The 55,801-nt window shown below is 67.3% G+C and carries 57 protein-coding genes (2 of these 57 cut by a window edge); 21 read left to right on the top strand and 36 right to left on the bottom strand.

Annotation, left to right across the window (positions count from 1 at the left end):
- Positions 1-758, bottom strand: the 5' portion of a protein-coding gene (locus FGL98_RS03680; protein WP_146315306.1) for a LysR family transcriptional regulator. 172 nt of this gene lie to the left of the window's left edge; only the first 758 of its 930 coding nucleotides appear in the window; it begins with the start codon at positions 756-758; the stop codon falls past the left edge of the window.
- Between the two features lie 143 nt (positions 759-901).
- Between FGL98_RS03680 and FGL98_RS03675 the strand changes: the two genes are divergently transcribed.
- The 3 genes from FGL98_RS03675 to FGL98_RS03665 all read left to right on the top strand — a co-directional run bounded on the left by FGL98_RS03675 (position 902) and on the right by FGL98_RS03665 (position 2,810).
- Positions 902-1,930 (top strand): SLAC1 family transporter, encoded by a 1,029-nt coding sequence (locus FGL98_RS03675; RefSeq protein ID WP_146315304.1) that lies wholly within the window; start codon positions 902-904, stop codon positions 1,928-1,930.
- Between the two features lie 23 nt (positions 1,931-1,953).
- Entirely contained in the window at positions 1,954-2,370 is a 417-nt protein-coding gene (locus FGL98_RS03670; protein ID WP_186525959.1) for a DUF302 domain-containing protein, read from the top strand.
- Positions 2,371-2,561: 191 nt separating this feature from the next.
- A complete protein-coding gene (locus FGL98_RS03665) occupies positions 2,562-2,810 on the top strand; it encodes a lamin tail domain-containing protein (protein ID WP_146315300.1) in 249 nt (82 codons plus the stop codon).
- A gap of 67 nt (positions 2,811-2,877) precedes the next feature.
- Here FGL98_RS03665 and FGL98_RS03660 read toward each other — a convergent pair whose 3' ends face one another.
- The gene (locus FGL98_RS03660; protein ID WP_186525958.1) at positions 2,878-3,678 is read right to left on the bottom strand and encodes a class I SAM-dependent methyltransferase; all 801 of its coding nucleotides are present in this window, start codon (positions 3,676-3,678) and stop codon (positions 2,878-2,880) included.
- Between the two features lie 132 nt (positions 3,679-3,810).
- Positions 3,811-5,121, bottom strand: a complete 1,311-nt coding sequence (locus FGL98_RS03655; protein WP_146315296.1) for a reverse transcriptase family protein — start codon at positions 5,119-5,121, stop codon at positions 3,811-3,813.
- A gap of 342 nt (positions 5,122-5,463) precedes the next feature.
- Here FGL98_RS03655 and FGL98_RS03650 point away from each other — a divergent pair, with 342 nt between their 5' ends.
- The 6 genes from FGL98_RS03650 to FGL98_RS03625 all read left to right on the top strand — a co-directional run bounded on the left by FGL98_RS03650 (position 5,464) and on the right by FGL98_RS03625 (position 9,843).
- The gene (locus FGL98_RS03650; protein WP_146315294.1) at positions 5,464-5,988 is read left to right on the top strand and encodes a GNAT family N-acetyltransferase; all 525 of its coding nucleotides are present in this window, start codon (positions 5,464-5,466) and stop codon (positions 5,986-5,988) included.
- 77 nt (positions 5,989-6,065) lie between these two features.
- A complete protein-coding gene (locus FGL98_RS03645; RefSeq protein ID WP_146315292.1) occupies positions 6,066-6,791 on the top strand; it encodes a class I SAM-dependent methyltransferase in 726 nt (241 codons plus the stop codon).
- A gap of 105 nt (positions 6,792-6,896) precedes the next feature.
- Positions 6,897-7,220: a 4a-hydroxytetrahydrobiopterin dehydratase gene (locus FGL98_RS03640; protein ID WP_246136353.1), complete on the top strand. Its 324-nt coding sequence runs from the start codon at positions 6,897-6,899 to the stop codon at positions 7,218-7,220.
- Positions 7,221-7,685 carry a GNAT family N-acetyltransferase gene (locus FGL98_RS03635; RefSeq protein WP_146315291.1) on the top strand — a complete coding sequence of 155 codons (465 nt, stop codon included), beginning with the start codon at positions 7,221-7,223 and terminating at the stop codon, positions 7,683-7,685.
- 336 nt (positions 7,686-8,021) lie between these two features.
- On the top strand, positions 8,022-8,843 hold the full coding sequence (locus FGL98_RS03630; RefSeq protein WP_146315290.1) for an AAC(3) family N-acetyltransferase: 822 nt from the start codon (positions 8,022-8,024) through the stop codon (positions 8,841-8,843).
- 505 nt (positions 8,844-9,348) lie between these two features.
- On the top strand, positions 9,349-9,843 hold the full coding sequence (locus tag FGL98_RS03625) for a GNAT family N-acetyltransferase (protein WP_146315289.1): 495 nt from the start codon (positions 9,349-9,351) through the stop codon (positions 9,841-9,843).
- Between the two features lie 42 nt (positions 9,844-9,885).
- Here FGL98_RS03625 and FGL98_RS03620 read toward each other — a convergent pair whose 3' ends face one another.
- Positions 9,886-10,185, bottom strand: coding sequence for a hypothetical protein (locus FGL98_RS03620; protein WP_146315288.1), 300 nt, complete (start codon positions 10,183-10,185; stop codon positions 9,886-9,888).
- 383 nt (positions 10,186-10,568) lie between these two features.
- Here FGL98_RS03620 and FGL98_RS03615 point away from each other — a divergent pair, with 383 nt between their 5' ends.
- Both FGL98_RS03615 and FGL98_RS03610 read left to right on the top strand, forming a co-directional pair.
- Positions 10,569-10,844, top strand: a complete 276-nt coding sequence (locus FGL98_RS03615; protein ID WP_146315287.1) for a sigma-70 family RNA polymerase sigma factor — start codon at positions 10,569-10,571, stop codon at positions 10,842-10,844.
- Between the two features lie 226 nt (positions 10,845-11,070).
- On the top strand, positions 11,071-11,415 hold the full coding sequence (locus FGL98_RS03610; protein ID WP_342779938.1) for a hypothetical protein: 345 nt from the start codon (positions 11,071-11,073) through the stop codon (positions 11,413-11,415).
- Here the strand turns inward: FGL98_RS03610 and FGL98_RS03605 are convergent.
- The 5 genes from FGL98_RS03605 to FGL98_RS26170 form a co-directional block, all read right to left on the bottom strand.
- On the bottom strand, positions 11,369-11,788 hold the full coding sequence (locus FGL98_RS03605) for an NUDIX hydrolase (RefSeq protein ID WP_146315285.1): 420 nt from the start codon (positions 11,786-11,788) through the stop codon (positions 11,369-11,371). The two genes, FGL98_RS03610 and FGL98_RS03605, sit on opposite strands and share 47 nt — an antisense overlap.
- 231 nt (positions 11,789-12,019) lie before the next feature.
- Positions 12,020-13,831, bottom strand: coding sequence for a replicative DNA helicase (gene dnaB, locus FGL98_RS03600; protein ID WP_342779942.1), 1,812 nt, complete (start codon positions 13,829-13,831; stop codon positions 12,020-12,022).
- Between the two features lie 508 nt (positions 13,832-14,339).
- Complete coding sequence (locus tag FGL98_RS03595; RefSeq protein ID WP_146315283.1) at positions 14,340-15,569, bottom strand: peptidoglycan-binding protein; 1,230 nt, start codon at positions 15,567-15,569, stop codon at positions 14,340-14,342.
- 449 nt (positions 15,570-16,018) lie between these two features.
- Positions 16,019-17,020, bottom strand: coding sequence for a C40 family peptidase (locus tag FGL98_RS03590; protein WP_186525957.1), 1,002 nt, complete (start codon positions 17,018-17,020; stop codon positions 16,019-16,021).
- Positions 17,021-17,523: 503 nt separating this feature from the next.
- The gene (locus FGL98_RS26170; RefSeq protein WP_146315280.1) at positions 17,524-18,312 is read right to left on the bottom strand and encodes a C40 family peptidase; all 789 of its coding nucleotides are present in this window, start codon (positions 18,310-18,312) and stop codon (positions 17,524-17,526) included.
- Between the two features lie 397 nt (positions 18,313-18,709).
- Between FGL98_RS26170 and FGL98_RS03575 the strand changes: the two genes are divergently transcribed.
- Positions 18,710-20,089 (top strand): MATE family efflux transporter, encoded by a 1,380-nt coding sequence (locus FGL98_RS03575; protein ID WP_246136352.1) that lies wholly within the window; start codon positions 18,710-18,712, stop codon positions 20,087-20,089.
- A gap of 69 nt (positions 20,090-20,158) precedes the next feature.
- Here FGL98_RS03575 and rplI read toward each other — a convergent pair whose 3' ends face one another.
- From rplI to FGL98_RS03540, 7 genes are all read right to left on the bottom strand, one after another.
- On the bottom strand, positions 20,159-20,608 hold the full coding sequence (gene rplI / locus FGL98_RS03570; protein WP_146315278.1) for a 50S ribosomal protein L9: 450 nt from the start codon (positions 20,606-20,608) through the stop codon (positions 20,159-20,161).
- A gap of 30 nt (positions 20,609-20,638) precedes the next feature.
- Positions 20,639-20,875: a 30S ribosomal protein S18 gene (gene rpsR / locus FGL98_RS03565; RefSeq protein WP_146315277.1), complete on the bottom strand. Its 237-nt coding sequence runs from the start codon at positions 20,873-20,875 to the stop codon at positions 20,639-20,641.
- A gap of 81 nt (positions 20,876-20,956) precedes the next feature.
- Positions 20,957-21,559: a single-stranded DNA-binding protein gene (locus FGL98_RS03560; RefSeq protein WP_146315276.1), complete on the bottom strand. Its 603-nt coding sequence runs from the start codon at positions 21,557-21,559 to the stop codon at positions 20,957-20,959.
- Positions 21,560-21,667: 108 nt separating this feature from the next.
- Complete coding sequence (gene rpsF / locus FGL98_RS03555) at positions 21,668-21,955, bottom strand: 30S ribosomal protein S6 (protein ID WP_146315275.1); 288 nt, start codon at positions 21,953-21,955, stop codon at positions 21,668-21,670.
- Between the two features lie 202 nt (positions 21,956-22,157).
- A complete protein-coding gene (locus FGL98_RS03550; protein ID WP_146315274.1) occupies positions 22,158-23,516 on the bottom strand; it encodes a hypothetical protein in 1,359 nt (452 codons plus the stop codon).
- Positions 23,517-23,561: 45 nt separating this feature from the next.
- Positions 23,562-24,089: a Dps family protein gene (locus tag FGL98_RS03545; protein WP_146315273.1), complete on the bottom strand. Its 528-nt coding sequence runs from the start codon at positions 24,087-24,089 to the stop codon at positions 23,562-23,564.
- Positions 24,090-24,186: 97 nt separating this feature from the next.
- Entirely contained in the window at positions 24,187-26,418 is a 2,232-nt protein-coding gene (locus FGL98_RS03540; protein ID WP_146315272.1) for a transglycosylase domain-containing protein, read from the bottom strand.
- Between the two features lie 165 nt (positions 26,419-26,583).
- Here FGL98_RS03540 and FGL98_RS03535 point away from each other — a divergent pair, with 165 nt between their 5' ends.
- From FGL98_RS03535 to FGL98_RS03525, 3 genes are all read left to right on the top strand, one after another.
- On the top strand, positions 26,584-27,168 hold the full coding sequence (locus FGL98_RS03535; protein WP_146315271.1) for a PadR family transcriptional regulator: 585 nt from the start codon (positions 26,584-26,586) through the stop codon (positions 27,166-27,168).
- A 70-nt stretch (positions 27,169-27,238) separates the two neighbouring features.
- Positions 27,239-28,318: an inositol-3-phosphate synthase gene (locus FGL98_RS03530; protein ID WP_146315270.1), complete on the top strand. Its 1,080-nt coding sequence runs from the start codon at positions 27,239-27,241 to the stop codon at positions 28,316-28,318.
- A gap of 203 nt (positions 28,319-28,521) precedes the next feature.
- Complete coding sequence (locus FGL98_RS03525; RefSeq protein ID WP_186525956.1) at positions 28,522-29,319, top strand: peptidyl-tRNA hydrolase; 798 nt, start codon at positions 28,522-28,524, stop codon at positions 29,317-29,319.
- Between the two features lie 589 nt (positions 29,320-29,908).
- On the opposite strand, the gene FGL98_RS03520 is transcribed toward FGL98_RS03525, so the two are convergent.
- From FGL98_RS03520 to FGL98_RS03505, 4 genes are all read right to left on the bottom strand, one after another.
- The gene (locus FGL98_RS03520; protein ID WP_146315269.1) at positions 29,909-30,121 is read right to left on the bottom strand and encodes a hypothetical protein; all 213 of its coding nucleotides are present in this window, start codon (positions 30,119-30,121) and stop codon (positions 29,909-29,911) included.
- Positions 30,122-30,323: 202 nt separating this feature from the next.
- A complete protein-coding gene (locus FGL98_RS03515; RefSeq protein WP_146315268.1) occupies positions 30,324-31,193 on the bottom strand; it encodes a C2 domain-containing protein in 870 nt (289 codons plus the stop codon).
- A gap of 201 nt (positions 31,194-31,394) precedes the next feature.
- Positions 31,395-32,171, bottom strand: coding sequence for a TIM barrel protein (locus FGL98_RS03510; protein ID WP_146315379.1), 777 nt, complete (start codon positions 32,169-32,171; stop codon positions 31,395-31,397).
- A 56-nt stretch (positions 32,172-32,227) separates the two neighbouring features.
- Positions 32,228-33,259: a Gfo/Idh/MocA family oxidoreductase gene (locus FGL98_RS03505; protein WP_146315267.1), complete on the bottom strand. Its 1,032-nt coding sequence runs from the start codon at positions 33,257-33,259 to the stop codon at positions 32,228-32,230.
- A gap of 173 nt (positions 33,260-33,432) precedes the next feature.
- Here FGL98_RS03505 and FGL98_RS03500 point away from each other — a divergent pair, with 173 nt between their 5' ends.
- Positions 33,433-34,455 carry a LacI family DNA-binding transcriptional regulator gene (locus FGL98_RS03500; RefSeq protein ID WP_146315266.1) on the top strand — a complete coding sequence of 341 codons (1,023 nt, stop codon included), beginning with the start codon at positions 33,433-33,435 and terminating at the stop codon, positions 34,453-34,455.
- A gap of 33 nt (positions 34,456-34,488) precedes the next feature.
- Here the strand turns inward: FGL98_RS03500 and FGL98_RS03495 are convergent, their stop codons facing one another.
- The gene (locus FGL98_RS03495) at positions 34,489-35,691 is read right to left on the bottom strand and encodes an MFS transporter (RefSeq protein ID WP_281289146.1); all 1,203 of its coding nucleotides are present in this window, start codon (positions 35,689-35,691) and stop codon (positions 34,489-34,491) included.
- Positions 35,692-35,787: 96 nt separating this feature from the next.
- Positions 35,788-36,825: a Gfo/Idh/MocA family protein gene (locus FGL98_RS03490; protein WP_146315264.1), complete on the bottom strand. Its 1,038-nt coding sequence runs from the start codon at positions 36,823-36,825 to the stop codon at positions 35,788-35,790.
- A gap of 108 nt (positions 36,826-36,933) precedes the next feature.
- On the opposite strand from FGL98_RS03490, the gene FGL98_RS03485 reads away from it, so the two are divergent.
- On the top strand, positions 36,934-38,118 hold the full coding sequence (locus FGL98_RS03485) for a phytanoyl-CoA dioxygenase family protein (protein ID WP_146315263.1): 1,185 nt from the start codon (positions 36,934-36,936) through the stop codon (positions 38,116-38,118).
- A gap of 198 nt (positions 38,119-38,316) precedes the next feature.
- Here the strand turns inward: FGL98_RS03485 and FGL98_RS03480 are convergent, their stop codons facing one another.
- The 12 genes from FGL98_RS03480 to FGL98_RS03425 form a co-directional block, all read right to left on the bottom strand.
- Positions 38,317-39,204 (bottom strand): sugar phosphate isomerase/epimerase family protein, encoded by an 888-nt coding sequence (locus tag FGL98_RS03480; RefSeq protein WP_146315262.1) that lies wholly within the window; start codon positions 39,202-39,204, stop codon positions 38,317-38,319.
- A gap of 39 nt (positions 39,205-39,243) precedes the next feature.
- Entirely contained in the window at positions 39,244-40,272 is a 1,029-nt protein-coding gene (locus tag FGL98_RS03475) for a Gfo/Idh/MocA family protein (protein WP_146315261.1), read from the bottom strand.
- Positions 40,269-41,189, bottom strand: a complete 921-nt coding sequence (locus FGL98_RS03470) for an ATP-binding cassette domain-containing protein (protein ID WP_146315260.1) — start codon at positions 41,187-41,189, stop codon at positions 40,269-40,271. Before FGL98_RS03470 ends, FGL98_RS03475 begins: the two co-directional genes overlap by 4 nt.
- Positions 41,186-42,235 carry an ABC transporter permease gene (locus FGL98_RS03465; protein WP_186525955.1) on the bottom strand — a complete coding sequence of 350 codons (1,050 nt, stop codon included), beginning with the start codon at positions 42,233-42,235 and terminating at the stop codon, positions 41,186-41,188. Before FGL98_RS03465 ends, FGL98_RS03470 begins: the two co-directional genes overlap by 4 nt.
- Before the next feature lie 6 nt (positions 42,236-42,241).
- On the bottom strand, positions 42,242-43,264 hold the full coding sequence (locus tag FGL98_RS03460) for a sugar ABC transporter substrate-binding protein (protein ID WP_146315259.1): 1,023 nt from the start codon (positions 43,262-43,264) through the stop codon (positions 42,242-42,244).
- 127 nt (positions 43,265-43,391) lie between these two features.
- Positions 43,392-44,288: a TIM barrel protein gene (locus tag FGL98_RS03455; protein WP_146315258.1), complete on the bottom strand. Its 897-nt coding sequence runs from the start codon at positions 44,286-44,288 to the stop codon at positions 43,392-43,394.
- Positions 44,285-46,228, bottom strand: a complete 1,944-nt coding sequence (gene iolD / locus FGL98_RS03450) for a 3D-(3,5/4)-trihydroxycyclohexane-1,2-dione acylhydrolase (decyclizing) (protein ID WP_146315257.1) — start codon at positions 46,226-46,228, stop codon at positions 44,285-44,287. Before iolD ends, FGL98_RS03455 begins: the two co-directional genes overlap by 4 nt.
- A complete protein-coding gene (gene iolB / locus FGL98_RS03445; protein ID WP_146315256.1) occupies positions 46,225-47,151 on the bottom strand; it encodes a 5-deoxy-glucuronate isomerase in 927 nt (308 codons plus the stop codon). Before iolB ends, iolD begins: the two co-directional genes overlap by 4 nt.
- On the bottom strand, positions 47,148-48,032 hold the full coding sequence (locus FGL98_RS03440) for a Cgl0159 family (beta/alpha)8-fold protein (protein WP_146315255.1): 885 nt from the start codon (positions 48,030-48,032) through the stop codon (positions 47,148-47,150). Before FGL98_RS03440 ends, iolB begins: the two co-directional genes overlap by 4 nt.
- Positions 48,032-49,021, bottom strand: coding sequence for a 5-dehydro-2-deoxygluconokinase (gene iolC / locus FGL98_RS03435; protein WP_146315254.1), 990 nt, complete (start codon positions 49,019-49,021; stop codon positions 48,032-48,034). Before iolC ends, FGL98_RS03440 begins: the two co-directional genes overlap by 1 nt.
- Positions 49,021-49,911 (bottom strand): sugar phosphate isomerase/epimerase family protein, encoded by an 891-nt coding sequence (locus tag FGL98_RS03430; RefSeq protein WP_146315253.1) that lies wholly within the window; start codon positions 49,909-49,911, stop codon positions 49,021-49,023. The genes iolC and FGL98_RS03430 overlap by 1 nt, the downstream gene beginning before the upstream one ends.
- 3 nt (positions 49,912-49,914) lie before the next feature.
- Positions 49,915-50,919 (bottom strand): Gfo/Idh/MocA family protein, encoded by a 1,005-nt coding sequence (locus FGL98_RS03425; protein ID WP_146315252.1) that lies wholly within the window; start codon positions 50,917-50,919, stop codon positions 49,915-49,917.
- 133 nt (positions 50,920-51,052) lie between these two features.
- Here FGL98_RS03425 and FGL98_RS03420 point away from each other — a divergent pair, with 133 nt between their 5' ends.
- Complete coding sequence (locus FGL98_RS03420) at positions 51,053-51,793, top strand: GntR family transcriptional regulator (RefSeq protein WP_146315251.1); 741 nt, start codon at positions 51,053-51,055, stop codon at positions 51,791-51,793.
- Positions 51,794-51,880: 87 nt separating this feature from the next.
- Entirely contained in the window at positions 51,881-52,099 is a 219-nt protein-coding gene (locus tag FGL98_RS03415; protein ID WP_146315250.1) for a biotin/lipoyl-binding carrier protein, read from the top strand.
- A 14-nt stretch (positions 52,100-52,113) separates the two neighbouring features.
- Here FGL98_RS03415 and FGL98_RS03410 read toward each other — a convergent pair whose 3' ends face one another.
- On the bottom strand, positions 52,114-52,704 hold the full coding sequence (locus tag FGL98_RS03410; RefSeq protein WP_222431995.1) for a TetR/AcrR family transcriptional regulator: 591 nt from the start codon (positions 52,702-52,704) through the stop codon (positions 52,114-52,116).
- Positions 52,705-52,800: 96 nt separating this feature from the next.
- On the opposite strand from FGL98_RS03410, the gene FGL98_RS03405 reads away from it, so the two are divergent.
- Positions 52,801-54,303: an MFS transporter gene (locus tag FGL98_RS03405; RefSeq protein ID WP_146315248.1), complete on the top strand. Its 1,503-nt coding sequence runs from the start codon at positions 52,801-52,803 to the stop codon at positions 54,301-54,303.
- Positions 54,300-55,232, top strand: coding sequence for a phosphotransferase (locus tag FGL98_RS03400; protein ID WP_146315247.1), 933 nt, complete (start codon positions 54,300-54,302; stop codon positions 55,230-55,232). The genes FGL98_RS03405 and FGL98_RS03400 overlap by 4 nt, the downstream gene beginning before the upstream one ends.
- Here FGL98_RS03400 and FGL98_RS25205 read toward each other — a convergent pair.
- Positions 55,216-55,801, bottom strand: partial view of a collagen-like triple helix repeat-containing protein gene (locus FGL98_RS25205; protein ID WP_186525953.1) — the 3' portion only. It continues 164 nt past the right edge of the window; the window shows 586 of its 750 coding nt (coding positions 165-750); the start codon falls outside the window, past its right edge — the gene reads right to left on this strand; its stop codon occupies positions 55,216-55,218. The genes FGL98_RS03400 and FGL98_RS25205 overlap by 17 nt on opposite strands.

The following is a 55,801-nucleotide window of genomic DNA, read 5'->3' as shown; positions in this document are numbered from 1 at the left end:
GGGTGGCCAGGGATCAGCGACTCGATGAGCATGATCCAGTCGACCTCGGGCTGGTCCTGCCAGCGGTTCGCCGCCAGCTCTGTCATGGCCAGCGGTACCTCTGACGGGCTGATGCCGGCGGTGGCCAGTGCCTGCCGCTGCGCGAGCGCCCAAGCGGGGAAGAGGGATTCGGCGGTCGTGCCGAGACGATCATCGGCCAGGTCGGCCAGCCGCACCGCTTCGTGGTCGGCGAGTCGGTGGTCGCGGCGTAGCCCCACGAGCAGCGGCTGGGAGCAGAGCAACTCGGTGGTCAGCCCGTCGGACTGCTTGAGGAGCCCGCAGGTGATGGCCACGTCGACGGTGCCCTCGACGACGGCGTGGAGCAGCGCGGGCAGCCACAGCTGGGTGAACGCGACCACGATGCCTGGGTTCGCATCGGAGAAGCCGTCCGTCAGGGCTGGGGCGAGGACCGGGGCGACGGGCGGGGTCATCCCCACCCGCACGGTTCCTTCGTCCCCGTGGGCGATCCGCGAGACCGCATAGGATGCGGCGGCGACGTCGGCGAGGATCCTGGTGGAGAGCTTCAGCAGCTCCGCGCCCGCCTCGGTCAGGACAGCACGCCTGGTCGTGCGGATGAACAGCGGCGTGCCGAGCTCGCGTTCCAGGCGACGGATGAGGTCGCTGAGGGTCGGCTGGCCGATGGTCAGCTTCTCGGCCGCGCGGCTGAAGTGCAGCTCGGTGGCGACCACGACGAACGCCTCAAGTTGACGCAACTCCACTCCCCGAACCTACCGTCGCGGCGGCATACCAGGACGCCGATTCATCGATCCACCCGATGAACGCGTTCCCGGTTTCGCCCTTTTTCGCCCATCCGGTGCGCTGCATGATCGAAACAGGCAGAACCATCGAGGCGAGGGCGACCATGAAACGCACTGCGAAGATCCCGCTGAACTTCTTCGGTATCCCGTTCGGTCTGGCCGGGTTGGGAGAGGCCTGGTCCGTGTTGGCCGACTTCCACCACGCTCCCGCCGCGATCGGCGAGGTGATCCTGCTCGTCGCCGCGGCGGCCTGGGTGATCGTAGGTGCGGCCTACCTGGCCTACCTCGGCACGGCGAAGTCGACCCTGGCCGCCTTCACCGCCGACCTGCTCGACCCGTCGGCGGGGCCGTTGGCCTCGCTCGCGCTGATCACCCCCATGCTCCTTGCCGCGCTCGGTCTCTACCCCCACGCCCCCGGCACCGGCCGGGTGATCACCGACCTGTTCCTGATCCTCACGGTCCTGCTCGGCGCCTGGTTCACCGGTCAGTGGATCTACTACCCGCTCGATCTCGACCGCATCCACCCCGGCTACTTCCTGCCAACCGTCGCGGGCGGCCTCATCGCCGCCGACGGCGCCGCGATCGTCGGCCAGCACCGTCTCGCCGAGGCGATGTTCGGGCTCGGCGTTCTCTGTTGGATCGTCCTGGGGTCGCTTATTCTGGGCCGCCTGTTGTTCCGGCCGATGCTGCCCGCGGCCCTGCAGCCGACGCTGGCCATCGAGGTAGCGCCCGCGGCCGTCGCCGGCCTGGCCTGGTTCGACATCCAGGGTCACCGGCTCGACGTCGTCATGGCCTTGCTCGCCGGCTACGGCCTGCTCATGGTGCTCGCGCAGCTGCGTCTCCTGCCCGTATACAGACGACTCACCTTCACGTCCGGGACCTGGTCCTTCACGTTCAGCTGGGCGGCCGTCGACGCCATCGGCATCGTGTGGCTGCAAAGCACCCAACCGGTCGGCTATCGCATCTGGCAGTACCTATTGATTGCGGCCGTCACCGTGCTCATCGGCGGCATCGGCGCGCGCACCGTGCGCGCGATCCTCCGTGGGCAGCTGTTGCCCGCCCAGCCGAGCACGCCTGCAACGCCGCCAGTCCGCGCACTCCCGCACACGCCGAGCACGACAGACGCACGATGACCGACCCCATGGAAGGACCCCCGATGTCCCACTCGGCAGCCGACGAGTCATCCGTCGTCACCAAGCACAGTGCTCGCTCCGTCGGCGACACGGTGTCGCTGCTCACCGAACTCATCAAGGCCAAGGGAATGCGGCTGTTTGCCACCATCGACCAGTCCGCCGAGGCCCGGCGGGTCGGACTCGAGCTGCGCGAGACCGTGCTCGTGATCTTCGGCGACCCAGGCATGGGCACGGCCGTGATGGCCGACGCCCCGCTCGCCGCCCTGGACCTGCCGCTGAAGACCCTGATCTGGGCGGACGGCGACCGGACCGGCATCACCTACACGGTGCCGGCCGAGATCGCGCGACGCTACGGCCTCACCCCGGATCTGACGGCCAAGCTGGCAGGCATCGAGGCCCTCACCGATGCGCTGAGCTCAGCCGTCGCAAGTGGACGGTGACCGCTGTGCGCGCCCTGTGCCGAGAATCACCTGTCGGATCCGGTGAACGCCACACGAAGACGATTGCGGCATCATACGATTCGGGCACCGGCGAGCACGCCGCACGATCCGAATCGCCGAGAGACCACCGTCATGCGTCGCCTTGCCCAACCCTCGCCGTCACAGTCGTCGCCGCCAGCCTGACAGGCACCGTGGCGTTGCCCGCGGACGCCGCCACGCCGACCCTGAAGTTCGGCAGGTTCTACGCCGATCAGCCAGGACCGGACATGCCCTACACGACGACGCGGCTCAACCGGGAGTACGTCCAGGTCAAGAACGTCTCGAAGAAGACGATCAGCCTGTCGACCTATCTCGTCCACGACCGTGGGAGCAAGCACACCTACCGCTTCCCGAAGACGTTCCGGCTGACGGCCGGCAAGATGGTGACCGTCCACAGCTGACCTCTCACCCTGGCGACCGCACGGCCGGGCGCGGTGCTTCGAACGATGATCGGTTGTAGGGTCCGTGTCAGGCCTTCAGGGCGCGGAGGCTGAACATGATCGGGAGCGGCTGGCCGGTGTACCGCCAGCGCATCAGGCCGTCACCCTCGCGGGTGGCGAGTCCTCGAGGACCGTCGGTCTCCACGGCGAGGTGCTCGCCGAGCTGGTCGATCGTCAGACCGGCCGCGATCGCCGCGGTGACGACCTCGGCGAGGGAGTGGCCGTACTCCGTCGTGGAGTTGTGCTCGGTGGTGGCGTCGATCGCTGCGTAGGAGCCGGCCTGGTCGTCGAATCGTTGTGGCCCGTCCGCCGCATAGGGGAAGTCGAAGACCAGCGGGTCCACCGAGTCGGCCATCAGAAAGAGCGGATGCATGTCGATCAGCGCGAGCCGGCCACCGGGTCTCAGCACCCCCGCGGCTTGGCGCATCCACTGGTCCAGGTCGTCGATCCAGCACAGCACCCCGCGGCTCGCGTAACAGACATCGAAGCACCCCCGCAGGTCGCGAGGCAGGTCCAGAGCGTCGGCGACGTGGAATTGCGCGCGGTCGGCGAGTCCGGCGCTCTGGGCGAGCGCGGTTGCCTTGTCGATCGCGACCGGCGAGAAGTCGACGCCGACCACCCGGCACGCCCCGGCTCGCAGCCAGGACAGCGTGTCCATGCCGGTGTGGCACTGCAGGTGGATCACGTCCTGACCGGTGACCTCCCCAGTGGTCTCGTGGTCGATTGCGTAGAGCGTGGAGTGGCCGGTCAGGAACGCCGACGTGTCGTAGACCGGGTCGTCGCCGTGCAGCCTCGCACGCTCGTCCCACCACCGCAGGTTCTCCGTCATACCCCCCATTCTTCCCAGGATGACACCCTCCGCGTCCAGCAGTTCGGTCGGCAGCACGTCGCAATGACTGTGCCACTGCGTGGGTGCGCGCCGTTGACAGCTCATGCCAGGCCCAGTCGTCGTCGCGCGGTCTCACCTGGTCCAGTCGATGGCATCGAACTGGGTTCGCAGTCGGGCTCCCCGGTCCCGGTCATGCTGAGCGACCCAGGCGATCCGGCCCTGCAGATACTGTTCAAAAGCCGTCCGATTCTGGCGGTTCTGGGTGCTGGGTCCGTGGCGGATGCAGTTGTGGAGCGTCGCACGCAGCACGTCCACCTCCGCCCTGGACACGTGCGGCCGGTCGTTGACCACGAGGCCGCCGAGGACCTGGCGACCGGCCTGAGGCAGGACGCCGGTCTTGCGCGCATTCAGTCGGAAGCCCTCGGTTCGGGCGATCTCCGCAACGATGCCAAGAATGCGGTCGGCCGCCGGCCCCCAGCCGCGATCACCGGACATCGCGATGTCGTCGGCATAGCGGGTGTACTGACCCCCCCAGGAGAGCGCCAATGCGTCGAGCCGAATGTCCATCCGGTAGGCGGCCAGGTTGGCAAGCGCCGGGGAGGTCGGGGCTCCTTGCGGCAGGTGCGGCGCGGCTAACCGCCGGCCCAAGCGCCAATGCGCGTCGAGCAGAACGGGATCGGTTGGCCGTGGGATCTTGCGCCAAGCGCTCAGGGGAAGGACCGTCGTCATTAGACCCGCGAGACAGTGAGCGACGGGCTCGGGGTAGCCGGCGGTACGCAGCACCCCGTATACACGTCCCACGGTCACGCTGGCGAAGAAGCCCTCGAGATCGGACCGGATCACGACTGCCCGGCCGGCGTGCGGAGCGGCGTAGGAGCCGACCGAGCGACCTACCCGAAAACCGTGGGTGGCTTCGTGCGGTGGAATCCGCCCCACGATCTCCTGAAGGAGCTGCCGTTGGATCGCCTTGAGGTGACGTTTGGGCGCCTCCAGGACGCGGATCGCTCCGCTCGGCGCGGTCCGACTGCTGATGCGGTAGTGCTGCAGCGGCACTTGCTGCGCGGTGCGTGACCAGTGCCGCGGGTCGGAGAACCAGGCCAGCTCCGGCTGACTCAGCCCCAGCAGAGACCCGACCTCGGCCAGATCGTGCAGCACGACCAGGCGCCACGGATTGCTGACCATGCGCACCGGGGCCAAGGGGTGAGCCATCGGCCGTGCCCGTCCGGCCTGCGCGGCGGCCGGACGGGTCGAGATGATTGCGGCCAGCTCGCGTGGTCGGTCCAGCGGCGGCCGCGGGTACAGCGCCAGGACCTGCCGGGTCAGCGCGGGCATCCAGCGCACCCGCCGGCCCAGCACGACTGCGCCGCCGTCCACCAGCCCGGGGCGCGTCCATTCCGCCGCCAGGAAGCCGCCCGCCAGGGCCCGCGCGAGATCGGCCCGCATGCGCCCTAGGAGGCCTCGGTGTGCGGCAGCGCTGTTCGACCTGTCCTGTCGTGCGCGCGACTTCCTGCCGCGAAGCGCAGCCGCTCGCGCGCGGTGCAGTGCCCGGACGTACCGGTAACCCCCGGGGTAACCCCGGAGAGGTGAACCGACGCTGCGCGCCGGTCACCCGTCTCGAAACCACGCTGCCGCACAGCCACACAGTAATCGAGACCGCAGGCCCACCGCAGTGACTGCGCCGCGCTCCCGTACCGGTTGCACCGGACCGGTGAGTAGCGCCGGTGACACATGTGGACGTGGTCGCGAGGCCGCATCGGAGTCGTTCACCCTGGATAGGCTGCAAGGGTGCTGGAACTTGTGCTGCCGAATGTGGCCCGTCGCGCGGCCTGGCAGGAGTCGCATCGCGAATGGGGGCCCGGGCAGCACGAGGACGGGTTTGGGGTGGGGCCGAACGACGAGGTGGACAGCGTCGAGGGTTTTGGAGCCTGGGTCGACTGGCTGCATTCGCGGCCAGGTCACCTGTGGTGGATCGTCGATGAGGACGCCGTCCTTGGTGGCATCGTGCTACGAGCGCACACCGACGACTGGGTGCAACGCGTGGGTCACATCGGCTATGGCATCCGGCCATCGGCTCGCGGGCGAGGAGTCGCGACCTGGGCGCTGGATCAGGTGCTGAAACGAGCCGGGAACCTTGGCTTGGCGCAGGTCCTTCTTGTATGCCGCGATGAGAACCTCGCATCGCGCAAGACGATCGAGCGCTGCGGCGGCGTGCTCGAGCAGATCGTCGATGACGGACGCGGCCTCGCCCGGCGGTACTGGATCAACCTCACCGACCGACGCTCGGTGGACGTCGCGTGGGAAAACCCGTGACGCGCTGAACAGCCCGCGGTACATGTTTATTGCGCTTGCTGCAGCCGGCCAGCGTCCCTGGCCTACAGTGCGGGACTGTGGTTGATGCGATATTCGGTGACCCACGATTGGCTGCGCTCTACGACGTCTTCGACGGCGCCCGCGACGACCTCGATCCATACGCGGCCATCGTCAGTGAGCTCGGCGCGGCCTCGGTGCTGGACCTGGGATGCGGCACGGGCTCCTTTGCGTTGCTGTTGGCTGAGCGTGGCGTCGAGGTGACCGGCATCGACCCGGCCGGCGCTTCCTTGGACGTGGCACGAGGCAAGCCCGGCGCCGAACGGGTGAACTGGGTCCAGTGCGACCACAGCTGCCTGCCGACCGTGCAGGTCGACGTTGCCGTCATGACCGGCAACGTCGCGCAGGTCTTCCTCACCGACGACGCCTGGTCGGCCACCCTGACAAGTCTTCGCGGAGTGCTTCGCGTGGGTGGCCATCTTGTCTTTGAAACCCGGCGCCCGGATTTTCGGGCGTGGGAGCGCTGGCAGAACGACTCCGATGAGGCAACCATGCAGATCCCGGGCACCGGCACGGTGGCGCACCGCAGAACCGTGACTCGGGTCGACCTTCCACTGGTTTCCTTCCAGCACAGTTACACGTTCCCGGACCGCAGTGAGGTCTCCTCGGAGTCGACGCTGCGCTTTCGTTCCCGAGAAGAGATCGACGCGAGCTTGACCGATGCCGGTTTCGTCACGGTCGACGTGCGACAGGCTCCCGACCGTCCAGGCGCAGAGTATGTATTCCTCGCTCAACGTCGCCAGTAGAGGCTCGCCATCGGCTTGACGACCGTCTCGCTCTGACGTGTTGCGAGTGGTTCGTTGTCGCGAAGCACGAGTGCTGCGGCTGAATCGCAGGTAGGGTCCCCGAACATGGACATGCTGATGGGAGAGCGGATCGCCGAGGCCAACCTGATCGACTGGCGCAAGCCGGCTCAGGGGCTACCTGCCCGCTACCTGGTCGATGACTTCGGCGCCGGCGCACGGTTCGTCGCCGCGGTGGGCGAGGCAGGTGACACCCTCGGCCATCACCCGCGCGTGTCGATCGGCAAGGGGCACGTCGACCTCAAACTGGTCACCGACGACGCCATCTACCGCGACAGCGAGGGCACCGAACACGTCCTCGAATGGGTCACCCAGCAGGACGGCGATAAGGGAGTCATCTGCGTCGACGTGTCCGCTGCGACGAGGGATTGAATGGCGACCCAGGACCCGGGCTCTACGACGATCCAGGCGCTGACCCCGGATACGTGGGACCTCTTCGCGGCGCTGGTCGTGCGTGACTGCGCGGACGGCCAGGAGGCGATCGCCTGGGCGGAGTACGGCACCCCGGCCGAGCTGCCCGACATCCACCACCGCAAGCAGTATCTCGCGGAGCAGGACCTCACCCCCGACTACCGGATCACCTGCATCTTCGTCGACAAACGGTTCCGCCAGCACGGTCTGGTGGCCATCGCCCTGCAGGGTGCGCTCGACCTGATCGCGCAAGCGGGCGGCGGCATCGTCGAGGGCTACCCCCACATCCCGGGAGAGCGACGACTGTCATCGTCGTTCCTCTACAACGGCACGAAGGCCGTCTACGAGCGCGCCGGCTTCGACTTCATCCGGCCCAAGGGCCTGAAGAACACGGTGATGCGCCGGCGCGTGGCCCCGTCGCGTTAGCTACCGGAACCCCAACGGCTTCAACCTACTTCCGGAATGTGTCGCAGCGCCGTCGCCCCACCCCTGCGGAACGGGGGCCGACCTGTCTGACGATCGGGCCAGGTCTGGGGCAATCGCCACAGGTTGCCGCTCGGTGGACGTATGGCGCGCCGGCCGAGAGATGCGTGACCGGGCCAGTTGGTCGTCGCGCAATGGCCACCGCTGTCCACGGCGTCAGGCACTGAGTTCGTTGCGCGCTCGAGGACACCGAATCTCGTTACGGCGCGGCGGGACGGGCGGACAGCGTGGTCCGGTTGGGGCGATGCGAATCGCGGCGTGTGGTGAGATTCTTTGGTGATGGCAGGGCATCTTCAGCCGGGTGTGATCGGGTCCGGAGACGGGCCACAGTGGGAGCACGACAGCCTACTCTCCCAATGGCGCGAGGCTGGCGTCGAACCGGGCATGAACGTGATCGTTCACTCGGCACTGTCGAGCATCGGTCGGGTCCAGGGCGGGGCGGAGACTGTCGTGCGCAGCTTGCGCACCGCGGTCGGGCCTGACGGCACATTGGTGGCTCCGGCGTTCACCCCGCAGGTCACCGACCCGCACCCGTCGATCCGTGCCGTCCCGGAGGAGAAGGTGCGGACCCTGCGCGAGCAGGTGCCGCTGTTCACTCCGGGGTTGCCCTCACCGATGGGAGCAGTCGCCGAGGCGATACGGCTCACGCCCGGGTCCGTGCGCAGCCGGCACCCGCAGGCCTCGGTCGCGGCACTGGGTGCCCGCGCCGGTGACATCGTGGCCGGGCAGCCGTTGAACTTCGCGTTGGGCCGCCGCTCTCCGTTCGATCGGTTGCTGCAGTTGGGAGGCTGGATCCTGTTGGTGGGGGTCGGGCACAACCGCAACAGCTTCTTGCATCACGCCGAGTCGTTGATTGAGCGGCCACGCCTGAAACTGCGCCGGTTCCCGGTGATGGTCGACGGCGAACGCATCTGGTGGGAGACCCTCGACGTCGGCGACGACAACGACACGCACTTCCCGGTGGTCGGACGCGACTACGAACGCCACGCGGGCATCCATCCGGTCCAGGTCGGCGGTGCACGAACTGTCTTGCTCCCCGCCAAGGACCTCGTGTCCTTCGCCGGCCACCGCCTCGCCGAGCTCATCGATCACGACTTGTAGATGGCCTGATATGGAGTGGGCTGGACTGGTTTGCGCGCCGAGCAAAGGTTCTAGCAGTTGCTGAAACATGGGCTGAGCCCGGACCGCGGATTTGTCGCAGGAGGCTGGCGCGCGCGGGCATCATGCCGCATAGGCCCTCTTTGGCCATGCGGAATGCTGCCAGGCCGACCATCTTGTCCTCCACGAATGCGTTGCTGTCGCTTCTCGAGCGGCGGGACGCGCCCATGTCACCGGGTACGTGGGCGAAAAGCTTCAGCACTTCCAGGTGGCTACCTTCATCACCTTGCGAGATGGACTCATCGCCGAAATGTCCGAAGTCTGGGCAGACGTTGACGCTCAGGCCCCCGAGGGCACGCGACCCACCTGACACACGCGCAACACTCGACGCACCGAGTGCCGCGCTCGAAGAGCGATCCTCCATCGGTGTATGTCCCAGGTGGCTCATAGCAAGGTGTCCGCGAAAATTGAGTCGTGCCTCAGTCTGGAGTTGTGCCACGGTCAGGTGGTGCCCACGCTCGAGCGGTTACGCGCCGATCACAGCCCAGCGGTACTGGCCTTCGAGGTGGAGAACCGCGCTTATTTCGCCGCGTCGGTCTCCGATCGCGGTGACGCGTTCTTCGATCAGTTCAATGAGGATTTTGATCGCCTGCTGGCCGAGCAGCGTGAGGGCACGTGCGCGTTCTACGTCTTGGTGGACGACGACAGTGCGGTGATCGGCAGGTTCAACCTCTACGATCTCGACCGTGGTGCCGCAACAGTGGGTTATCGGCTGGCGCAGCACGCCGCCGGGCGCGGCGTCGCGACCGCAACCGTCCGCAACCTCTGTGCGGTAGCGTCAGGGCTTGGCCTGCGTACCCTCGTCGCGGCGACGTCAGACCACAACGTGGCGTCGCGCAAGGTCTTGATCAATGCCGGTTTCGTCCTGGACGGTCCGGCCGATCCCTCCGAACTGGGAGGCGAGCACGGCAGCCGCTTTCGCCGCGACCTGATTCGCCAGTGACCCTTGCTTCAACAGCTCCCGGCAGCGTCACCGAATGCCGATCTACTGGGGCTGGCTGGCACGGCCGTTATGGATCAGGATCGTCAGAATGGTCGCTGACAGCAACGCAAGTATGATCAAAACCGCGGAGGGCAGATGGGCCGGTTCACGAGGTTGGCCGTAGTAGGCGTTCGCCGCAAAGGCCAGCAGGTTCGGCGCGCAAACCCACAACATCCTCGTGGAAGTCGGCAAACGTGCCCCTCGGCCACCGAAGCACTGCCCGCGCCGTACGTTCAGCGCCAGGGCGGTCCCGGTAGTCCACATCACGGCAACAACCGTGCTCAGGATGATCGCCAGAACCATCTCGTCATGATGACCCGAATCCAGGCCGGCGGCGCGGGCTCAAGTTCGCCGACCTGCCGCTGCTGGTGCCGGTAGCCGATGGTTGTTGGGACGGTCCGGCGTTGCTGGTTTCTACGAGTCAGACAAGGTATGTTGTCTATGTGAGGATCGGTGGGCCGGCGCGGCGTCACGGGATCCCCGACGGCGACATCGAACACGCAGTTCGCAACATGGTGCGGCGACACGAGATGAGTGAGGCCTGACTTTATTCATCGGTCCGGCGTCGGACGGCGCGTTGCTGGAAGTCGGGGTGCTGGACTTCGACGGAGCAGATCCGGTCGCCATCCATGCGATGGCGCTTCGGCCCAAGTTCTACCGGTTCCTCGGATGAGGATGTGATCAAGGTGCGACACACGAACGAGGAGATCGAGCACGCAGCAGAGCGCTTCGACAAGCTCGCCGGCGAACTCGATCCGGCCACGGCGAAAATCGAGAACACCGAAGACCTCCGGATGGTTGCGGTCGTCGCGGAGGCGACACGAGCCGACGAAGCGAGGCTTCGGGAGGCCGTCGAGGTGGCCCGAGCGCACGGGCGGTCATGGAACCACATCGCTGTCGCGCTGGGAGTCTCCCGTCAGGCGGCCCGCCAGCGATTCTCCCGACAAGAGCACGTCTCGTAGGACGATCGATGCTCACTATGGATTGCCAAGCGGCGGCAGACAGGTCAGGGAAGCCCGTCCGAGCTGGTCAGGGCTGGCGATCTGCCGGAGGCCACGACCGATCTTCTGCTGATCGTCGAGGACCTCGACGTGCCGACGACGATCCCCGGCCTGCACCCGATCGCCCAGTTCGCGCCGGCGCAGCGGTGGTGCGCCCCAGGGAGCGCTGAACCTCGGCACGCCCGGTGTGGCATTCCTGCCGAACCACCGCGGGGACATGGGGTACCAAGGCCCGCGCCCGCTGCCCGGCGACGGGCCGCACCACTACGTCGTCCATCTGTTCGCTCCCGACACCCACCTCGACTTCGCCGCGATCAAGGACCGGGCGAACCTTCCGGCCGCCGCTGCCGGGCACGTGCTCGGCACCCAATCAACTACGACGGCGCGGCTCCTACCGCTCATCGAAACCGTGCTGCACCGCGTCTGCACCGCTCTCCACCTGCCGGGATGCCGTGGCGTTGCTGTTGGCGGGGCGAAATTGGCGGTCAAGCGCCGAACCCCCGCAGTGCGTTCACGAAGGCGGCACGCATAAGCGAGTGGGCAGGAGACGGCAGTTTGCTTAGCCCGAACCAGCCGATGTCTACATGCTCGTCCGGCGCGTTGTTCAGCGGAGCTCCCTCCCACTTGCGGACCATCCAGGCGCTCACGAGCGCGGGCTCCTCAGGCGGTCCTGCGGTCAGCCGGTATAGCTGGTACACCGCGTCCGTCGCGATGTAAACGCCGAGTTCCTCGCGCAGTTCCCGCGCCAACGCATCGAGTTCTGACTCGCCAGCCTCAACGCAGCCACCGGGCAGATCCCACACGTTTGGATGGGCTCGCTTGTGAGGACTCCGATGCACGAGAAGAACTCGACCATCATCAACTAGCGCGCCCAACACAACGTCGGCGACAGCAGGGTCATCCATAGGTGTATTGGAGCAGCGGCCACCGACATCGGGATGTCCCGATCACGGATCGGTGTACGGGACAGTTGGCTCACCGATAGTCGGACCATCAACGGCCGCCACCTCACCGCGGGCTGGCGTAGAAGCTCGGCAACATGACGCTGTGAAGCGCCGTGCTCGATTTCAATAGTCCTTGCTAATGATCAACTACAAGGGGCAGTTGGTTAATCTTCACTGCATCTCGACAAGTTGTTAGAAGTTCTGGGCCATGTTGGTGAATCGGCTGTAGTGGCCCTGGAATGCGACCGTGATCGTGTCGGTCGGACCGTTACGGTGCTTGGCCACAATCAGGTCGGCCTCACCCGCGCGCTCAGAATCCTTGTCATAGGAGTCCTCGCGGTGCAGCAGGATTACCATGTCCGCATCCTGTTCGATTGATCCCGATTCGCGAAGGTCACTCATCTGCGGACGCTTGTCCGTGCGCTGCTCGGGACCACGGTTCAGCTGCGAGATCGCGATCACCGGCACCTCGATCTCTTTGGCCAGCAGCTTCAGCGCACGGGAAAACTCCGACACCTCCTGCTGGCGCGATTCGACGCGCTTGCCGCTGCTCATCAGCTGCAGGTAGTCGATGACCACCAACTTCAGGTTGTTGCGCTCCTTCAGCCGCCGACACTTGGAGCGGATCTCCATCAGCGACATGTTCGGCGAGTCATCAATGAACAGCGGTGCATCCGCGATCCGACCCATCGTCGCGGCGAGCTTGGTCCAGTCGTCATCGCGCATCGTGCCCTTGCGCATGTGCTGCAGTTGGATGCCCGCCTCCGCCGACAGCAGTCGCATGGTGATCTCGGTTTTGCTCATCTCGAGGCTGAAGACCACCGAGCTCATGTTGTTCTTGATCGACGCCGCCCGCGCGATATCCAGTCCCAGCGTCGAATTGTGGGTCGGAACCATGGAGCGGCTCGCGAGGTAGAGGTGAGAGTCATTGTCGACCTCAACACACCGCACCGGCACCGAGGGCACCGCTCGCACATCCGTCACCTTCCAGTCGGCCGGCTCCGACCCGCGAACCGCGCTGTCTCGGCTCACCGTGAGCGTGCGCCCGCTCGAGACTCCATCGGCCAGGTCCGATGTCACGACGACCTGGGCATCATCGCCGTCAAACGACACCAGCCACTGGTGCTGCTCATCGGCCACAATCACCGTGCCATCCGAGAACTCCACCTCGTAGCACGGTCGGCCGGTCATCACCGGCGTCGCGGCGACGACCCTGGTCGGTCGTCCGTCGGCACCGATCAGCTCGTCCCCGACCCGGACCTGACCCATCGTGGTCCAGCCCGCCGGGGTCGGCAGCGGAGTATCCAGTGCGAGGGCCTTGCCCACGGCCGGTCTCGCCGCCAGCACGATCATCTGCCCGCCGTGCAAACCATTGGTCAGCGCGTCGAGATCGGTGAACCCGGTGGGCACGCCGGTCATCTGCCCGGCAGTGCCACTGGCCGCGTCGATCTCGTCGGCGGTCGCCTCGATCACGTCGCCGATGCGGACGTAGTCCTCGGACTCCTTGCCGGCGGTGACTCCGAAGACCTCGGCCTGCGCCGCGTTGATGATGTCGACCACGTCCCCGGCACCCTCGGCATACCCCATCTGGGTGATGCGAGTGCCCGCCTGGACCAGCCGCCGCAGCACCGCGCGCTCGGCGACGATCGAGGCGTAGTAGCCCGCGTTGGCCGCGGTCGGCACCGACTGGATCAGCTCATGGAGGTAGGCCTGGCCGCCGACCCGCTGCAGCTCGCCGCGCTTGGTCAGCTCGTCGGCGACGGTGATCGCGTCGGCCGGTTCGCCGCGGCCATACAGCTCGATAACCGCTTCGTAGATCTGCTCGTGCGCCGGCCGGTAGAAGTCGGACCCGTCCACGGCCTCGGCCGCATCGGCGATCGCGTCCTTGCTCAGCAGCATGCCGCCCAGCACCGAGCGCTCCGCGTCAACATCCTGCGGCGGTAGCAGCCCATGGGATGATCCACCGGACTGCGACGGGCCGTAGGCCCCTTCCAGCTCAGCGATCGACAACCGGCACCTCCTACGAGACGTTTGATGAAGACCATTCCACCCGCCACCGACAATCGGACGGGCGAGATGTCGTGGCCGCTGAGCCAGACCCCCTAGGCACGTTAGGCCCCCGGGGCGGGCCTCCACAAACGCGCTCCGACCCGTGGTGTGCACGACTTGTGGACAACGTGTGCACACACGCCCACAGGCGTGTGCACACCCTGTGTGGGCGCCTGTGGATTCCGCCAGCCGGAACTCAAAACATGCCGCTTGACCTGCAGCTATGTCATCCACCGCCTGTGGACAACAAAAAGTTTTGGCGTGTCTGCGCGGCAGACTTACCCACAGGGCCCCCGTCTCGCAGGGCCTCGCCCCTGTCACAGCGGTCACTTTGGGCACAGCGTCCAAGCCGCCAAACCAGGGCGCCCGGAGCGCAACGGACCCGGTGGTCAGCACCGGACCGAGGACACGGATCCAGTGCCGACCACCGGGTCGGGGCGAGCCGCCCAGGTGCGGCTCGAGCTTAGTTCTGGCTGGTGATCCAGGTGCCGGTCGGATAGGACGTGCCCCGTTCGACGGTGGGCATGGTCTCGACGCTCTTCCAGGTCGAGCAGTTCAGCAGGTCGAAGTGCAGGTGTGGCCCGGTCGAGTCGCCGGAGTCGCCCGACGAGGCAACCCGCTGACCCTGCGCAACCCGCTGCCCGGGTGCCACCTGGTAGCCACTCAGGTGGAAGTACACCTGGCACATCCCCGAGGCGTCCTTGAGCAGCACGTAATTTCCTCCGCCGGTGCCGGTATACCCGGTCGCGTAGACCGTCCCGGCCCGGGCCGCGAGCACCGGCGTCCCGATCGGCATACCGACATCGACCGCCGTGTCGTTGTAGGGGGTGTTGTGCGAGTAGGTCCCGTGCGGACCCTGGGTGATCTTGAAGGTGTCGCCCCCGGGGAAGGGCAGCCGGTAGGCCGCGCTCGGGTCGCCGGGCCCCGTGCTGGGCGGCGGCGTCGGGCTGGGCGGAGGGGTCGGGCTGGGCGGAGGGGTCGGGCTGGGCGGCGGCGTCGGGCTCGTGGTGCCGCACGGGTAGCCACCCAGGGATGACCAGGTCGCCGGTCCCACGATGCCGTCGACCGACAGCTTGTGCGACCTCTGGAACGCCTTCACGCTCGCCAGCGTGCCCGGACCGAAGCTGCCGTCGACCGACAGCCCACCCAGACGCTGCTGCAACGTCCGCACCAGGGCGCCGCTCGCGCCGTACCGCAGCACACTGACTGTGCAGCTCGGTGGAGCCTTCGGGCTGGTCGGCGGCGTCGGGCTCGTGCCGCTCGGATAGCCGCCCAGCGCCGCCCAGGTCGCCGGCCCGACAACGCCGTCCACCGACAGCTTGTGCGACCTCTGGAACGCCTTCACCTTCGCCAGCGTGCCCGGACCGAAGCTGCCGTCGACCGACAGCCCACCCAGACGCTGCTGCAACGTCCGCACCAGGGCGCCGCTCGCGCCATACCGCAGCACCTGGACATCGGTCCTCGCCGTGACGCGACTGGCCGCCTTGACGACGCTCGCCTGCGACCCCATCGCCGCGCCCGCCGGCTGCTGCACGCCGGCGGCGAAGGCCGGGGTGGAGGCCAGGAGTCCACCCGCGGCCGGAATCGTCGCGACTGCCCCGGTGGCGACCAGGGCACGTCGAGACGTGATCACCGGGACGACGGTCGAGGTCAGTCCAGGACGCTTCTTGAGATGACGAGGTGCCTGCGACATGTCGGAGAGTCCTCCTGAAGTGGCTCAGCGACCGGCACAGCACCGGCCCCACGGGCAGTTGAGAAGTGTCCCCCGACACACGGCTCGTGATGGACTATGCACCAGTTGGGGCCCTTGGGAAACCTGCGAATTCAGGGGTTAAAAGCTTCATTTGTGACTTATGTGACGTGTGTTGTTGGTGGGATTTGTGTCCGTTTTGCGAAACCCGCGGAATCTCGGGCATATAGCACCCGTTGACCGATCCGGAGCACTCCGACACACGGAATACAAGATTTTTCCGAAAGTCTCATTACGTGAGACAAAAGGCGTGGTCGGCGGACCCTGACACCGGCCTACCCAAAACGCCGGGCTCGCACCCTCGACGAGGGTGCGAGCCCGGCGTTGCCGCGCCTGCGCCATGCTGTGCGAAACCTTCCCCAGTCGCGCTCAGTCGGCGTATGCGGTGTGGATCAGCCCAGATGGCCGTAGCCGCTCGGGGTGTCGTAGATCGCCTGGATCCGCACGACGGCGCCCGGATGCGGCGCGGCGATCATCTGGTTGTTCCCGAGATAGATACCCACGTGGTACGCCGGGCTGCCGAAGAACACCAGGTCGCCCGGAACAGGGTTGCTGGTGCGCGACAGGTAGCTCTGCTGCGCGCTGGCGGTCCGGGGGATGCTCAGGCCCGCCTTGGCGTAGACGTACTGGGTCAGGCCGGAGCAGTCGAAACCGGAGGGGCTCTCGCCACCCCAGACGTACGGCACTCCGAGGTACTGCTCGGCGATGCTCACCACCTGACTCAGGTTCCCCGTGGGCGGCGGGGTCGGTGTCCCCGACGTGCCGCACGGGAAGCCGCCCAGCGCGGACCAGGTGGCCGGACCGACGATCCCGTCGACCGCCAGCCCGTGGGACCCCTGGTAGGCCTTCACGGCGGACAGGGTGCCCGGCCCGAAGTTGCCGTCCTGGCTGATGCCCAGGCGCTGCTGCACCACCTTGACGAGGGCGTTGTTCGCGCCGTAGCGCACCACCGTGACAGTGCAACCGGGATTCGGCGTCGGTGGATTGCTGGTCGGCGGCGGGCTCGGGCTCGGGCTGCTCGGGAAGCCGCCCAGCGCGGACCAGGTGATCGGGCCGACGACCCCGTCGACTGCCAGCCCGTGGGCCCCCTGGAAGGACTTGACCTTCGCCAGGGTCGCCGGGCCGAAGTTGCCATCGACGGCAAGGCCGCCCAATCGCTGCTGGGCGACCTTGACCAGGGCGCCCGTCGACCCGTAGCGCAGCACCACCACCTGGGTGGAGGTCGCGGCGCGCACGGCCGACACTGCGGCCTGCACCCCGGCCGTCGTCGGGGCTACCGCAGACGCGCCACTGACACCGGCAGCGTGAGCCGGCGCCGCGGCGACGGCCGCTCCGATCGTGGCCGGAATCCCGATGGCCGTCCCGGAGAGCGCCATCGTCCTGCGGGAGGTCACGATAGGCGTCACCTTCGCAGACAGCCCGGGGCGGTGTTTCAGATGTCGTGGAGGTGTGATGGTGCGCATACGACCCTCTCGGTCTTGTTCAGGCAATCGGCAACATGGGTCTGCGCGCGCGGCAGCGCCCAGCGGTCGCCCGACTGGATCCCGAGAGGCGACGGGCAGAACTATGCCGTTTTGTGACCGTTGTGAAAAGAGAGGAAATCGCGACTCGCCGTGCTTATGCTTGACAAGTGGCTGATGTGACTGAGCGGGACTCCACCGCACCCGACCCGGCCTGACCGCCGGAATTCCGCGGCATACACCCGATTTACCCGAATGCTTATAACATCCGTGTAACTCATTATTTTCGTACGACACGCCGAACAAAAACAATCCCCCTAGAAATCTCAAATGTTGAGACTCTCATGGGGGTTGTCGTGACGCAACGGGCCCCTTCGACCAGTGGTCGAAGGGGCCAGGTGTGCAGGTCTGCCGGTCAGCCGGCGACGCTCAGTGCGTCAGCGGACGCGGTTGAAGGAGTGCGACCCGTACATCCCGCCGATGCCGATGACGGTGCCGGGCTTGCGGGCGGAGATCATCTTGCCGCCCCCGACGTAGATGCCCACGTGGTAGGCCGGGTAGCCGAAGAACACCAGGTCGCCCGGGCGCGGGCTGCTCACCCGGTAGGTGGCGCGCTGCTGGGCGGACGCGGTGCGCGGCAGGCTGTGGCCGATCTGACGGTAGACGTACTGCACGAAGCCGGAGCAGTCGAAGCCCCGCGGCGACTCGCCACCGTAGACGTACGGGGTGCCGATGTATCGCTTGGCGACGTTCACTGCGGCGGAGCTCGAGTGACCGCTGCCGCCACGCGAGGGCGGCGTCGGGGCGGTGTGTCGGCCGCCCGGGTAGCCACCGAGCGCGTACCACGTCTGCGGGCCGACGTAGCCGTCGACGCCGAGGTGGTGCGAGCGCTGGAAGCGCTTGACCGCGGCGAGGGTGCCCGGACCGAAGCTGCCGTCAACGGCCAGGTGGCCGATGCGCTGCTGGACGATCTTGACCAAGGAGCCTCGCGAGCCGTAGTGCAGGACGGTCACGTGCGTCGTGAAGGTGACCGCCGGTGCGACGGCCTGCACCGCGCTCGCGTGGACGGCGGCGGGAGCAACGGCCGGTGCGGCAGAAGCCGAGTCCATGACTGCTGCGGTCGGCACGACCATCGCTGCGCCGGCGGCGACGGCAAGCCCGCGGCGGCCGACCTTCGATCCGAGGTTCGGCTGGTGCTTCAGGTGACGGGGGGTGTAGGAACCCATGTCGGCGCGTCCTTTAACGGTTTCGTTGGCATGTGGATATGTCTCAACCCCGACGTGGGCGACTCGACATTGAGTCACGGCCGGCTGGCGGTGGTCGGTGCCGCGGTCATCCCCCGAATCAGCGGCACGGTCATCGACTATGGCGGATTCGGGCCCGATACCAAAGCCGTATGCCAAAAGTGCATGTCCGCGTCGTTGGATTTCTCACAGAGGAATTCCGACGGACTCGGGTCGTCGACCGTGACCTGTTCGTGATCATTCCGCGCTATGACAGGGATCTTCCGGGTCGGGTACACCCCACTCAAGTGGTGTCATCGGCATCCAGAATTGATCATACATTGAGACGCAGTCGTCTCAGATGCTGGGTGTTTTGGCGGTTCCCCCTACGGTTGACCTCGTGACCGAGACCCCCGCGCGCGAAATTCTTCGCCTGGCCGTGCCGGCCTTCCTGGCTCTGGTCGCCGAGCCACTTTTCCTGCTCGCCGACTCCGCCATCGTCGGACACCTCGGCACCGCGCCCCTGGCCGGTCTCGGCGTCGCCAGCAGCGCACTGCTCACGGCGACCAACATGTTCGTCTTCCTCGCCTATGGCACGACGTCGCTGGTCGCCCGCCAGCTCGGTGCCGGGCATCGCGGAGCGGCCGTCAGCTCCGGCATGGACGGCGTGTGGCTCTCGCTCGCGCTCGGCGCCGTCACCACGGTCGGCGTGGCAATCGCGGCGCAGCCGATCTGCGGACTGTTCGGAGCCACCCCGGACGCCGTCGACGAGGCCACCACCTACCTGCGGATCAGCGCGTTCGGCATCCCCGGCATGCTCGTCGTGCTCGCCACCACCGGCGTGCTGCGGGGGTTCCAGGACACCCGCACGCCCTTGGTCGGCGCGGTCAGCGCGTTCACGGTCAACCTGGTGCTCAACTACCTGCTCGTCTACCCGGCCGGCCTGGGCATCGCCGGGTCCGCGATCGGCACCGTCATCGCGCAGAGCGGGTATGCCGTGGGGCTGATGGTCGTGGTCATGCGCCGGGCCGCCCGGCTGAAGGCGCGGATGCGACCGCATCCCGCAGGCGTGCTGCGCTCGGCGATGCACGGCATGCCGCTGCTGGTGCGCACCCTGGCCCTGCGCGCGGCAATGCTGCTGACCACCTGGGTGGCCGCGGACCTCGGCGACGTCTCACTGGCGGCCCACCAGGTCGCGATGACGCTGTTCGGGTTCCTGGCCTTCGCGCTGGACGCGCTGGCGATCGCGGCTCAGGCGATCACCGGCAAGACCCTCGGCGCCGGCGATGTCGCCGCCACCCGTAGCGCCACCCGCAAGATGCTGTGGTGGGGCCTGGGGATGGGGATCGTGCTGACCGCGATGGTCCTCGCACTGCATACCCTGCTGCCGGTGCTCTTCACCGACGACACGCACGTGCGCGCGGCCCTGGCCTCGGCCCTGCTGGTCGTCGCCCTGATCCAGCCGATCTGTGGGGTCGTCTTCGTGCTCGACGGCGTCCTGATCGGCGCCGGCGACGGGCGGGCGCTCGCCGTGCTGCAGACCGCGGTGCTGATCGGCTATGTCCCGATGCTGCTGCTGGTGCGCGCACACGCCGCCACCTTGTCGGCCGCGGGCAGCTCGCACGCCCTTTCGGTGCTCTGGTGGTCCTTCGGCGCGTTCATGGCCTTCCGGCTGATCGCGCTCGGCCTGCGCGCCCGCACGGACCGCTGGCTGATCACCGGCGCGCTGCCCACCCGGGCCCGGCGAGCGAACCGATCACCGGACAGATCGGTCGAGTAGCCGGGCACGACAAACCTGCCCGGCCGAACCAGTGGTCCGACCGGGCAGGTCGCGCCGCATGCCGTGCCCCTAGGTGGCGGGGACGACGTTCAGCTTGAGGTTCGCCTGCACGTCCGTGTGCAGCCGCACGGTGACCTCGTGCGCACCAGTGGTGCGGATCGGGTTGGTCACCTGGATCGTGCGACGGTCGACACTTCCGACGCCGGCACCCTTGACCGCATCGGCGATCTCCGCGGTCGTGACGGCACCGTAGAGGCGACCGGCATTGCCGGCGCGCGCCGGAACGGTGACCGTGCTGGCCTCCAGGTTGCCCTTCAGCGTCTTGGCGTCCTCGAGGGACTTGACGGCGCGGGTGGCGCGAGCCTTGGTGATCGCGTCAACCTGCTTCTGCCCGCCCTTCGTCCAAGGCATGGCCAGGCTGCGCGGCAACAGGTAGTTGCGGGCGTAGCCGTCCTTGACCTCGGCGATGTCACCAGCAATACCGAGACCCGACACCTCATGGGTGAGGATGATCTTCATCATTGTTCCTTAACTGAATCTCTGCGGGGTTTAGCGTGCTGAGCTGGAGTAGGGCAGCAGGGCCATCTCGCGGGCGTTCTTGACGGCCGTGGCGATGAGGCGCTGCTCCTGGGTGGACACACCGGTCACCCGGCGGGCGCGGATCTTGCCGCGGTCGCTGATGAACTTACGCAGCAGCGTGGTGTCCTTGTAGTCGATCTTCTCGACCTTCGCCGCCTTCAGCGGGTTGGCCTTCTTCTTGGGCTTGCGCACAACGGGCTTTGCCATCGTGGTGCTCTCCTTCGATGAGAGCCCGAGTCGGGCGACTCGGGATAGCGAATAATGAGTGTTGAAAAATGTGTCGAGTGGCTAGAACGGCGGCTCGTCGTAGGACGGGCCGGTGCTCCATCCGCCTTGGCCGCCGCCGGCCGCGGGACCGCCCTGCTGGCCACTCTGCGGTGCGCCAGAGCTGGGACCGCCGGTCGCCCACGGGTCCGCCTGGGCGGGGCCCTGTGAGAACCCGCCCTGCTGGCCACCCTGGTTGCCACCGAACTGGCCGCCACCTTGCTGACCGCCCTGGCTGCCGCCAAAGCCGCCACCACCACCGCGCTGGGTCTTGTTGACCTTCGCGGTCGCGTAGCGCAGCGACGGGCCGACCTCGTCGACCTCGAGCTCCATCACGGTGCGCTTCTCGCCCTCCTTGGTCTCGAACGAACGAGACTTCAGTCGGCCGGAAACGAGCACGCGCGAACCGCGAACCAGTGACTCGGCGACGTTCTCCGCAGCCTCCCGCCACACCGAGCAGCGCATGAACAACGTTTCGCCGTCCTTCCACTCGCTGGTGTTGCGGTCATACATGCGGGGCGTCGAAGCCACCGTGAAGTTGGCCACCGCGGCCCCGTTCGGCGTGAACCGAAGCTCGGGGTCCTGGGTGATGTTGCCGATGATCGTGATGACGGTGTCGCCTGCCATGGGATGCTACCTCCGTGTTGTTCGGCTCGGACTTCAAGTGTCTGCCGCGGCCCCGGGAGTGCCGACGGCCTACCGCGAAGGACCGAGTCCTTGCGTGCGTGGAGTCGATCAGGCGTCGACGCGCAGCAGCTTGGTGCGCAGGATGGTCTCGTTCAGACCCAGCTGACGGTCGAGCTCCTTGGCCGTTGCTGACTCCGCCGTCATGGTGACGACGGCGTAGATGCCTTCCGACTTCTTCTGAATGTCGTAGGCCAGGCGGCGCCGGCCCCAGATGTCGATGTTGTCGAGCGTGCCACCGTCTTTGGTGACAACGGTGAGCAGCTTGTCCAGCGACGGCTGAACGGTGCGCTCGTCGAGCTCGGGGTCGAGGATGATCATGAGTTCGTACTGACGCATGCGTGAACCCACCTCCTTTGGTCTCGGCGGTCACGGTCTTTCCGTGACAGGAGGGTTGTGCAGCGTTGTCCGCGACCCGGTGCGTCTCGTGTCCGACCATGTGTCCACTGTGCCGGATGACTCCGACAGGGTGGCTGGTTTTCCACAGGCCCGCTCGGGCGTAGCGAACCAGGGGAGTTTATCCGCCTTGCGCGCCGGATCCCTAATCGGCGATGACCAGGTGGTCCTGGCTGTCGCCGCCACGGCCCGGCACCTCGCCGGCGGAGGGCCCGCGGTAGCCCGACTCCAGCACGTCCTCCAGGTCCTCGGCGGTCTCCCAGGAGGTCCAGGCAAGACCGATGTAGGCGATCAGCCGGATGGCGCAGAAGATGGCATAGCCGGCCGCGGGCAGTGCCTTCGCCGGGTTCGAGGACAGAGCGACATACATCCAGATCATGGCGAAGTAGACGACCTCGATGCCGGCCCACGTGAGGTGCTCCCGCCAGCGCAGGGCGGTCAGGGCCACAAACGGCAGCACCCACAGGCAGGACTGCACCGACATGGACTTGCCGGTGATCATCACGATGACCAGCATCGTGAGTGCAAGGGGCGCGAGGCGGGTCTGCACATTGGGGCGGTTGACCAGATAGAGGCCGACCAGCACCGCGATGACCCAGCCGAGGATGGCGATCACGGTGAGCGCATGGGCGGGGATGGCCACCTGGGCGATCTCCGCAATCAGCCAGGGCGAGCCGTACGACGCGCCGGCGGCGTTCCACACACGGTAGGGCGCGAGCGGGTCGCCGCCCACGGCATACGACAGGCCGAGCACCACCGCCATCGTGGCCAGCGCGCCGCCGATCAGGGCGCCGACGTGCCGCATCCGGTGGTCCCGCGCGGCGACCAGGATGATCGCAGCGATGATGATCAGCGGATAGCTGCGCGCCATCACGCCGGCGCCGAGAAGGGCGCCGGCCAGCGCGGGTCGACGCCGGGCCCACGCCGCCAGGCCGAGGGTCACCAGGGCCACTCCGAAGATGTCGAACGACACCAGGGAGGCGGTCAGCAGAATTGGGCTGAGCGCGACGTGCGCCGCCAGCCAGGGGGTGCTTCTGGTGATCGATGCGGTCGCGATGACGGTGACGCCGATCAGCAGCGCGATCACCACGGCACCGATGGCGAAGTAGCGCTGCTGCTGCGCCAGCAGGGTGCCGGACGGCACGAAGTGCCGCAGGCCCCAAGTCAAGACCGCGGTCAACGGCGGCTGCGTCGCGCCCGCGCCGCCGGGCGACCAGGGCGTACTGCCGGGCGACCCGGCGGTGCCCACCGCAAGATCGGAGTAGCACTCGCGCCACAGGGATCCAGGCGTCCCCCACCCGGAGCGGATGCAGTGGTTCTTCTGCAGCACGTCGACGGCCACGAAGACACTGGCGAGCGCGGACAGGACCGCCGCGGCATACGCCCACCCCCGGCGCCCGACGGCGGCATATCGCCCGGTCGGCCCACCGATGACTTCGGTGGCCAGCCTGGCGACTCCATCGCCTTGGCTGGGCACGCGAATCCTGAGGGGTGCATCGGTCATGGTGCGCAGGATACGTCGCGAACCCTACGACCCGGCGAGATGTGGTCAGTGCGAGATGGGCCGCGGAATGCTGCGACCCGCCACCCGGTTCTCCGCGCTGATCATCCAGGCGAGCTGCTCCAGCCGCTCGAGAATGCTGTGCAGGATGTCGGCCGTCGTCGGGTCCTGCTCGTCCACGTCATCGTGGATCCGGCGCACCGTGCCCACGGCCGCATAGACCGCGGCAGTGATCAGGTCGACGGTCTCGCCGGTGTCGACCTCGCCCGTCGGGAACTGCGCCAGGCTGCTGTGCGACGCAACCGTCGCGGCGCGGCCGTCCGGAACCACGTAGATGGCGCGCATCCGCTCGGCGATCGTGTCGGAGAACTCACGGGCCGCGTCGACCAGCTCGTCGAGCTGGAGGTGCAGGTCGCGGAAGTTCTTGCCGACGACGTTCCAATGTGCCTGCTTGCCCTGCAGATGCAGGTCGATCAGGTCCACGTGCAGCTGCTGCAGCTGATCGGCCAGCAGCCGGGATGCCTCGAACGGAGCGGCCACCGTGGCGCTCTCGGTGCGGGAAAGTGTGTCAGTCATGGGATGTCCTTCCTTTCGCCTCGGACATCATCAAACACTGTTTTATTGAATCATTCCAGTAAGGCTCGCCTGGCCGACCCTCGTGACCGTTCGGCGGTCAGGGAGCGGCCGGTGCGGTCGACCGGCTCGGCCCGCCCCCGGGAGCCTGACTGGCCGGCGGCTGGGTCGTGGAACGCGGAGCCGTGGGCACGGGCGTGCTCGTCGGGGGCGGAGTGCTCGTCGGGGGCGGAGTGCTCGCCGTGGGCGGAGTCGTGCTGGGCGGGGTGCTGGACGACGAGCTCGACGAGCTGCTCGAGGAAGGGCTGGAGGTGGTCGACGTCGCCGGCGGGGGGGTGGACGTCGTCGATGGCTGGGTCGTGACCGGCGCCTGCGTGGCGGTCGCCGCCCGATTGGCGGCGCTCAGCGGCGGCAGCGGCGTCTTCGGCTGGCCCGCCAGCGCCGCCTGCATGAAGTCCAGCCAGATCGTTGCCGGCACTTCACCCCCGTAGAACATCTGACCCGCCTGGGCCAAGGACTTGGTCCCGGCGGCCTTGCCGGCGCCGGCATACATGCCGACCGAGGTGGTCAGCTGCCCCGGAGTGAATCCGGTGAACCACGCGGACATGAACCCGGTCGTGGTGCCGGTCTTGCCGGCCGCCGGCCGGTTGATCTGGCCGGCGCTCGCGTGCGCGCTGGCACCCGGGTCGGTGAGCACGTGGCTCATCGCATTGGTCACGTCGTCGGCGATCGACTTGTCAACCACCTGGGTGGTCTTCGGGTGCGCCTGGTAGCTGTAGCTGCCCTCCACACTACTGACCTTCTGGACCAGATATGGCGTGGCCCGCTTGCCGCCGTTGTTGACGGTGCTGTAGGCGTTGGCCATGTCGGCCACGTGCACCGATGCCACACCGAGCACGTTGTTGATGTCGGTGTCGGGAGATCCCGACTTGGTCATGCCCGGGTCAGTCGCCGGAATACCCATCTTCTGCGCGGTGAGCATGGTGTTCTTGGGTCCGACGTCCTGGTTCAGCTGCAGAAAGACCGTGTTCACCGAGTGCGACAGGGCCGTGTCGAGATCGATGTCGCCGAACTGCTCGTGCAAGTCGTTGTGGAAGCTCGTCCCGCCGATCACCAGCGGGCTGGCGCCGCTGTAGCGCCGGCTCAGCGGAATGCCCTTCTCCAGCGCCGCTGTCAAGGTGAAGACCTTGAACTGTGAGCCAGCCTGCATCGTCGCCTGGGTGGCCGAGTTGTAGGACGTCTGCGCCGATCCGCTCCCGCCATACATCGCGACGATCGCGCCGTCCGGCTTCTGGGCGACCAGCCCGGCGTGCAACGCCTCGATCTGCGCGGTCTGGGACGGCACGTTCTTGTTCACCGCGCTCACCGCCGCGTTCTGGTCCTTCTGGTTGATGGTGGTCGTGATGCGCAGGCCGCCGCGGGCAATGTCCTGATCGGTCAGATGCAGCTGCGACTTGAGCTGCGCCTTGACGTCCTCGATGATGAAGCTCTTCGGCCCGGTGCCGTAGTCGGGTGCCTTCGGCTTGCTGAACGTCGGGAAGGTCTGTTGGTTCCGCACGGCCTGGCTCAGCCAGCCCTCCTTGACCATGCCGTCCAGCACGTAGACCATGCGGGCGTTGGCGCGCTGGGCCGCCGCCGCGCCGTACTGCGGGTCATAGAGCCCCGGGGCATTGATCACCGAGGCCAGGAACGCTCCCTGGCTCACCGTCAGCTTGGACACGTCGGTGTTGAAGTAGGCCTTCGAGGCGGCCTGGATCCCGTAAGCGCCGCGCCCGAAGTAGGTGTTGTTGAGGTAGTCCTGCAGGATCTGCGCCTTGGAGTACTTGTGATCCACCTTGATGGAGATCATCGCCTCCTTGAGCTTGCGGGTCACCGAGCGGTCCTGGCTCAGGAAATAGTTCTTCACGTACTGCTGCGTGATCGTCGACCCGCCCTGCTCGGGGTTGCCGCGCAGGTTGTTCCACAACGCCCGGATGATGCCGCTCGGCGAGATCCCGTTGTTGCTGTAGAAGGTGCGGTCCTCTGCCGAGAGAAACTCATGCTGCACCGTCGTGGGCACCTGGCTCAGCCTCACGTCCTGCCGGTCGACCTGGCCGATGCGGCCGATCTCGGTGTGCCCGTCGCTGTAGTAGATGATCGACGACTGCTTCTGGGCGTCGGCGTTCGGCTGCGGGATGCCGGTGCGCAGGTAGATGACCACCAGCACGATGACACCGAGCAGGAACAGTCCCACCAGGCTGAAGACCGTGCGCACAGCAACCTTGAACCACAGGCTGTGCTCTTTGCGGGGGCGCCGTCGCCGGGACGTTCGCGCGCTGCTCTCAGATGTCACCGCTGAAGGGTAACCCGATCACATACGCCTCACCTGAGACGTGCCCAACCCGTGACCGGGAGACTCGATGTATCGACTCGATACATCGTGCGCTACAGTGATGGTGACAAAGTCCCATTTTGTCACCTTGCGATTCAACCGTCGTCCAGCCGAGAGGGGTATGCCGTGTCCAGACGTGGCGCCATTCTCGAGCTGGCCGTGCTGGGGCTGCTGCATGATGCCCCGCTGCACGGGTATGAGCTGCGCAAGCGGCTGTCGACGGTGCTCGGCGCCTTCCGCGTCGTGTCGTACGGGTCGCTCTACCCTTGCCTGCGCTCGTTGGTCGAGCGCAGGTGGATCAGCGAGTCCACCGAGGCTCGTGGGACCGGCAGCAACCCGGTGGCGGGCAAACGAGCCCGCATCACCTACGAGTTGACCGCCGAGGGTAAGGAGCAGTTCCAGGAGCTGATGTCCCAGACGGGACCGGCCTCCTGGGAGGACGAGAACTTCGACGTCCACTTCGCGTTCTTCGGGCGCGCGACCAGTGACGTGCGGCTGCGCATCCTCGAAGGACGCCGCAGCCGGCTCGAAGAGCGCCTCGATGCTGCTCGGGAGACAAGCAAGGAACGACGTGCGCGGGTGGACAGCTACACGGCTGAGCTGCACCGGCACGGTCTGGAGTCGACCGAGCGCGAAGTGCGCTGGCTCTCCGAGCTGATCGAAACCGAACGATCGGCATACAGCAGAAAAACTCAATCAGAAACGCAGTAACTAATCACGTCAGCGGCACCAGCGCGAGGCTCCGGCCACGCGCGATGGAGCCGGGGCAGAAGGAGCAGTCATGGGATCGGTGCGCGTCGCCATCGTCGGCGTCGGCAACTGCGCGAGCTCGCTCGTGCAGGGTGTTGAGTACTACAAGGACGCCTCACCCGAGGCGTCGGTGCCCGGCCTGATGCACGTCAAGTTCGGCGAATACCACGTGAACGACGTCGAGTTCGTCGCCGCGTTCGACGTGGACGCCAAGAAGGTCGGCTTCGACCTGTCCGAGGCGATCAACTCCTCGGAGAACAACACCATCAAGATCGCCGATGTGCCGCCGACCGGCATCACCGTGCAGCGCGGTGTCACCAACGACGGTCTCGGCAAGTACTACCGCCTGACCATCGAGGAGTCCGACGCCGAGCCGGTCGACATCGTGCAGGCGCTGAAGGACTCCAAGGCCGACGTCCTAGTGTCCTACCTCCCGGTGGGTTCCGAAATCGCCGACAAGTACTACGCCCAGTGCGCCATCGACGCCAACGTCGCGTTCGTCAACGCGCTGCCCGTCTTCATCGCCTCAGACCCGGAGTGGGCCAAGAAGTTCGAGGACGCCGGCGTGCCGATCATCGGCGACGACATCAAGAGCCAGGTCGGCGCGACCATCACGCACCGCGTCATGGCCAAGCTGTTCGAGGACCGCGGAGTGCAGCTGGACCGCACGTTCCAGCTGAACGTCGGCGGCAACATGGACTTCAAGAACATGCTCGAGCGCGATCGCCTGGAGTCCAAGAAGCTCTCCAAGACGCAGGCCGTCACCTCCAACCTGGAGCACGACCTGGGCGCCCGCAACGTGCACATCGGCCCGTCCGACTACGTGCAGTGGCTGGACGACCGCAAGTGGGCCTACGTCCGCCTCGAGGGTCGCGCCTTCGGTGACGTGCCGCTGAACCTGGAGTACAAGCTCGAGGTGTGGGACTCCCCCAACAGCGCCGGCATCATCATCGACGCCATCCGCGCGGCGAAGATCGCCAAGGACCGCGGCATCGGCGGCCCGCTGCTCTCCCCGGCGGCCTACCTGATGAAGTCCCCGCCGGAGCAGCGTCGCGACGAGGTTGGCCGCGCCAAGCTCGAGGCCTTCATCTCCGGCGACGAGCCCCGCTGATCTGACTGCAGCGCTCGACAACCGTTGAGCGAGGCCCGGTTCCCTGCCCAGGGGACCGGGCCTCTCGGCATACCGACAGGACTCGCCCCGTCCAGCGGCACCGCATTCCCCGGTATGCCGTGCACGCCGGATGTGCGCCCGACGTCGAGTCCTGTTCGTGTGGCCGCGGCGGCCACCGCCCTCACCTCGGCGATGATGGTGCGGTGACGTCGCTCCCCACGCAGGTGCTCGATCCGCTCCGCCACCGGTATGACGACTGGCTGGCTCTCGACGAGCACGGCGTCGTCGACGACCGGGCGGAGGCCGCGCAGGACGTGCGCGCCCTGCAGCTGGTGGTGCGGATGGAGCGCGACAGCACGCCGAGCTGGCATGCGGCGGTTGCACTCAGTGCCTCCGCCGCCGTCGCGGTGTGCCTGGACCCCCGCTCCGCGGCGGGCGGCGCGTGGCACGAGGCGGTCACGGCATACTGCACCGGCCATATTCGCAAGGTGACCCGCCGCGCCCGCGGAGCGCACTGGGGCGCCGTGCAGGAGCTGCCCGGGATCACGCTGGGCTGCGGTGACACGCAGGTGCGCGCGCTGGTGCCCGGTCGCGCGGTCGACCTCGACAAGCGGGTCTCCCGGCTGCAGGTCGGTGGCACGGACGCGCCCCACGACGGGCGGCCCGTCGCGCCGGACGGGCCGACCCTGCGGATGTGGCTGCCGCCGCAACCACCGATGACCCTCGGCAAGTCGATGGCCCAGACCGGCCATGCGGCGATGATCGGCGCCGCGCTGCTTGCCGAAGCCGACCCCGGAGCACTCGCACGCTGGGCCGGAGCGGGTTACCCCGCCTACGGCATCCGTGCGGACGCGACCACCTGGCGCGAGCTCGCGGGCATGCTCGCCGATCCGCAGAGGGCCTGGCGGGACGCGCGCCTGCTGGCCGTGCGCGACGCCGGGTTCACCGAGATCGCGCCGGGCACCCTCACCGTCATTGCGCAGGCCCCCGCGTCTGGCTGACAACCGCACCGAGCCTCATCACACCGACAGGACTCGCCGACCCGGTCGAACCACCAGCCCCCGGTATGCCGAACGTCGCGCCGCGGTTCACCGCCTCGACTCCTGTTCGTGGCACCCGGGGTGTGCAGGATTACGGCGCCGGTAGCAGGCGGCGCTGCCGCATCGTGGCCTCGATCATCTGGCGCACCCAGTGCGGCCGACCCATGACATCCGCATAGGTGAAGCGCAGCACGATCCAGCCGGGCGCAAGCCAGCTCGGTGTAGCGCCGGCAGTCGCGCTGCAGTCCCTCGCGCGTCCCGTGGAACTCGAAGCCCTCTGCCTCCAGCACGATTGCGCGCTGCACGTCTGCGCGGTCGACCATCGCGAAGAACCCCGGCCCGGTGATCACCTGCGGTGGTTGCACGTGAAACCCTTCAACGTCGAGCGCGACCGCCCGACGGCACGACTCGAGGGGGTTGGCGGCCCGACCGTCAGCGGCACGAAGCACGCGCCGAGCGGCGACGGCATTCCGGCCGGTCAACCGATCCGCGAGCGCCCGCAGGTCGCACGGTTCGTCGCGCAGCGACCACCCCCACGCCGCGGCCGCGCTCAACTGGCTGAGGACGGCCGTATGCCCATCCGCCGCCTTGAGCTGCTCGGACACCGCAGGCAGGACATAGCGACCTCGAGCCACCCTGACCGCCGGCCATCGACCAGCGCGCGCCGGATCACCGCGGGCCGCACACCGGCACCGACCAGGTCGCCGCGCACCACGACACCGCCGCGCTCCCGCAGGATGCAGGCCAGACGATCGTCGGACATGACCTCCACGCTGCCAGGCGCAGCACCCCCGACTGAGGTTATCCACAGGCCATTCGGGCGCCGGATACCCACCGCAGTCTTGCCGGCTCGGCACACCAACAGGAGTCATGGCCGCCCTCAACTCCACATTCCGCGGTATGCCGGCGGCCCACTCCGGGCGCCCGGCTCGACTCCTGTTCGTGGAACGGGTCCCTAGGCCCGGCTAGAGCGTGAGGTCGTTGGACCTCTTGCCGAACTTGCCGCTGAGGAATCGGTGGCTGGCCAGCAGGTCCTCACCGCCGATGGTGGTAGCCTCGGCCATCTCGTCGTCGACGGCCGCCAGCAGCAGGTTCAGCTGTTCGGACAGCAGCTGATGCCCGGTCTTACCGTCCTGCAGCGGCTGCACGTTGGCCATCGTGGGCGGCAGGGCCAGGTAGGCCCGCACTGCCTCCGGCGCGTAGCTGTGCTCGATCTCGTGCACGGTGTATCCGTGCCGGCCCTCGTTCAGACCGCGCTCCATCAGGTAGGCGCGCGTCACGCGACACCGGTCTCGCAGGTCACTCAGCTGAGCGCGGCAGTCCTTGGGCACACGGATGTCGTGGGCCATGGCGCGCAGATCTGCCACGGGCCGAGCGACCGACTCCACGGTCTGCGCGGCGGCGTCCGCACTGACCTTGGCGCGACGGGCCCGCGGCATGCGGCGCCCGCGGGCGCCGCAACCGCGCCAGGACCCGCCGCGAGTGAAGAAGACGGCGACAGACATCCACGCGACGACTGCCAGCGCCCAGGTAGCCCCGAAAGCGGCGAAGGCCACGACGCCGACCACCGCTCGGCTGAGCGGACGCCACGACTTGCGGGGCGAGGACCACGCGTAGGCGCAGAAGGTGGCCAGGCAGATTGCGGCGACCGGCTGGGCGATCCAGTGTGCGCCGGTCAGCGCCAGTGCCGCGGCGACGGCCAGCGCCGCGATGGCGCGAACATGCTTCGTCGGCCCCCGGCTGAACATCGAAATGACCAGCGCGAACAGCGTGATCCCCCCCAGCGGACCACTTACGGCCGCCGGGAGAGAAAACAGCGTCGGGATCGTCGGCACCACGCACCTCCTGGCTTCTCGATGCGGGCCCGCCCCCAGCGGAACCGCTAATCCCAGGCTACCTCGCCGGGTCAATGTCCGCCCGTGCCATCTGTCACGCCAACAGGAGTCGAGTCGCGCCGCTTCGGAAACCTCGCCGCATACCGGCCGCCGTCCTGCCGAGTCCTGTTGCCATGGGGTCAGCCATCGACCTCAGCGGTGTTACGAGTCGCGCAACGCCGTGTCAGGACTGAACGCTTCCCGGAAGCGCTCCAGGGCCACGGCGCTGTCCCCCGACGCAAACGCCTCCAGACCCACCGGTCCCGCGTAGCCCATCTTCACGAGCGCCCGGGCGATCGCCGGGTAGCTGATCTCACCCGTGCCCGGCTCGCATCGCCCCGGCACGTCGGCGACCTGGATCTCGCCGATGTGCGGCAGCGCCTGACGGCAGAGCTCGATGAGGTTTCCCTCGCCGATCTGCGCGTGATACAGATCCAGCATCAGCCGCAGATGCGGGCTGCCGACGGTGTCCACCAGGGCCAGGCAGTCGGCAACCGTGGCGAAGGGCACGCCGGGGTGGTCAACGCTCGTGTTGAGGTTCTCCAGCACGAAGGTGACGCCGGCCTTCTGGCCGAGGTCTGCGATCCGAGTGAGCGTCCGCTGAGCGGTGAGCCACATCGCCCCGGTCGCGACGGGTTCGGGTCGCACGGGCAGCCCGTCCGGGCCAAGACCGGTGCCGTGCAGGTTCAGACGCGGGATCCCGAGACGCTGCGCGACGGGCACCGATTGCCGAGCCGTCTCCAGCAGCTCATCGCCGCCCGCCCGATCACCGAGCCGACCGCTGACGTACCCCGTCATGGACGAGTAGACAACTCCGTCGCGGCGCAGGGCATCGAGCTCGTCGAGATCGTGCCGGGTCCAGTCCCAGATCTCCACCTGGAACCCAAGACCATGGATGCGCCGCACTCGTTCCGCGAACGGTAGATCCATGAAAACCATCTCCGCGCACACCGCGAGCGTGAACGGGTTTCCGGTCAGTCCACTCTGGAGGGATGTCACCGCACACCGGCCCGGTCCGCGTCGTGGATGGTCACGGTGGCGCCCGTCTCGACCGCTTCGATGCACGCAAGCGCGATACGTAGTGCCGCGCGAGCGTCCGTCCCGCCGACCGCTGCCGGGGTGCCGTCTCGCACCACTGCGCAGAAGGCGGCGAGCTCCCCGGCATACGCCTCGGCGAACAGCTCGGTGTCCGCGCGCGCCGTCGGACTCGACACCCCGTCCGCGTTCCAATGGGTCGTGTGCAGATGAGACGGGCTGCCGGCTGCGACCATGCCGCGAGAGCCGAATGCCTCTGCCCGCACGTCATATCCGTATGCAGCAGCGAAGCTCGCCTCGGCCACGGCGATCGCGCCGTTGTCGTATCGGATGGTCACCACCGCGGTGTCGAGCAGGCCCGCGTCGCGATAGTCGGGCGCCACCAGCGCGTCGGCCATGACACTGACCTCCACGGGCCGGGCATCGGGATTGAACCAGCTCAGGACGTCGAAGTCATGGATCAGCGTCTGGGTGAAGATCGTCCATGGTGGGACGGCGCTGGGGTCGGCCAGCCCCGGATCCCTGGTGAGCGAGCGCAGGAGCTGTGGTGTGCCGATCCCACCGTCGACCACAACGTCGTGTGCAGCCCGAAATTCGGGTGCGAACCGGCGGTTGAAGCCGACCTGGAGCGGCACTCCCGCCGCACGGCAGGCCGCGATGGCGCGGTCTGCGTCGGCAAGCGTAAGTGCCATCGGCTTCTCCACGAAGACCGCCTTGCCGGCCTGCGCCGCCGCTACGACGAGCTCCGAGTGGGCGATGCTCGAGCAGGTGATGGCGACCGCCTCGATGTCGGGACGCTCGATCAGGGCATGCGCATCAGTGAGCCACGGCACGCCAAGTGCCTCCCCAAGGTGTTGCGCGCGACCCGGGGCAGAGTCGGCTACCGCGACAAGATCGGCTTCGCTGAGGCGGCGTGCGAGCGTGGTCGCGTGATGGGTGCCGATGCGGCCTGTGCCGATGAGGCCGATGCGAACCGGGCTGCGGTGAGTCATGGATGCTCCTTGAATGCTTTAACTAGAGCGCTCTAGTTAAAGCATTCAAGAACAAGACACCGCGCCGAGTCAAGAGCATGGCGAGATCCGATGGAACGCACGGTGGAGTCGCCACCACGCATTGCCGGAGGCGCCGACGAGAAATCCGCAGAGGGACGACTAGGGTGCGAGCCATGTATGGTCACCGGGTCACGATGGAGGATGTCGCGGCGCAGGCAGGTGTGTCCCGTGCGCTGGTCTCCATCGTCTTCCGTGGAGTTCCCGGGGCATCGGATGCCACCCGGCAACGAGTGCTCGACGCCGCCGTGGGGCTCGACTACCGGCCCGATAGGCGGGCCAGCCGGCTCGGCCGCAGCCGGAGCCGGACGATCGGCGTGGCGTTCCACGTGGGCGATGCGTTCCACGGCGACCTGCTGGGCAGCCTCTACCGCCATGGCGACACAGCCGGATACGAGATCGTCCTCAGCGGCGTCACCGCCTCGCGCGCCCACGATGAGGCCGTCGAGACGCTACTCGCTGAGCGGTGCGAGGCACTCATCCTGCTCGGGGCCCAGCAGTCACGCACGGACCTGGCCAGGCTCGCTGCACGACTGCCGGTGGTCAGCGTGCTGCGCAACGTCCACGCCGAGGACATCGGCGTGGTGCGGACTGACGACGCTGCCGGCCTGCGGCTCGCTGTCGAGCACCTGCACGGGCTCGGCCACACCCGCATCGCCCTGCTCGACGGCGGCCGGGCCGCGGGTGCGGCCGACCGGCGCCGCGGCTACCGCGTCGGCATCCGCCACTCCCCCGGCTTGTCCGAAGCGCTGCTTCCAGGCGGCGTCACCGAGCTCGAGGGTGCCGAGGCCGCACGGGTGTTCCTTGGCCTGGGTTCGGATCGACCGACCGGCGTGGCAGCGTTCAATGACCGCTGCGCTCTCGGCTTCATCGACGTGGTGCGCCGGGCGGGCGTCCGAGTGCCGGATGACCTATCCGTCGTCGGGTTCGATGACATCACGGAGGCGGCCTATCCGCACATCGCGCTGACCACCGTGCGACAGGATGCCGCACGGCTGGGCGCCGAGGCCGTGCGGGCCGTGGCCGACCGTCTGGAACGCGGGACTGCGGCCGGATCGGTCACGATCGAGCCGGAACTCATCGTCCGGACGACTACGGCCGCAGTGCAATCCGGGGAGGCAGGCAGACGAGCCGGTTGATGCTGCATCACGGACTTGAACCGGCTGCGGTGGTCAGGATGTCCGCTCTGCTGCCGTCCCCCCGCTCGCGGCGAGTGACCTGCCGCTCGGTGACCCGCGCCCAAGAAACACCAGGAGTCCGATAGCGGTGAGGGCAAAACCGCCTGCCACGGCTGCTGAAACGCCACGAGTCGCCAGCAGCGCTCCACCGGCAAGAGAGCCTATGAAGCTCCCCAGGTTGGCTGTGCCGGATGCAAGGGATGCTGCCAGGCGTGGCCGGTGCGGCAGCTCTCGCATGTACAGGACCATCGCGCCGGGGTTGACACCCCCGAGAAGGATGCCCATCATCGCGATGCCTACGCCGGTGGTGACCCCTGGCCAGAGCCGAAGAAGGAGCATCACGGTCCCCGTAATCCCGACCGCACCGAAGCACACCACCGAAACGCCTGCGGCCCGATCGGCGGCCCAGCCACCGATGACATTTCCCGCGTTCATGCCGACACCGAAGATCGCCATATACGCGGCAACGGGAAGCACTGCCACAGAACCCTCGGACCACCGAGATATCGGTGCGACAAAGGTCATGATCGCAAAACCGCCGCCGGCGAGCAGAGTAATCGCTGCCATCAACGTCAGGGACTGTCTGGTTGTCGCCCTTGCTCGAACTGCTGCATGAGGGATATCGGACAGCGCTGGAAGGCTGATGAACACAAGAGCGACCACCGGGGCCGCGAAAAGAATCGAGCAGAGGCCGATCATGACCCGCCATGCGCCCCCAGAGCCGGCTGCGGTGAACAGTGGTACGCCAACGAGATTGGCCGCTGTAAGACCGCCGATCACCACGGCGTTACCCCGACCTTGATGATTTGGCCCAAGTAGGCGCGCAACGACGACGGATGCAAGTCCCGTATACGTCGCATGGGCCAATGCGGCAAGAAAGCGAAAGGTGATCGCGACCGGCAGTGAAGGACTCAGGGCCGTCAGCAACGTCCAGAGCATCATGCTTGCAGCACACCAGATAAGAGCCGCCCGCACCTGAGATTTCCGCAGCAGGAAAGGCATCACGACCGTACCTGTCGCAACGCCGAGCGCATACCCTGCTGTCATCCACCCCGTGGTCGCCATCGCAGCCTTAGGGCTTCTCCGGTATAGCTGTCCGGACAGACTTGCCGCGATCTGCGGGAGCAGCCCCATGACCAGGAATTCACTTGTCCCGATGCCGAAGGCACCGCACACCAGCGCAGCAACCAGGATCATCTTCCGTGGACCACGCAGGGTGTTCGCAGGCGTCATGGCGTCTGCAGACATGGATGCCAGGACCGCTCCGTCGTCTTGCCTCCGAGTGGCCCGGGCTCAGCGACGCGCAATGATCGCCTCATCGAACGTGATGCCAACTGCCTCCCGGATTCGGTCCATGACGGCCAGCGTGCGAACCGTGTCGGCCATCGGTCGCAGTGGCGAGCCCGTCTGACCGTCCGCGATGCAGCGAGCAACCTCCGCGGCCTCGAAGTGCAATGCGTCATGGTCCACCGCAGGCTCGTCGAATTCCAGGCGTGCGCCGTCCCGCCCGGTCAGGGCAAATGGTCCGGTCCGGTAGAAGAACCGTTCGATGGAGATGGTCGCCTCGCTCCCGGCGATCACCGCAGTGGTCGGGGTGACTGCCTGCAGCGTGGTATGCAGTGCCGCAACCGCATTGGGTGAATGCAGCGTGATCGCGAGCTGGCCGTTGATCGTCGTGGTGGCCGCAGTGCCTACCGCCTGCACAATGTCCGGGTCGCCGAGCACCCATGTCGCGAGCATGACCGGGTAGGTGCCCAGGTCCAGCAGCGGTCCACCGGCGAGGTCAGGGCGCAGGATTCGGTGGTCGGCTGCGAAGGCCTCTCCGATGTCGGCGAGCACCGCCGTCGGCTCACCCAGCACCCCGTCCGTAAGCAGCTGCCGGATGACGTCGTACTTGGGCAGACACAGCGTCCACAACGCCTCCATGCAGAAGACACCCGCAGTCCGCGCTGCGTGGTGCATCGTGCGGGCCTCGTCGGCGCTGAGCCCGATCGGCTTCTCGACCAGCACATGTTTGCCGGCCTCGATCGCAAGCAGGGCATTCGGCAAGTGCAGGTGGTGAGGGGTCGCGATATAGACGACGTCCACCCGCGGATCGGCGACCAGCCCCGCATACGAGCCGTATGCCGTAGCCCCGCCCCATCGGTCGGCGGCGCGCTGGGCGGTGGGCAGCGTCCGGGATCCGACGGCCTGAACCACCTGTCGAGTGTGCCTTTGCAGTGATCGGACGAACTGCTCCGCAATCCAGCCGGTTCCAAGGATCCCCCATCGCAGTCGCGGAGCCGTCTGGGAGTCCGGCGTGCGAGGCACCGGGAGACTACGCGGAAGCATCCCTAAATGCTAACATCATTATGTCCTCACATTGTGATGTTGACCGCATCAAGGTGCCCTCATGGTCCGCGCTGATCGCCAGTCACCATCCCACCTCAGGGAGATTGCATGAATACGCAGCAGTTGCAGCCCAGCCGACCGTCGCGCCTGCGGCCACAAGACTGCCGCCTTGAGGACCTCCTGGCTGTCCTGCGCGACACCACCCCGGCGCAGGACTATCCGCTCGCGCGCAGGGTCGAACAGGGCATCCTGGTCTACGAGGCGGCCGATCTGGTGCGGGCCGGGTCGTCCGCTGCCGGCCGTGAGTCGGCATACGACGAGCTGTCGCACGCTTTGTCGCAGGGGCCGGGCATCGTGGTCGTCGAGGGCGCGTTCGACGTCGGTGTCCTCGACCGGGTGACCGCCGCGTTCCAGGTGCTCATCGACGCGCAGCATGGTGCCGGCGTCGAAGCTGGTGACCACTTCGCCGCGCCGGGAACCAACGACCGGGTCTGGAACGCATTGGAGAAGCTGGCCGTCGATGATCCTCGTGGATTCGTCGACTACTACGCGAATGACCTGGTGGCGCTGGCTGCAACAGCCTGGCTGGGTCCGGGTTACCAGGTCACCTCCCAGATCAATGTCGTCAACCCCGGTGGCGTCGGCCAGACAGTGCATCGCGACTATCACCTCGGATTCCAGTCGCCCGAGGTGTCCGCGACGTACCCCGCCCACGCGCACGACCTGTCACCCGTGCTCACGCTGCAGGGCGCCGTCGCGCACGTCGACATGCCGCTCGCGTCCGGGCCGACCCTTTACCTGCCGCACTCCCAGAAGTACCGCCTCGGGTACCTGGCCTACTGGCTCCCGGAGTTTCAGGAGTACTTCAGGTCCCACCACGTGCAGCTGCCCCTGCACATGGGTGACGCGGTGTTCTTCAATCCCGCGCTCTTCCACGCTGCCGGATCGAACGTCTCCTCGAGCATCCGGCGGATGGCCAACCTGCTGCAGATCTCCTCCGCGTTCGGCAGGGCGATGGAGTCGGTCGACCGGGAGCGGATGCTCAACGCGATCTACCCGATCCTTCGGCAGGAGAAGTCGGCCGGTCGGCCGGACCGCGACCTGGACAACGTGATCGCCGCGACGGCCGAGGGCTATCCGTTCCCAACCAACCTGGACCGCGACCAGCCTGTCGACGGGATGTGCCCACCGAGCCAGGCCGATGTCGTCCGCGCTGCGCTGACCTCGGATGCGTCACTCGATCAGCTGACGCACTCCCTGCAGACACTCGCGGACGCCAAGCGGAGTCACTGATCCATCCGGCCCGCACGACCGGCACCAGGCGGGCCTGATTACCGGGACGCTACCCGGATGCGCCGGCTCAGGGACCGGTTCTCACACGCAGTTGAGGGCCGCCGAGCCTGGGACGACGACCAGACCCGTCGAGGTCCGGTCCAGCATGTCGAATGACTCCTCAAGTGCAGTATTTCGCTCGCCCTATCTTAACGTCCATCAGGTGATCGACGACTCCAGGCGGGAAGGACTTGCCCAACCACTCAAGTAGTCACGAATGGTGTCGCGCATGAAGATGCTCGATTCGGTCGCGCGGTCCTCCCAGGCGAACACACACGAGGTGACGATGCCGTCGAAACCGACCTGCTCCAGCGTGCTGAAGAACTCTTCGAAGTCGACGTCACCTTGCCCGATATCCAGATGCTGGTGGACCGTTACCTGCGCACCGGGAGGATTGACGATGTAGCGCTGGCCCGAGGACACGGTGTGGTCGTAGGAATCGGCAACGTGCACCATGCTCAGCAGCTCACCGGCGTGCTGCATGATCCCGAGGCAGTCGTTGCCCTGGTGGAAGGTGTGTGGCGCGCAGTACAGGAACGAGACCAGCGGGCTGTTGATGGCGCGGATGATGTCCACGGCCGCTCTGCCGTCCTCCTCCCAGTCGTAGGGATGGGGCTCCAGTACCAACCGGATCCCCTCCTTCTCGAACACGGGCAGCAGCTCGTCCATCGACCGCCAAAACTGCGCCTCGCACCGCGCAGCTTCCAGCTTCGTCCCGTTGAACTCGCTGTTCATGGTGTCCACGCCCAGGTCGCTGGTGATCTGGATAGCGCGCTTCCAGTAGCGCACCGCCGCCTGCCGGTCGTCTTCGTCCGGCCCGCTCCACCGGTACAGCGGCAGAACGGATGAGACGCTGACACCCGCTGACGACAAGGCCTTACGGAATGCGCGGACTCTCGCATCATCGGCACGAGGGTGCGCGTAGAAGGGCGTGAAGTCCTCCCGTGGTGACAGCTCGATCCACTCATACCCCAGGTGCGCGACCAGCGCAGGCAGCTCCAGCAGTGGGACGTCCCGGAACATATATGGGTCCAGGGCAAGTTTCATGTCGAGATGGCCCTTTCCATCGTTCGCCCAAGTGGTGTGTCAGGCACCGACCAGCGTCCGGTCCGCGAGATCCACGGTGACCGGCTCACCCGTCGCGAGCGACTGCATACCCGCGGTGCAAACGGCTGTGGCCGCATAGCCGTCCCACGAGGTGGGGCCGACGACCTGCCGGCGGCGCGATGCGTCGATCCAGGACTGGACCTCCAGGTCGTAGGCTCGAGCAAATCGCGTCGTGAAGTCCGGGTGCACCTCACCGCCCCAGGAGCCGTGCTCGGCGCCGGCAACCGTCGAGTAGAGGCCGGTCTGTGGGCGTCCGGCAATCAGCGTGCCACGCTCGGCGACCGCCTCGCAGCGTACTTCGTAGCCGACCTGACAGTTGCAGAAGACCTCCGAGGTCACCATCCCACCGCCGGCCATGGTGAAGATGGACACCTGTGGATCGGCGACGCCCGGTAGGGCGTGCGAGGTCGGAGCCGGTGACAAGACGGTGATCGAGGTGATCTCCTGACCGAACAGGAAACGTGCGACGTCGACTTCGTGCACGAGTGAGTCGCGCACGATCATCTCCGACCGGAAGTCCGGGTTCGGGACGGACTTGTTGCGATGCGTGTTGTGCAGCAGCAGTGTCCGTCCGAGCCGCCCGGAGTCGAGGACCCTTTTCATCTGGGCGTACTCGGGATCGAATCGGCGCATGAACCCGACCTGCAGCAGGGGCGCACCCGCGACGGCTTCGGCCTCGACCAGTCGCAGTGAGGAGGCGCTGTCCATCGTGAGCGGCTTCTCGCACAACACATACTTCCGGTGCACGATGCAGGCGAGTACTTGATCCTCGTGGACCGAGCCGGGCGAAGCGATGATGACGGCGTCGACCTGCGGATCGGCAATCAGCTCCATGGGGTCGGAGATGACCCGCACTCCGTCAAACCGGGCCGCGAGCCGGGCGGCCCGGTCCTGGTCCGGATCGGCGATCGCGACCAGCGCCGCGTTGGCCGAGCGATGCGCGACCCGGGCCGCGTGATCGGCTCCCATCATGCCGACTCCGATGATTCCGACACGCAGCACACTCATTCCGTCTCCTTCTCTTCCGCTACGACTTCGGCCAGCTCGTCACGTGACAGCTCAGGTGCGGCGACGTGCGCCTTGCCCTGCGTCGGCGCAACCACTTTCGCCGGATCCATGCTCTCCAGCTCGTGACTCAGGTCTGCCAGTTCTTGTCCGCCCGACATCTCCGTCGTCAGCTGCTCCAGGGTCAGCCGGTCCCGGTGCTCGTCCAGCACGACTCGACCGAGCTTGAGGATGATGAAGTGGCTGCCCACCAGGTAGGCGTGATGGGGGTTGTGCGTGATGAAGATGACGCCCAGCCCGGCATCTCGCGCCTTGACGATGTACTTCAACACGACGCCTGACTGCTTGACGCCCAGTGCGGCGGTCGGCTCGTCCAAGATGATGACCTTGGCGCCGAAGTAGATCGCTCGCGCGATCGCAAGACACTGTCGCTGGCCACCGGACAGTCGTGCCACCGGCCGGTCGAGGTCGGGTATGACGATCCCCATCTTGCTCAGCTCTGTGCCGCAGATCCGCTTCATCGACTTCGTGTCCAGTGTGCCGAGGATTCCCTTGTGCATCTCGTTGCCCAAGAAGAAGTTTCGCCAGACCGACATGAGCGGCGCCAGTGCGAGATCCTGGTAGACCGTCGCAATGCCAGACGAGAGTGCGACCCGAGGAGACGGGAAGTGCCGGATCTCGCCATTGACCCGCATCTCTCCATCGGTGTAGTCGTGCAGTCCTGCGATCACCTTGATCAGGGTGGACTTGCCGGCGCCGTTGTCGCCGAGCACGCAGGTCACCTCACCCTGACGCACGGTGATGTTGACCCCTCGAACGGCGTGCACGTTGCCATAACTCTTGCCGACGTCCATCAGCTCGAGGATCGGTGTTGTCGGGTTGTCCGGCATCTCGATGCCGGTCTCGATAGAAGCGGTCATTTCTGATCCGCCTTCTTTCTGACGATGAGGTTGACCACGGTGGCGAGCAGCAGCATTGCACCGAGGAATGCCTTGAACCAGTCGGGGTCCCACCCGGCATAGGTGATGCCCAACTGGGTCATCCCGAAGATCAGTGCGCCGATTGCGCCGCCAATCACCGATCCGAGTCCGCCGTCGAGCAGGCAGCCACCGATTACTGCGGCAATGATGTAGATGAACTCGTTGCCCACCCCGTTGCCGGACTGCACGTTGTTGTAGTTGAACAGCATGTGCATGCCGAGCAGCCAGGCACAAAAGCCGACTGCCATGAACAGCCCCATCTTGACCCAGAACACCGGAACGCCGGCGGCCCGAGCGGCCTCCGCGTCTCCGCCTACCGCAAAAATCCAGTTGCCGACCCTGGTGCGCAGGAGCACGTAGGCGCCGATGATCACCAGGACGATCCAGAACAGGATCGGGACCTGCAACGGAAGCGAACCGATGGTGACACTTCCGGCGAAGAACGACTGCGCACTGTCCCAGCCCTGCACGTTCTGGAGGTTGGGGGAGCTGACACCCCCGGCGATCGCCTGGGTGAGCCCCAGGTTGGCTCCCTGCAGGATGAAGAAACTACCGAGGGTCACCAGAAAGCTGTGCAACCCGGTCAGATGCAGGATCCAGCCGTTGAATGCGCCGATTGCCAACGAGACGACCAGCCCGATCCCGACCCCGGTCCATACGTTGAGGCCGAACTCCCAGGTGATCAGTGCGGTCGCCAGGCCCGAACTCGTGACGGCCACGCCCGCGGACAGGTCGAACTCTCCACCGATCATCAGCAGCGACACCGGAACTGTCATGATCCCGATGGTTGCGGACTGGTAGAGGATCGTGCCGACCGTCGGCACCTCCCGGAAAGCCGGCGCGACGGCGAGGAACAAGATTGCGACCGCGATTGCGCCGAGAAGCGCACCAATTTCCGGTCTGCTCAACGTGCGGGCGGACAGCGACCTGGCACCGACCCTGTCGTCGGTCGGGTTTTGGTTCGGGTCCACCGTCGTCGTGGCCACGGTGGGTCACCTCGTGCCCTTGGCGGCGTACTTCGCCACCGCGGCGATGTTGGAGGAGTCGATGAACGATGGTCCCGTCAGCACCGGCTGGCCGCCGCCGATGGTGTCGCCGTTGGTCTTGTAGAGCCACAGCGAGTCAATGGCCAGGTAGCCCTCCAGGTAGGGCTGCTGGTCGACGGCCCACAGCACCTTGCCGCTCTTGATCGCGCCAACGAGCTGTTGGTTGGTGTCGAACGTGACGACCTTGGCCTTGCTGTTCGCGTTGGACACGGACTTCACGGCGTCCAACGCGTACGGAGCCCCGAGGGTCAGCACGTAGTCGATCGACGGGTCCTGTGCGAGCTTGGCCTGGATCGACGAGGTGACCGCCGAGTCATCGGTTCCGTCGACGTTGATCTGCTCCATTTTGCCTTCGGATCCGAGGCCCTGTTTCGTGCCGTTGCATCGATCCAGCAGCTGCTGCTGCCCCGCGGTCTGGTCGACGCAGAGGACGTTCTTGGCACCCTCCGCGGCGAGACGCTTGCCGGCCGCCTTGCCTGCGACGAGCTCGTCCTGACCGAAGTAGCCGATCGCACCGAGGCTCATCGCGTCCTTCTCACCGGCGTTGAACATCGACACCGGGATGCCGGCCGCTACAGCCTTCTTGATCACGGCACTGAGCGCGGGGGTGTTCGGATCGGTCACCGCAATGCCGTCGACCTTCTTGTCGATGGCGGCCTGGATCAGCTGCGCCTCCTGTGGCGCTTGCGCACTATTGGAGTACGTGTAATTGATGTTGTCCTTCTGGGCTGCCGCACTGGCACCCTTGCGGATGATGTCCCAGAAGGTGTCTCCTGGCTGGGCGTGCGTGATCATCGCCACGGTCATCGTCGGGGTGCTCGCCTTGCCGGCGACTGCGGCTGCGCTGTTCGCGGCACCTGAGCTGCCGGTCGAAGTAGCGTTCTTACCGCCTGTCGAGCTGCAGGCCGCAAGCGATACGGCGGCTGCGGCGCAGACCACGGCCATCATGGTGCGGTTCTTCCGGTTCATCTCTTTCTACCTTTCGGGCTGCCATCGCACCTGGCGGGCGATGGTTCGGGGGGTGATATAGACCTTTCGACGCGCTTCGGTCCACCGCTCGTCTGCTCGGTCGCGTTGGTCGAGAATCCTGTGCCATTCATCGAAGCGGCCCGCATGCGTGCAGGGTGGTCAGGGTTCTGGTGGCAATCGGCAACGGCTGGTCGGCCACGCACGGGTACATGTCCTGTTCGACGATTGCGAACATGTCCTGGTCGAGCTCGGCGAGCGAGGCAAGGATCGGTCCCATCTCGGGCACCCCAAGCGGCGGCTCGCACATCGCGCCCATCGCGACGGCCTGGCCGAAGCCGATGCCGTCCCGGTGCACCTGGTCGACGACGGCAGGATCCACCTGTTTCAGATGGACGTAGCCGATCCGTTCGCGATGGCGACGGATCAGATCGAGATTGTCACCACCGCAGTAGGCGATGTGCCCGGTGTCGAGGCACAGCGAGACGAGGGCAGGATCGGTCTCGGCAAGGAATCGCTCGACGTTCACCTGCGTGTCGACATGGGAGTCGGCGTGTGGGTGGAACTGGATCCGAAGGCCGAACTCGTCCCGAATCGCCTTGGCAAGCCTGTTCATCCGCCTGGCGTACACCGGCCATTCCCCATCGGTGAGTTGCGCATCCTCGATGATCTCGCCTGTGGACGGGTCACGCCAGAAGTCTGGGATGACCACCAGGTGCTCGGCTCCCATCGCTGCAGTGAGACGGGCGGCATCGGACACGTCCTTCCAGGTCGAGTCCCATGAGTCGGTTCGGTGCAGGTGCTCGAAGATGGTCCCGGCGGTCATCTCCAAGCCACGCCTACCGAGCTCATCCTTCAGCTGCTCGGGCTCGGTGGGCAGGTAACCGTAGGGTCCGAGTTCGATCCGGGTATAGCCCGCTTGCGCGACTTCGTCGAGGAATCGAACCCACGGGGTCTGTCGCGCGTCGTCCGGGTACCACACACCCCAACTGTCCGGGGCGCTACCGAGCTTGAGCGGTCGAGTCATTCGCCAACGCCTTTCGGTGCAGGTGGTTCGAGGTAGGCGCGTTGCGCCGCCTTGTGCTGGGTGTAGGTCGTGTAGGCGGTTCGCGTCGAATCCAGCTCGGAGACCGCGCTGACCGGGACGTCCCACCAGGAGTCCGAGTCTGGAGCATCGATCAACGGATCGGTCTCCACGTGGATCACGACGGGACCACCGTCCGAGGGTGCGCGCTTGGCTTCAGCGATCGCGGACTCCAGCTCGGCGCGAGAGTGCACCTCGATGACCTGGGCGCCCAGACTGCGCGCGTTGGCCGCCAGATCGATCGGCAGCCGCTCGCCATCGAGACGGCCATCATCGGTCCTATACCGGTAGCGGGTGCCGAAGCGCTGCGATCCGAGGCTCTCCGACAGCGAGCCGATCGAGTGGAACCCGTGGTTCTGCACCAGCACGACGATCACCTTGACCCGCTCCTGAACCGCCGTGACAAGCTCCGTCGGCATCATCAGATAGCCGCCGTCGCCGACCATGGCGAAGACGTCGCGTGACCGGTCCGCCAGTCGGATGCCCAGCGCCGCGGGCACTTCGTAACCCATGCACGAGTAGCCGTACTCCACGTGGTAGGCCTTGCGGTCGCGCACCCGCCAGAGCTTGTGCAGGTCACCGGGCATCGAACCGGCCGCGCACAGGACGACGTCGCGTGGGTCGGACAGCTCGTTGACGCAGCCGATGACACTGCCCTGCGTCAGGATCCCTTCGGCCAACTGCTCGGTGACCGCGGCGGGCGGATGATAGGCCTGCTCGACCTGAGCGTCCCACTGGGCCCACAGCCGGGTCTGCTCGTCCCGGTACTCTCCGTCGACGGCATACCCGGCGAGCTCGGGGAGGAGCGCCTCCAGTGCCTTTCGGGCATCTGCGACGACCGACAGACCGGCCTGCTTGCCGGCGTCGAAGCCGGCGATGTTGATGTTGACGAACCGGACCCCGGGCGCCTGGAACGCCGTGCGTGAGGCCGTCGTGAAGTCGCTGTAGCGGGTGCCGACCCCGATCACGACATCCGCGTCTCGAGCAAGGCCGTTGGCCGCGGTCGTGCCCGTCGAGCCGACCGCACCCATCTCCTGCGGATGGCCGTGCGGCAGTGACCCCTTGCCGGCCTGGCTCTCCCCGACCGGGATACCGGTCACCTCGCAGAGTGCCTGCAGCGCGTGCTCGGCGCCGGAGTAGTGCACTCCGCCGCCGACGACGAACATCGGGCGGCGCGCGGAGCGAATCACCTCTGCCGCAGCGGTGATCCGCGCAGCCTCAGCCGCCGGACGGGCGATGTGCCAGGTCCGCTCGGCGAAGAGCTCCGTCGGCCAGTCGAACGCCTCGGCCTGCACGTCCTGGGGCAGGGCGAGGGTCACCGCGCCGGTGTTGACTGGGTCGGTGAGCACTCGCATGCCGGCCAGCAGCGCGGAGGGCAACTGCTCGGGCCGCATGATCCGGTCGAAGTAGCGGGACACCGGACGGAACACGTCGTTGACCGTTATGTCACCCGCGTAGGGCGCCTCGAGCTCCTGCAGCACCGGCGCCGAGACACGAGTGGCGAACGGACCGGACGGTAGCAGCAGCACCGGGATCCGGTTGATGGTGGCCAGCGCGGCACCAGTGACCATGTTGGTCGACCCAGGGCCGACAGAGGCCGTGCAGGCCCAGGTCTGCAGTCGGTCTCGCTGCCGGGCATACGCGACCGAAGCGTGCACCATGGCCTGTTCGTTGCGAGCAACCACGTAGGGCAGGTCCGGGTGACCGCCGGCGGCGATCTCCTGCTGTAGCAGAGCCTGCCCGATGCCGGCGACGTTGCCGTGCCCGAAGATTCCGAAGACGCCGGCGAACAGCCGCTGCCGTTCGCCGTCCCGCTCGGTCCACTGCACCGCGAGGAACCGGATGATCGCCTGGGCGACAGTGAGTCGGACACTGGCGGTCATGCGTTGCCCCCCAAAGGAAGTCGAGGATCGATGTCCTGCCCTGACCAGGTGTCCCGCACCCAGCTGTGCGTCGGATCGTCACAGATGAGCCACGCCCGGGACGGCCCCGGCCCGGCCATCACGTTGAGGTAGTACAGGTCGTAGCCCGGCGGCGCCGCGGCCGGGCCGTGCCAGCCGTGCGGCACCAGCACGACATCGCCCGTCCGGACCTCGGCGAGCACCTCGATCGGATGGTCCTGCGTGCCGTAGACCCGTTGGTATCCGACGGGTTCCGCACCCTCCGGAGCACCGGACCCGGCCTCTGGCTGGAGCTCGAAGTAGTAGATCTCCTCCAGCTGGGTCTCCTGGCCGGCTCGCTCCTCGTCGTGCTTGTGCGGCGGGTAGGAGCTCCAGTTGCCGGCCGGGGTGATCACCTCGCAGGCGATGATCGAGTCGGCGTCCAGCACGGCGGGAATGGCGAAGTTGTGCACCTCGCGGGACGCCTGCCCGGCGCCGCGCAGCTCCACCGGGACGTCCGTCGCAGCGACGTGTCGGAACGCCACGGGGTGCTCACGCTTGGTGGCGTGCGCGCCGCACAGCGCGACTTTCGATGTGCCGCGTGCCGGTCCGGTCAGGACCAGGTGGGCCTCCCGCGGGACGTAGGCGACGTCGGTGACCCCCGCGAAGACGGAGCGGCGCCCGGCCAGCTCGATGTCGTGCGCCGCTCCGTCCGCGCTACGCACCTGCACCCGGACACTGCCGGAGAGCGGGACCACGACATATTCCCAGCTGCCGCAGTTGAGTTCGCGCCGGTCACCCGCGGCGAGAGTGGCCACCCGCAGTGCGGTGTGTTCCCACCCGGGTTCGGACGCGTCCACGGCGACCGGCCAGCCGTCCGTCGTAGCGGTGCCGAGCGGTTTGAACCAGCGTCCGTCGTCCTTCATCTCGTCGACGGCTTTCCGTGCACCAGCTCGGAGGCGATGTCGACGGCAGCCGCCACGTCGCCGTCGTGCGGGTAGAGGAGGGCTCGACCGACGACAAGTCCGCGCACCGGGGGCAGGGCCAGCGCATCACCCCAGGACGCATAGGTCTCGTCCGGGTCACCGGTCGGGTCACCGCCGAGCAGCAGGGTCGGCAGCGTCGTCGCGGCCATGACGCGTTCCAGCTCGTCGACCACCGGGACCTTCAGCCAGGTGTGCGCGCTGCTTGCGCCGAGACCGGCGGCCACGCTCATGGACAAGATGGTGCTGTCCGGGTCGAGCAGGTTTCGCATCCGGTCGCCGTCCCGCACCGACCAGAACGGCTCGATCATCGCCATCAGGTTGCGCTCCGCCAGCGCCGTGACCGCGGCTGCGGTCGCCTCCAACGTCGCGACGGTCGCCGGGTCCCCCAGGCAGATCCGGGTCAAGGTCTTCCCGCCATCGAGGCCCTGCGCGGCCAACGCCTCCGGCGTGTATGCCGTGAACCGGTCGTCCATCTCGAAACTCGCGCCCTGCAGGCCACCTCGGTTCATCGAACCGACCGCGACCTTGTGCTCCAGTGCTCCCATCAGCAGCAGGTCGTCCAGGATGTCCGGCGTGCCCAGCACCCCATCCACCCCGGGGCGAGACAGTGCGGTCGCCAACCGATCCAGCAGGTCGACGCGGCTGGACATCGCCCGCTGGTCGGCGCGCACCCCAAGCGCGCCTCGCGCCGGGTGATCGGCAGCCACCAGAAGCAGGTTCCCGTCCTCGGCGAGCAGGGGCCGGCGCGCCCGCCGCGCCCAGGACGCGCCGATCCGTTCGGGTTCACGAGCCCGGATCTCGGTGATCTTCGCGACGTCCATCAGTGCGCGCCTCCCGTTGCTCCCGAAGCAGCCTCGGCGCGGGACGCGAGCGCGTTCCGTACTTCGGACGAGGTCGGCATCGCCGTGGAGCATTCGAGTCGCCCGGCGACTATCGCACCGGCGACGTTGGCGAACTCGATCGTCGTGCGCAGGTCCCAGTCGCTCAGCAGGCCATGCACGAGCGCGCCGCCGAACGCGTCGCCGGCGCCGAGCCCGTTGACCACGTCGACGGGGAATGGTGGCACCTCGACCCGCTCATCGCGAGTCGCTGCGAGCACGCCCTTGGGCCCCTGCTTCACAACTGCCAGGTCCAGTCCATGCGCCAGCAGTGCGTCGACTGCTCGCTGCGGCTCGGTCTCGTCCACCGCGACCGCGCACTCTTCGCGGTTTCCAACGGCGACGGTGACGTGCTCCAGCGCTTGGGCGACCTGCTCGTGGGCAGCTCTCGGGTCTGACCAGAACATCGGCCGGTAGTCGAGGTCGAGCACGGTGTGGGTGCGGCGCTCTCGCGCCTGCCAGGCCGCGAAGTGTGCCTGCCTGCTGGGCTCCTGGGACAGGCCGGTCACCGTCGACCAGAAGACGCCGCATGCCCGGATGGCGTCCATCGGGAGCTCGGCCGGCTCGATCAGCAGATCCGGTGCCGTGGGGTATCGGTAGAAGTACAGCGGGAAGTCGTCCGGCGGGAAGACCTCACAAAAGGTCACCGGGGTCGGGGGTCCGGGCATGCCGATCTCGGTGATGTAGGCCGGGTCGACGCCCAACCGGGCCGCCTCCCGCCGGACGTACCGACCGAACGGATCATGCCCGACCCGGGTGATCAGTGCCGCGCGCCGCCCGTGCCGGGCTGCGGCAACCGCCACGTTTGTCGCGCTGCCGCCCAGGAACTTCTCGAACGTCTTGACATCCTCAAGTCCGATGCCGTGGTCCAGCGGGTAGATATCGACGCCGGTACGCCCCATGGTGATCACGTCGAAGTCGGCGGTAGCCATCACTGTCCACCCCCGGCGCGGCGGACAAACTCCAACGAGGTGCGCACATCAGCGCGCGGGTCGACGCCGGTGTCGGCCGGTGCGCCCGCCAGGACCGTGTCCTGCTCCAGGACGTACCAGCCGTCATATCCGGCAGACTCCAACGCCCGGATGATGCCCGCGATGTCGACATCCCCGTGACCCAGCGGCGCATACATCCCGGCCGCAACGGCGTCGGTGTAGGACGCCGCGCCGGACTGCACCTTGCGTGCCCAGTCGAGGTGGACGTCCTTGAGGTGGCAGTGAACGATCCGGTCCGGGTGTGCTTGCGCCAGCGACACCGGGTCACCTCCGCCGATCACCAGGTGTCCCGTGTCCAGACAGATGCCGATCGCACAGCCGCCGATGACCCGCTCAGTCTCTTCCCCTGACTCGATCATCGTGCCGACGTGCGGATGCAGGGTCGCCACCAGACCGCGGTCCCGCGCCGCGGCGTTGATTCGATCCAGGTTCGCCAGCAGCGTCGCCCAGCCGGGGTCATCGAGCACGGGCCGCTCGTCATACCCGTCCTGCCCGGTCGCTGCGGCCAGCACCACGGTGCTCGCGCCGGCCGCGGTGAGACCGCTCATCGCCGCATCCACGGTCGGCAGTGGATCCACCGATGCGTCGTGCAGGACGACTGGCACGAACTGCCCGACCGCCTTCAGTCCATGGCCGGCCAGAGTGGATGCCTTGTCCGCGGAAGTGTCGGGCAGGAACCCTTCAGGCCCGAACTCGGTCGCTGCCAGGCCGACTTCACGCATCTGCGTCAACACGGTCTCGGGCCGGAGCTGGTACCCCCAGCCGGGCACTTCGCATACTCCCCAGGAGATGGGCGCGCCGGCGATCCGGCTGCCGATCGGCGTGGCCATCGGTCAGGCTCCTTTGATCTCGGACAGCGACACCAGTCGGTGCTCGGCGCGAGAGATTTCGCACGCCTCGGCGGTGCGGAACGCCTGCAGCGCGTCGGCCACGGTGCACGGGCTCGGGATACGCCCCGCCGCGACGTCGAGAAACGCCGCGAGCTCGGCCTCGTAGGCCGGCTGGAACCGCTCCATGAACGACCACTTCTGTGGGCCTTTGGGAAAGTCGACGCACTCCTCGGCCGACCGCATAGCCAGGGAGTGGTCCAGCCCGACGGTCACCGTGCCCTTTTCGCCCATGACCTCCATCCGTACGTCGTGGCCGCCGCCGTTGTACCGCGTGGAGGACACGAGAACAACGGTGTCGTCGTCGAGGGTCAGCAGGGCCGCGCCGGTGTCCACGTCTCCCGCCTCGGTGAAGTAGTCGGCGCCCTTGTTGGCCCCGGTCGCATAGACCGTTGCAGTCTCGCGCCCGGTGACGAACCGAAGGATGTCGAAGTCGTGCACGTTGCAGTCTCGGAAGATGCCGCCACTGGTCGGCATGTATGAACTGTGCGGCGGTGACTGGTCATTGGTGTTCGCCCGAACGGTGTGGATGAAGCCGAGCTCACCGGAGTCCACCGCGGCCTTCGCGTTGCGGTAGCCGACGTCGAAGCGCCGCTGGAAGCCGATATGGACCGGGGTGTCGCTTGCCATGCACAGTGCAGCCAGGTCGATGGTCTCCTCGAGCGTGGCCGCCACCGGCTTCTCACAGAAGACCGGCATCCCCGCGGCGACCGCTTGACGCAGCAGGCCGGCGTGACCGGGCGTTGCGGTTGCGATGACGATCCCGTCGAGGCCCGACGCCAGGAGCGCCTCGAAGTCGCTCGCCACCTCAAGCCCCTGAGAGGTCGCCACCCGCTGCGCCGTCTCAGGGACCAGGTCGGCGACCACGACTTGGTCAACCTCATCAAGGCCCAGCAGGGTCTGAGCGTGGAACACCCCGATCCGCCCAACTCCTGCCAGACCGATGCGCATGGGATTATCCCTTCGAATCAATGGTGATCCGTGTGAGGTAGATCACTCGCTAGAGACCTTAACACGCTATCGAGAGATTGTCCTGACATTCGCATATGGGTACTTAATAGCATTTTCAGCGTATCCTCCCCGTATGTCACCTCAGCTGATCGCCGTGAGCATCGACCGCGACTCGCCGATCCCGCTCTACCACCAACTCGCACGCCAGCTCACGGCTGCAATTTCCGACGGCCAGCTGCAGCCCGGAGATCCGTTCGAGAATGAGGTGGCACTGGGCACCCGGCTACAGGTGTCCCGCCCGACCGTGCGCCGAGCGATCCAGGAGATGGTCGACCAAGGCCTGCTGATCCGTCGGCGTGGCCTCGGGACGCGGGTCGCCAACCGGAAGGTGCACCGCAAGTTCGAGCTGTCCAGCCTCTACGACGAGCTGGAGCGGGAGGACCGCAGGCCAGGCACTCTCGTGCTGGAGCGAGAGACCGTGGTCAACGAGCGCGCCGCAAGCGCACTCGACCTGCCGGCTACCACGCCGCTCCTGTCGATCGTGCGCGTGCGAACGGCCGAGGGCAGCCCCCTTGCCATCCTGCACAATTGGCTGCCTCCCGCTCATGCCGACATCACCCGCGAGGACCTGGAACAAACCGGGTTGTATGCAGCACTACGCGCGCGAGGTTGCCGCCCGGTCGTCGCGCGGCAAAGCATCGGCGCTCGGAAACCCACACCTACCGAACGTAAGCACCTGCGGATCCATGGCACCCAGCCCGTACTCACCATGACCCGAATGGCATTCGACTCCGAGGGCAAGGCCATCGAGTTCGGCGACCACTGCTACCGGTCCGAGGACTACACCATTGACCTGATGGTCGACGAACGCTGACTGCCGACAACGACCATCGCAGCGCGCCGCCGCTGTTCTCCCGAATACTCCCGTAGTCGGCGGGCAAGCGGTGACAAGATGAGGCCCATGGCAACCCAGGAGATCGCATCCGACCTGGTGGCCAATGTCGCCTCGGTGACCGCGCAGGTCGGCCAACGGATCGCGGCCGGCGAGGAGCTCGTGCTGCTGGAGTCGATGAAGATGGAGATCCCGGTGGTTGCAGAGTTCGCCGGCACGGTCACCGCTGTGCGAGTTACGGCGGGGGATGTCGTCCAGGAGGGCGACGTCGTCGTGGTGGTGGACTGAGCGCAGTCGGTGGCCTACGCGTTAGCGCCGTAACGCAGGCCGTCGAATACCAGGTCCACCAGAGCCAGTGAGGTCTCCTGCCCCTCCGGGTTGGGGCTCGCCAGGCAGATCCCACCCAGTGCCCGCGTCAGTTCTTGGGCGGTGATGTCGTTGCGCACCACGCCGGCCTCGATGGCCGGGGCGAGGATGTGCTCGGCCGCCGCCTGCATCTGTGCCCTCGCCCGTGCGAAGGTGTCCGGTTGCCCGTCCATCATCGAGCGCAGCAGGTGCACCATGCCCATCTTGACCGCGTAGTAGTCGACGAACCCGCGCATCCACTCATGCAGCGCCTCGCCCGGCGGCAGCGTCTTGGGCAGCTCTTCGGACTGCTGCACCAGCGCGTCGACCTGCTGACCGTAAATCTCCAGCACCAGGTCCTCGCGCGTGGGGAAGTGCCGGTAGAGCGTGCCGATGCCCACCCCCGCGGACCGCGCGATCTCGTCCAGCGGCACGTCGCCACCCTGCGTGAGGAAGGCCTGCGTCGCGGCATCGAGCAGCTTGCGCCGGTTGCGCGCGGCGTCGGCGCGCAGCGGCTTGTCGGTGGTGCCAGTCGTCACGGTCGTCACAACCCTTGCGTAAACGGAGTAACCCTCCGTATAGTTATCAAACGGAGGTTCTCTCCGCTTCTGCATTCATGGTACTCCGTACCACTAAGGACTTGCATGTCTACTTCCAGCTCCTCATCCGTGACCGTACCGGTGCAACGCGCCGCGCGGCCACACACCACCATCATCCTCGCAGTGGTCCTGATGGCCCAGCTGATGCTCGTGCTCGACATGGCGATCGTCAACATTGCCCTCCCGGACATCAAGGAAGGGCTGCACATGTCGCCGTCCGGCCTGTCCTGGGTCGTCAACGCCTACACCCTGGCCTTCGGTGGCCTGCTGCTGCTCGGCGCGCGGGCCGGCGACGTGCTCGGGCGTCGCTGGGTCTTCATCACCGGCCTGGCGATGTTCACCCTGGCCTCCTTGGCCGGTGGACTGGCCCAGACGGCTACCCTGCTGCTCGCGGCTCGAGCCGCTCAGGGAGTTGGTGCGGCGCTGGCCGCACCCTCCGCGCTCGCGCTGCTCATGGGCAGTGTGCGACCGGGGCGGGAGCAGACTCGCGCCATCGGCTGGTACACCGTCGTCTCGGCCGGCGGCGCCGCAGTCGGCCTCATCGCCGGCGGGGTGCTGACCTCGATCGCCTCGTGGCGCTGGATCTTCTTCGTCAACGTGCCCATCGGCGCCGTGATCCTCGTCCTCGCGGTGTGGACCCTGCCGGCGATGACCCGCCATCGCAGCCGGATCGACGTCACCGGCGCCGTGCTGGCAACCGTGGGCATGTCGAGCCTGGTCTACGGATTCATCCGCGCCGCCTCCGACGGGTGGACCGACCTCGGCACGACGGGAGCCTTCGGCATCGGCGTGCTGCTGCTCGTGGCCTTCGTGGCCGTGGAGCTGCGCATCGGCAACCCGGTCGTGCCGCTGCACCTGTTCGCGGACCGGCAGCGCAGCACGGCATACCTCGCCCGGCTGCTGCTGGTGGCCGGTGCGATGGGGACGTTCTTCTTCATGAGCCAGTTCATGCAGCTCGTGCTGGGCTGGACACCGTGGCAGTCGGGGCTGGCGTTCCTGCCGATCCCGGTGAGCATCTTCGCCGCTTCCCAGATCGTGGCAAGGTTCCTGGCGCACCGCGCCTCGATCCGCTCCATCGCGGCGGTAGGCCTGCTCGCCGCCTCGGCGGGACTGTTCTGGATGTCGACACTGAGCGCCACCAGCACCTATGGGCAGCTGCTGCCGGCGCTGGTCCTGTTCGGTCTCGGCAACGGCGCTGCCTTCATTCCGCTGACCTCGGCCGGTGTTGCGAATGTGGCGCCGGAGGACTCCGGTGTCGCATCGGGCCTCGTGAACGTCACTCAGCAACTGGGCGGGTCGCTCGGCCTCGCCGTGCTGGTGACCATCTTTGCGACCGCCGGGCACGGATCGGCCGCCGTGACCGGTGCGTCATCGCGCGCGATCGAGATCTTCGTCACGGGCGCGGACCGCGGGTTCCTCGCCGCGGGTCTGCTGGCTTCTGCCGCGCTGCTCCTGGTCCTGCTGCTGATGCCCGCGACCGATCCGAACCCCACTCGGGCATCCCGCCCGGCCGTCACCGACGAGGACCCGGTCGCCGCGGGTCGGTGAGCGACGAGGCCGGGGTCGAACGCTGGGCGCCCGCTGCGACGGGCGCTCAGCGCTGGGCCGGCGGGTCGTCGGCATGCGAGACTCCGGACATGGCCGAGGAGGAAGAGCTGAGCGGCGGCAATACCACGGTGGTCGTCCGGGTAGGCGATACCGTCCGACGCTCGGTCGGCCACTGGACGCCCGCCGTGCACAACCTGCTGGATCATCTGGAGTCGGTCGGGTTCGCCGGCTCGCCGCGGGTTCTCGGCATCGACGAGTCGGACCGTGAGATCCTGGCCTTCGTTCCCGGCGAGGTCGGAACGTTGTCGGTCACCGACCCTCTCCCGGCGTGGTTTCGAACGCCCGAGGCGTGCTGGGCGATCGGCCGCTGGATTCGTGACTTCCAGTCCGCTCAGGTGGGGCTGCGCCTCGACCCGGCCACGCCGTGGCGACGCGCCGCCGGCGCGGCCTTGGGACCGGGTCAGGTGCTCGTGCACCATGACGTGTCGTCGTACAACACGGTGCGACGGACCGGCGGTTCGCTGGTCGTGCTGGACTGGGACTTTGTCCGTCCCGGAGACCCCCTCGAGGACGTGGCCTGGGCCGCGTGGCGCTGGGCTCCGTTGATGGTGGGCAGCTGGTGGCACGCGGAGTACGGCATCGGCTCCGAGGAGGACGTTCGGCAGCGGCAGCGGCGCAACCTTGCCGCCCTGATGGACGGCTACGGGCTGTCGGTGCGGCAACGCCCAATGCTCTGGGAGGCGATCGGCGAGCAGATGATCCGGCACGCGTCGGATCTGGAGGATCTGGCGGTGGCCGACCTCGCCTTCGCCGACCTGATCGAGCGCGGTTATGCCCGTCGGGCACGTGCCGACGCCGCCTGGTGGCTCGGGCCGAGGTGGTCGTGCGACCACGGCCCGAGCCCTGCTCCGGTCAGCGGACCGCGGTGAGGCGCTGCAGGTGCACGACTCCGGGCCGTGGCGCCGATGTGAGCCGCCGCGCCGCCGCCGCGCCGCCTGCTGTCGTCGTCGTGGCGCAGGTCGCCGTCACCGTGACGTTGACCGTGCTGCCCGTCGCGGTGGGGTCTTGGAAGTTCGACAGGGTCACCGCGTAGTAGTCACCCGTGGGGGTCCCGTCCATGGGCCCGGCAGCGACCAGATTGACCTGCGGGGCGTTCTGCACGTTGACGTCCGAGGTGTATCCGCCTCCCAGCACCTGCTCTCCGGCGGGGCAGTAGGTACGGAACTCTCCGGCATTCAGGCCGGGCAGCTGATAGGTCGAGCTGACCGCCTGGTAGCCGGACAGACCCGGCGCGCCGGTCGCACCAGCCGGACCGGTGGCACCAGTCGGACCGGTGGCACCAGTCGGACCGGTGGCACCAGTCGGACCAGCGGAGCCGGTCGCGCCGGTCAGCCCCTGCTTGCCGGGCGTGCCGGGTACGCCCCGCTGGTTCCACGAGATGCGCCTCTCCCAGCTCCTGCAGGCCGTGGACGCGCCGACCTGGCGCAAGGCTCCCGAG

Origin of the sequence: Leekyejoonella antrihumi (genome assembly GCF_007845645.1) — a bacterium.
GTDB lineage: Bacteria > Actinomycetota > Actinomycetes > Actinomycetales > Dermatophilaceae > Leekyejoonella > Leekyejoonella antrihumi.
Note: the sequence above shows the minus strand (reverse complement) of the source record. Positions and strands in the feature narration are given on the sequence as shown.

What these genes read in the sequence shown, in the direction of transcription:
- FGL98_RS03670 (WP_186525959.1), top strand. Translation starts at nt 1,954, where the DNA reads ATGTCCCACTCGGCAGCCGACGAGTCATCCGTCGTCACCAAGCACAGT.
- FGL98_RS03655 (WP_146315296.1), bottom strand. Translation starts at nt 5,121, where the DNA reads ATGCGGGCCGATCTCGCGCGGGCCCTGGCGGGCGGCTTCCTGGCGGCG.
- FGL98_RS03455 (WP_146315258.1), bottom strand. Translation starts at nt 44,288, where the DNA reads ATGACTCGACCGCTCAAGCTCGGTAGCGCCCCGGACAGTTGGGGTGTG.
- FGL98_RS03595 (WP_146315283.1), bottom strand. Translation starts at nt 15,569, where the DNA reads ATGTCGCAGGCACCTCGTCATCTCAAGAAGCGTCCTGGACTGACCTCG.
- FGL98_RS03505 (WP_146315267.1), bottom strand. Translation starts at nt 33,259, where the DNA reads ATGACTCACCGCAGCCCGGTTCGCATCGGCCTCATCGGCACAGGCCGC.
- FGL98_RS03520 (WP_146315269.1), bottom strand. Translation starts at nt 30,121, where the DNA reads ATGTCCGACGATCGTCTGGCCTGCATCCTGCGGGAGCGCGGCGGTGTC.
- FGL98_RS03640 (WP_246136353.1), top strand. Translation starts at nt 6,897, where the DNA reads ATGGACATGCTGATGGGAGAGCGGATCGCCGAGGCCAACCTGATCGAC.
- FGL98_RS03605 (WP_146315285.1), bottom strand. Translation starts at nt 11,788, where the DNA reads ATGGATGACCCTGCTGTCGCCGACGTTGTGTTGGGCGCGCTAGTTGAT.
- iolD (WP_146315257.1), bottom strand. Translation starts at nt 46,228, where the DNA reads ATGACCGCCAGTGTCCGACTCACTGTCGCCCAGGCGATCATCCGGTTC.
- FGL98_RS03470 (WP_146315260.1), bottom strand. Translation starts at nt 41,189, where the DNA reads ATGACCGCTTCTATCGAGACCGGCATCGAGATGCCGGACAACCCGACA.
- FGL98_RS03635 (WP_146315291.1), top strand. Translation starts at nt 7,221, where the DNA reads ATGGCGACCCAGGACCCGGGCTCTACGACGATCCAGGCGCTGACCCCG.
- FGL98_RS03500 (WP_146315266.1), top strand. Translation starts at nt 33,433, where the DNA reads ATGTATGGTCACCGGGTCACGATGGAGGATGTCGCGGCGCAGGCAGGT.
- FGL98_RS03420 (WP_146315251.1), top strand. Translation starts at nt 51,053, where the DNA reads ATGTCACCTCAGCTGATCGCCGTGAGCATCGACCGCGACTCGCCGATC.
- FGL98_RS03440 (WP_146315255.1), bottom strand. Translation starts at nt 48,032, where the DNA reads ATGGACGTCGCGAAGATCACCGAGATCCGGGCTCGTGAACCCGAACGG.
- FGL98_RS03405 (WP_146315248.1), top strand. Translation starts at nt 52,801, where the DNA reads ATGTCTACTTCCAGCTCCTCATCCGTGACCGTACCGGTGCAACGCGCC.
- FGL98_RS03630 (WP_146315290.1), top strand. Translation starts at nt 8,022, where the DNA reads ATGGCAGGGCATCTTCAGCCGGGTGTGATCGGGTCCGGAGACGGGCCA.
- FGL98_RS03485 (WP_146315263.1), top strand. Translation starts at nt 36,934, where the DNA reads ATGAATACGCAGCAGTTGCAGCCCAGCCGACCGTCGCGCCTGCGGCCA.
- rpsR (WP_146315277.1), bottom strand. Translation starts at nt 20,875, where the DNA reads ATGGCAAAGCCCGTTGTGCGCAAGCCCAAGAAGAAGGCCAACCCGCTG.
- FGL98_RS03550 (WP_146315274.1), bottom strand. Translation starts at nt 23,516, where the DNA reads ATGACCGATGCACCCCTCAGGATTCGCGTGCCCAGCCAAGGCGATGGA.
- FGL98_RS03560 (WP_146315276.1), bottom strand. Translation starts at nt 21,559, where the DNA reads ATGGCAGGCGACACCGTCATCACGATCATCGGCAACATCACCCAGGAC.
- FGL98_RS03620 (WP_146315288.1), bottom strand. Translation starts at nt 10,185, where the DNA reads ATGGTTCTGGCGATCATCCTGAGCACGGTTGTTGCCGTGATGTGGACT.
- FGL98_RS03415 (WP_146315250.1), top strand. Translation starts at nt 51,881, where the DNA reads ATGGCAACCCAGGAGATCGCATCCGACCTGGTGGCCAATGTCGCCTCG.
- iolC (WP_146315254.1), bottom strand. Translation starts at nt 49,021, where the DNA reads ATGGCTACCGCCGACTTCGACGTGATCACCATGGGGCGTACCGGCGTC.
- rplI (WP_146315278.1), bottom strand. Translation starts at nt 20,608, where the DNA reads ATGAAGATCATCCTCACCCATGAGGTGTCGGGTCTCGGTATTGCTGGT.
- iolB (WP_146315256.1), bottom strand. Translation starts at nt 47,151, where the DNA reads ATGAAGGACGACGGACGCTGGTTCAAACCGCTCGGCACCGCTACGACG.
- FGL98_RS03475 (WP_146315261.1), bottom strand. Translation starts at nt 40,272, where the DNA reads ATGAGTGTGCTGCGTGTCGGAATCATCGGAGTCGGCATGATGGGAGCC.
- FGL98_RS03430 (WP_146315253.1), bottom strand. Translation starts at nt 49,911, where the DNA reads ATGGCCACGCCGATCGGCAGCCGGATCGCCGGCGCGCCCATCTCCTGG.
- FGL98_RS03510 (WP_146315379.1), bottom strand. Translation starts at nt 32,171, where the DNA reads ATGGTTTTCATGGATCTACCGTTCGCGGAACGAGTGCGGCGCATCCAT.
- FGL98_RS03460 (WP_146315259.1), bottom strand. Translation starts at nt 43,264, where the DNA reads ATGAACCGGAAGAACCGCACCATGATGGCCGTGGTCTGCGCCGCAGCC.
- FGL98_RS03480 (WP_146315262.1), bottom strand. Translation starts at nt 39,204, where the DNA reads ATGAAACTTGCCCTGGACCCATATATGTTCCGGGACGTCCCACTGCTG.
- FGL98_RS03495 (WP_281289146.1), bottom strand. Translation starts at nt 35,691, where the DNA reads ATGATCCTGGTTGCTGCGCTGGTGTGCGGTGCCTTCGGCATCGGGACA.
- FGL98_RS03425 (WP_146315252.1), bottom strand. Translation starts at nt 50,919, where the DNA reads ATGCGCATCGGTCTGGCAGGAGTTGGGCGGATCGGGGTGTTCCACGCT.
- rpsF (WP_146315275.1), bottom strand. Translation starts at nt 21,955, where the DNA reads ATGCGTCAGTACGAACTCATGATCATCCTCGACCCCGAGCTCGACGAG.
- FGL98_RS03545 (WP_146315273.1), bottom strand. Translation starts at nt 24,089, where the DNA reads ATGACTGACACACTTTCCCGCACCGAGAGCGCCACGGTGGCCGCTCCG.
- FGL98_RS03530 (WP_146315270.1), top strand. Translation starts at nt 27,239, where the DNA reads ATGGGATCGGTGCGCGTCGCCATCGTCGGCGTCGGCAACTGCGCGAGC.
- FGL98_RS26170 (WP_146315280.1), bottom strand. Translation starts at nt 18,312, where the DNA reads ATGGGTTCCTACACCCCCCGTCACCTGAAGCACCAGCCGAACCTCGGA.
- FGL98_RS03660 (WP_186525958.1), bottom strand. Translation starts at nt 3,678, where the DNA reads ATGACGGAGAACCTGCGGTGGTGGGACGAGCGTGCGAGGCTGCACGGC.
- FGL98_RS03490 (WP_146315264.1), bottom strand. Translation starts at nt 36,825, where the DNA reads ATGCTTCCGCGTAGTCTCCCGGTGCCTCGCACGCCGGACTCCCAGACG.
- FGL98_RS03675 (WP_146315304.1), top strand. Translation starts at nt 902, where the DNA reads ATGAAACGCACTGCGAAGATCCCGCTGAACTTCTTCGGTATCCCGTTC.